Origin of the sequence: Actomonas spartinae, assembly GCF_051209155.1 — a bacterium.
In the GTDB taxonomy this organism is placed as follows: Bacteria; Verrucomicrobiota; Verrucomicrobiia; order Opitutales; family Opitutaceae; genus Actomonas.
Genome location: NZ_JBPJGB010000005.1, coordinates 57,117 through 113,663, shown reverse-complemented (window position 1 = coordinate 113,663; position 56,547 = coordinate 57,117). Strand labels below are relative to the sequence as shown.

The following is a 56,547-nucleotide window of genomic DNA, read 5'->3' as shown; positions in this document are numbered from 1 at the left end:
GCGGCAAATCCCAAACCGAGGTGAAGAAAATCATCGCGGGTCCGGGCGTCTATATCTGCGACTCGTGCGTCAACGTCTGCAAGACGATCATCGACCGCGAAACCAAGCAGAGTCCGATCGAGTCCAAACCCGCTTTTCGCCTCCTCAAACCGGCCCAAATCAAGGCGACTCTTGATGAGCATGTCATTGGGCAAGAGCACGCCAAGAAGGTGCTCTCGGTGGCGGTCTACAATCACTACAAGCGTCTCGCGTTCGACAGCGGCCAAGGCCCCGAAACCGACGGTGCCACGCTCGCGCCGGAGTTCGATGGCGTGGAGGTGGAGAAGAGCAACATCCTGCTCTCCGGACCGACGGGTTCCGGCAAGACGCTGCTGGCGCGCACGCTGGCGCGCATTCTCGATGTGCCCTTTGCCATTTCCGATGCCACCACGCTGACCGAAGCCGGTTACGTGGGTGAGGACGTCGAGAACGTGGTCCTGCGTCTCCTGCAGTCGGCCAACTACGACGTCAAAAAGGCCGAGTGTGGCATCATCTACGTCGACGAAATCGACAAGATCCGTCGCACCACGGAAAACGTTTCCATCACCCGCGATGTGTCGGGCGAGGGCGTGCAGCAGGCCTTGCTGAAGATTTTGGAGGGCACGGTCTGCAATGTGCCACCGCAGGGGGGGCGCAAGCACCCGAACCAGGAATACATCCAGATCAACACGGCCAACATCCTCTTCATCTGCGGAGGTGCCTTTGTGGGGCTCGACGAAATCATCAAAAAGCGGCTCGGCTCCCGCTCCTTGGGATTCAACCGCGACAAGGAGGTCGAACTCGATCCGGTCGAAATGATGCGCCAGATCGCGCCGGAGGACCTTGTGCGTTTCGGCATGATCCCGGAATTCATCGGCCGTCTCCCGGTGGTTTCGGTGCTCGACCAGCTGCAGATCGCCGACCTCGAGAAGATTTTGCTGCGCACCAAGAACGCGATCGTGAAGCAGTATTCGAAACTCTTCGCCATGGACGGGGCGCGACTGCGGTTTACCCCGGACGCGATTCGATCGATCGCGCAGCGAGCCATTGATCTCAAGACGGGTGCTCGTGCGCTGCGTTCAATCATGGAAAAGCTCATGCTCGAGGTCATGTATGACCTGCCGGACCGCGATGATGTCGCCGAGGTGGTCATCGACGCGGCCGTGGTGGCGGGCAAACGTCGTCCGTCCCTGCGACGTGCGCCTAAGAACGAGTCCAAGAATGCCGCCTGAGCACCGCCAAATGTGCGTCGAAAATCGTAGCAAGCGATTAGCCATGAGGCGCGATCCCTGCTTCGCCGCTAATAGTTCCCATTCGTCAACTTCGATGGGAATTTTTGTTTTACTTTGGAATTCTCGACCGGTTCTTTGACCGGCTGACCGTGACCACTCAACAACCCGTGAGCCAGCCACATACGCGCAAGTCCTTCTTCGGCCGATTCGGCGCCCTGATCGCAGGGGCCCTTTTCGCGCCTAAACTTTTGGCAAAGTCCGCGACCACCTCGGTCGTTCATCCCGCGGGACGGACCTCCTTCAAGCTCAAACCCGAGGTCCGTGCTGTCGCACGCGACGCGGATTCCGTCTAACCCGGCCTCGTCGCCAGAAGCCTGTTCGGCCCATGTCGCATATTTTCCCGAAATCGGCGAACCGTCTGCCCCTGCAGATCATCCTCTTCCTGGTGATCTTCGGCGGGATTGTGACGGCTGCCACCACCTACTATGCCACCCCGAAATACACCCGGGTTGGTTATGCTCCGGTCCAGCCGGTGCCCTTCAGCCACGCGAAGCACGCGGGTGAGTTGGGCCTGGATTGCCGTTACTGCCACTCCACCGTGGAGAAGGCGGGTCACGCGGCGGTGCCGACGGCGCAGACCTGCATGAACTGTCACTCGCAGGTCAAGAACCAGAGCCCGTTGCTGGCGCCGGTTCGCGCGAGCTACGAGTCGGGTGACCCGGTTGAGTGGGTGCGTGTTCACCAGGCCCCGGACTACGTCTACTTTGACCACTCCGTGCACGTGAATCGCGGCGTGTCCTGCGTCGAGTGCCACGGTCGCATCGACCAAATGGAAGTCGTCACGCACGCCAAGCCGCTCTCAATGGGCTTCTGCTTGGACTGCCACCGCGACCCGGCTCCGAATCTCCGCAACCCTGATCTCGTGACTGACCTCGGCTGGCAACACCCCGGCGGTGAAGCCGGCGCCCGTGCCGACGGCGAGAAGTTCATTCACGACTGGAATATCCATCCTCCGCAAAGCTGCTCCGGCTGCCACCGATGAAACGCAAAGTTGAACATCCCGAACCCTCCGCCCGTGAGCTAAGCGGTCCGCGCTACTGGCGGAGCCTCGATGAGCTGGTGGAGACTCCCGGTTTCCAGGAAAAGCTCGCCCGCGAGTTCCCCGAAGGCGCCGACAATCTGAACGGCGTTGATCGTCGTTCCTTCTTCAAGCTCATGGCGGCTTCCTTTGCCCTCGGCGGCATGGGTCTGGCCGCGGGCTGCCGTCGTCCGGAAGCCAACATTCTCCCGTATGGCAAGTCGGTCGAAGGCGTCATTCCGGGCATGCCGCAATATTTTGCCACCGCGTTTCCGCTGCGTGGCGCCGCGTTGCCGCTGTTGGCCGAGACCCATCAGGGCCGCCCGACCAAGCTGGAAGGCAATCCGACTTACGCGCCCTACGGTGGCGCCTCGTCGCTGATTGCCCAAGCCTCGGTCCTCGACCTTTACGATCCGGATCGTGCGACGACTCACACGTCCGGTGGTGCCGCCTCGACGCTGATCGCCATGCGCGACAAGCTCAGCGCGATCCACAGCGCCGCCGTCGCCAAGGGTGGGGAAGGCCTCGCGATCCTCGCCGAATCTTCCTCGTCCCCGAGCCGTGCTCGTCTCGCCAAGGCCCTTAAGCAGAAGCTGCCCAAGGCGATCTGGGCCGAATACGACGCCGTCCAGGACACCCCGCCGATCGCCGCCGCGCGCGCCGCGTTCGGTAAAAACGTCAAGCCGCTCTACCGCTTTGCCAAGGCCAAGCGTATTGTCGCGATCGACGCCGACTTCATGCACGCCGAATCCGGCGCGCTGGGATACTCCCGTGACTTCGCCAAGGGCCGCAAGGTCCTCAAGGCCGACGATCCGATGAACCGCCTCTACGCGGTGGAGAGCACCTTCTCGCTCACCGGTTCGATGGCCGACCACCGCCTGCGCCTCGCCAGCAGTCACATGCTGGCCTTCACCGCGGCGCTGCTGGGTAAGATCACCGGCGACAGCCGTCTGAACCAGGTTTCCCAAGGTCTGGAGTTCAAGGATCAGGACAAGTGGCTCGACGCCTGCGCCAAAGATCTCACCGCCCACCGTGGCGAGTGCCTCGTGGTCGCCGGTGCCCACCAGTCCGCCCAGGTCCACGCTCTGGTCTACGCGCTCAACAGTGTGCTCGGTAACATCGGCCACACGATTGATTTTGTTGAAGTGCCGCTAAACGATGCCGCCTCCCTGGCGTCGCTCGCCGCTGCCGCGAAGTCTGGCAAGGTCTCCACGCTTGTCGTGCTCGGCGGCAATCCGGCTTACAACGCTCCGGCCGACCTCGATTTCGCGGGTATCGCCGCCGCGGCGGGTGAAGTGGTTCGTTACGGTTACTACGTCGACGAGACCTCCGCCCTGGCTGGAACCCACATCGCCGCCACCCACTACCTGGAGTCGTGGGGCGACGCGCGCACCGCCGACGGCACCGTGGTGCCGGTGCAGCCGATGATCCTCCCGCTCTTCGACGGCATGACCGAACTTGAGGTCGTGGCCCGTCTCGCCGGTGCAGAGAACGCGGATCCCTACACTGTCGTTTTCGATACCATCACCGGTCTGGCCGGGGGCGACGCGCAGGACGCGTTCCGCAAGTTCCTCCACGATGGTCTGATCGCCGGTTCCGCTTACAAATCCGCCAATGTGCAGCTCAATGAGAGCGGTCTGCACGGTCTGTTCGCCAATATCCCGGCCTACACGGCGCTGAGTAAGGACAACCTCGAAGTTCGCTTCACCACCGACCACAAGGTCGACGACGGCCGCTTCGCCAACAACGGTTGGTTGCAGGAGTGTCCGGACCCGATCACCAAAATTTCGTGGGACAACGCGATTCTCGTGAGCCCGCGCCTCGGCAAGGAGCTCGGTATCGATCCGGCTGGCGCCGCTCTGCAGGTCGCCCGCAAGGAGTTGGCCGAATATCCGCAGGGCAAAGAGAACGCCTACATTGGTGAAGTCACCGTCAACGGTGTCACCGTCCGCGGTCCGCTGCACATTCAGCCTGGTCTCTCCAACTGGACGGTCGTCCTGCCGCTCGGCTACGGCCGCAGCGCCACGGGTCACGTGGGGCAGGGGGCTGGCTTCAATGCCTACCCGGCTCGCACGTCGCTGACGCAGGGTTATGCCACCGGTGCCACGATCAGCCTGACCGGTGAGCGTTACCTCCTCGCCAACACGCAGGAGCACTGGTCGATGGAAGGCCGTGACATCGTGCGTGAGGCCAACAAGGGCGAATTCGATCACACGCCGAACTTCGTGGATACCTTCGGCATCGAGTCCCACGCCCCGGCGAACCTGGGCAAGGACAAGGACCTGCCCCTCAGTGTGGTCGCGGCGGAGACCCCGCGCGGCAACTCGCTCTACGAGACACCGAACTTCGATGGTGTGCACCAGTGGGGCATGTCGATCGACCTCAACACCTGCATGGGCTGCAACGCCTGCGTCGTCGCCTGCCAGGCGGAAAACAACATCCCGATCGTCGGCAAGGACCAGGTCCTGCGCGGTCGCGAGATGCACTGGATTCGTCTCGATCGTTATTATTCCGACGGCAACATTTCGGCCGGCGCCTTTGGTGGTCCGGAGAACAAGGTGATCCCGGAGGACCCGCAGGCCTCGATCATGCCGGTCGCCTGCATGCAGTGCGAACTGGCTCCCTGCGAAACGGTTTGCCCGGTGAACGCCACGGTGCACGACGAAGAAGGCCTCAACGTGATGGCCTACAACCGCTGCATTGGCACGCGCTACTGCGCCAACAACTGCCCTTACAAAGTGCGCCGCTTCAACTTCTTCGATTGGAATGACCGCGCGCTCGACCAGCTCTATCTCGGGCCGGTCGGCGACAAGGGCATGCCCGAGCTCGTCAAGATGGTGAAGAATCCGGATGTCACCGTGCGCATGCGTGGTGTGATGGAGAAGTGCACCTACTGTGTGCAGCGCATCCAACAAGCCAAGATCGCTCAAAAGGCGAAGGCTCGTAACAGCGACAACGTCGTGATTCCGGATGGCACCATCAAGACCGCCTGCCAACAGGTTTGCCCGGTCGACGCCATTGAGTTCGGCAATATCAAGGATCCGGAAAGCGCGGTCTCGAAAGCCAAGGCGCGCGAGCAGGATTACGCGCTGCTCGGTTACCTGAATATCCGTCCCCGCACGACCTACCTCGGCAAGCTGCGCAACCCGAACCCGGAAATGCCCGACTACGTCGACCTGCCGCTCAGCCGTCTCGAATACAATACGAAGAACCACCCCGCGCATGGTGATGGGCATGGCGAGAGCCACGGCCACGACAGCCATGAGGACCACGGGGAGGACCACACCTCGATCATGAAGAACGCCCTTCGCACGGGAGGACTTAGCTAATGGCCCACGCCGATTCCGCCGCCGCCCCGGCGATTCTCAGTGAAGTGAAGCCCGCGGTGCTCCCGCGTGCCACTTTGGTCGAACATGACCGCAGCTTCAGTTGGATTACCGACAAGATCTGCGGCATCATTGAAGGCAAGACCCCCACTTGGTGGTGGGTCTGTTTCGTCCTCGCGTGCTTCGTCGCCAGTTGGACCGTCGCTGGCATCACCTACCTCGTGGCCACGGGCGTCGGTGTTTGGGGTCATGCCAATCCGGTCAACTGGGCGTGGGATATCGTCAACTTCGTGTTCTGGATCGGTATCGGTCACGCCGGCACCCTGATCTCCGCGATTTTGTGTCTCCTGCGTCAGAAGTGGCGCACCTCGATCAACCGTGCCGCCGAGGCCATGACCATCTTCGCGGTGGTTTGCGCCGCGATCTTCCCGGTCTTCCACGTCGGTCGCGTCTGGTTCGCCTGGTATCTCTTCCCGATTCCCAACGCCAACTACATCTGGCAGAACTTCCGTTCGCCGTTGGAGTGGGACGTGTTCGCGGTTTCGACCTACGGCACGGTTTCGGTCCTCTTCTGGTATGTCGGTCTCATCCCCGACCTCGCCATCCTGCGCGATCGTTTCTACAAGACCGGCAACAAGGTGCGTTCCTGGCTCTACGGCCTGTTCGCCATGGGTTGGCGCGGGGCGAACCGTCACTGGTCGAACTACGAAATGGCCTACTTGGTCCTGGCCGGTATCTCGACCCCGCTCGTGCTTTCCGTGCACACCATCGTGTCGTTCGACTTCGCGGTGTCGCTCCTGCCGGGCTGGCACACCACCATCTTCCCGCCTTACTTCGTGGCCGGCGCGATTTTCTCGGGCTTCGGCATGGTGCTCACGCTCATGCTGCCCCTGCGCGCCATCTTCCACCTCGAGGATCTGATCACGCAGTATCACATCGACTGCATGTGCAAGATCACCCTCGCGACGGGCACCATCGTGGGTTACGCCTACGGCATGGAGTTCTTCATCGCGTGGTATGGCGCGAATCCGTATGAAGGCTTCGCGTTCATCAACCGTGCCTTCGGTCACTACGCCTGGGCCTACTGGTGGATGATCGGCTGCAACGTCATCACGCCGCAGTTCTTCTGGTTCAAGGCGGTGCGCAACAACACCATGTTCGTCTGGATCCTCTCGATCTTCGTGAACGTTGGCATGTGGTTCGAACGCTTCGTGATCATCGTCACTTCGCTGGCCCGCGACTTCCTGCCGTCCAGCTGGGGTTATTACAGCCCGTCGATCGTCGAGATCTTCACCTTCTTCGGCACCTTCGGCGTGTTTAGCGTCCTGTTCCTCCTCTTCATTCGTTTCCTGCCCATCATGCCGATGGCGGAAATCAAGGCGGTCACTCCGCAAGCCGATCCGCACGCGGGTCACGGCCACCACTAAGCCCAGCGCAACTCAATCCTTTCGATCATGGCTGCTCCTTCACATGGCGTGATTGCCACCTTCGAAACCGCTTCGGATATTTACGAGGCGGCCAAGAAAGTGCGCGACGCCGGCTTCAAATTCTGGGACTGCATCACCCCGTGCCCCGTGCACGGACTTGATGGTGCGATGGGCGTGCGCCGCTCCAAAGTTCCGCGTTTCTCCCTCATCGGTGGCATCCTCGGATTCACGACCGGTATGTCGATGATTTGGTTCACCGGTGCGCAGGACTACCAGCTGATCGTCGGCGGCAAGCCGCTCTTCAGCCCGATGTTCGCGTTTCCGGTATCCTACGAACTCACCATTCTGCTGACGGCGTTTTTCACCATCGGCGGCATGTTCATTCTCAACGGCCTGCCGATGCACTATCACCCGGTGCTCAAGACCGAGCACATTCACCGTGGTCTCGATGATAAATTCCTCATCGTGATCGAATCCCGCGACCCCAAGTATGACGCGGCGGCGACCAAGTCGCTGCTTGAGTCGATCGGGGGCAAAGACATCACCGAAATCGAGGCCTGACCCAGATGCGCTACGTTTACCTCGTCGCCTTTTTCCTGGTCGTCCTGACCGTTGGCGCCCTCGGCTTCCGGGGCACCATTTCCACCAAGCCGCCGCTGGAGGTGTTCCCGGACATGGATCGCCAATCCAAGTATCTGCCGCAGGAGCGCTCGGCTTTCTTCGCCGATGGCCGCACCGACCGTCCGATTCCCGCGGGCGCCGTGGCCCGTGACACCATCATCGGTGACGCGCACCTGACGACCGGTCGCGGTTCCGACGGCGAGTTCGCCGCGGGTTACCCGGCGGCGTTGGAGATCGACGGTGCCTTCATCCGCCGCGGTCAGAACCGCTACAACATTTATTGCGCGCCGTGCCATGGCACCTTGGCCGACGGCAAGGGCATCGTCACCCAATACGGGTGGGGCACCCCGGCCAATCTGCACAGCGACGCCTTTCGCGCGCAGACCGAAGGCGAGCTCTTCAACACCATCACTCATGGCAAGAACACCATGTTCGGCTACGGCGACAAGTTGGTCCCTGAGGACCGCTGGGCCGTCGTCGCCTACGTTCGCGCCCTGCAACGTTCCCAGAACAGCCGCCTCGCCGACGTGCCGGCAGCTTACCAAGCGGAGTTGAACTAACATGTCATCTGCCTCCTCCACTGTTTCAACCAGCACCGCCGCCGCAGCGGCTCCGGCCAGCAAGAGCACGCCGGCCGGGCTCGCGCTCGGCGTGGGTGTGGTGGGCATCGCGCTCACGATTGTTGGTATCTTTGTTTCGGGCGGCTCCAAGGTCGCTTTCTCGTGGCTCACGGCCATGACCTTCTGGACCGGACTCACGATCGGCATGCTCATGCTGATCATGATCCACCACATTTTCGACGCCAACTGGTCGACGGTCATCCGTCGTCAGTTCGAGCACGGCGTGTCCGCGTTCAAATGGATGGGACTGCTCTTTGTGCCTCTGGTGGTTTTTGCGATCCTCGATCCGCACCTGCTGTGGAAGTATTTCAGCCCGGACTACGATCTCAGTTCCATTGGTGGCCACGGCACCGTGGGGGATGACGTGTTGTGGCAGAAGAAGTCCGGCATGTTGAACATCCAGTTCTTCGTCATCGCGACGGCCGTTTCTTTTGCCGGTTGGGTGTTTCTCGCCAGCCGTTTCCGTCGCAACTCCTTCACGCAGGACAGTGACGGCGACGCCAAGTGGACGATTTCGAGCCGCAAATGGTCCGCCGCCGGTATTCCTTTCACCGCGATCACGCTCACCCTCTGTGTGATTCTGTGGGTCAAGGCCCTGGATTACCACTGGTTCTCCACCATGTATGGCGTGTGGTTCTTCGCCAACTGTATCCGCGCCGCGCTCGCCGTCGGGGTGCTCATGATGTGCTGGCTGTATGTCCGCGGCGACTACCAGGGCGTGTTGAACAACAACCACTGGTATTCGATCGGCATGCTGTCGTTCGCCTTCACGGTCTTCTGGGCCTACGTCACCTTCTCCCAATACTTCCTCATCTGGAACGCCAACGTGCCGGAGGAAACCTTCTGGTATAACCTGCGCGAAATCAACAACAGCACCGGTGAGCCCAACCAGTGGAAGTGGGTCGGCATGCTGATTCTCTTCGGCCACTTCTTCTTCCCGTTCCTCGGCCTCATCAGCTACCCGGCCAAGGTGAGCAAAAAGTGGATGAAGTTCATGGCCACCTGGATCTGCACCATCGTGTTGATCGACATCATCTACAACGTCTGGCCCTCCAAGAAGGTCACCGCGCAAATGGTGGCGGACGGTCATGCCTTCGGCCTCGGAGTAGGGGACCCGTTGCCCTTCCTCGCGGTTCATCAGCTCTGGACCCTCACCGCCGTGATTGGCGTGGGCGGCATCTGGCTGTGGGCCTACCTCAAGAGTTTCCCGACCGCCAAACTCATCCCGATCCGCGATCCCCGCATCGGCGAATCCCTGACCCACCATGAGTAACGCTCAGCAACCCGCTCAATCCCCGGCCTGGCCGCTGGCGGTCGCCGTCATCGGCGTCTTCGCCATCTTCCTCATCATCATGGCGCTGGCGCATACGCCGGTTACGCCGCTCTCCCAGGCCACCAACGTGCCGCCGGAAGAGCAGTGGAAGCTCACCGAGGAGGGCCGCAAGGGTCGTCTCGCGGAAATTCGCGGCGCCGCCGATGCGCGAGCCAACAGCTACGGTTGGGTCAATCAAGACGCCGGCGTGGTGCATGTGCCGGTTGATCGTGCCATCGAGCTGACCCTCGCTGATATCCAAGCCAAGCGCTAACCTGATGGATTGGTTTTTCTACGCCGTCGCGCTGCCGTTCACGTTGCTGTTCCTTGCGTCAGCCGCTTATGCCCTGCACTGGGCGGTGAAGAACGGTCAGCTCAAAGACTTCGAAAAGAACGCCGCCACCATTTTTGACGATCAGGAACCCGTGGGCCAAGCCACGGACTTCTTCCCGGGTCGCCACCCGACGGAACACCCGTCCCGCCGCTAAATCCCGCTTCATTCCGACGATGGCATCCGCCCCCAGTATCGCCCAGTCGCTGGATCCCAGCACCTCACCGATTTCGGTGACCCGTGCCGAGCTCAGCGAAATCGACGCTTCCACCAAAGCGCCGGCTCTCTTTTTCCTCATTTCCAGTGTGCTCTGGCTGCTGGCGGGAACCGCGTTCGCGCTGATCTCGTCGTTCAAGATGCACAACCCGGAGTTCATGGGGAACTGGGAGTGGCTCACGTTTGGTCGGGCGCGCACCGCCCACTTGAACACCGTGATTTACGGTTGGAGCGTGAACGCGGCTTTCGCGGTCGCTTTCTGGCTCATGGCTCGTCTGTCGCGGGCGACGCTGCGCCACCCGACGCTGCTCTTCGTGGCCGGCGCCTTTTGGAACATCGGTGTGAGCATCGGCGTGTTTGGTATCCTCCGCGGTGATTCGACTTCGATCGAGTGGCTGGAGATGCCGCCTTACGCGACGCCCTTGCTCTTCGTGGCCTACGCGCTGATTGGCGCTTGGGCGGTGATCACCTTCCGCTTTGGCAAGTCCCAGCACATCTACGTCTCGCAGTGGTATATCCTCGCCGCCCTTTTCTGGTTTCCGTGGCTCTATTCCATCGCGCAGATCATGCTGATCTTTGAGCCGGCCCGCGGCACGGTGCAGGCCTTGGTGAACTGGTGGTTTGCCCACAACGTGTTGGGCCTCTGGTTCACGCCGATCGGCCTCGGTGCGGTTTATTACTTTCTGCCCAAGGTGCTGGGTAAGCCGATTCACAGCTACTACCTTTCGGTGCTCGGTTTCTGGTCGCTCGCCTTCTTCTACAACTGGGCCGGCGTGCATCATCTTATTGGTGGGCCGGTCCCGGCTTGGGTGCAAACCGCCGGTATCGCCGCCTCCTTCATGATGGTCGTGCCGGTCGTGGTGACCGCGATCAACCACCACATGACGATGGTCGGCAGCTTCGGCGCGCTGAAGTTCAGCCCGACCCTACGCTTCATCGTGTTCGGCGCGATGTCCTACACCTTGGTTTCCCTGCAAGGATCCTCCATGGCGATTCGTAGTTGGGCCGAGGTCACGCACTTCACGCACTATACCGTCGGTCACGCGCACTTTGGCATGTATGCCTTCTTCACCATGGTGATGTTCGGCAGCATCTACTACATCCTGCCGCGTTTGCTCCTGAAGGAGTGGCCTTCCGCCGGCCTCATCACGATGCACTTCTGGGCGACTGCCATCGGCATCCTGCTCTACGTGGGCGCGCTTTCCATCGGTGGCATCGAGCAGGGCTTGGCCCTCAACGATGTTGAGAAATATCCGGTGTTCATGGACATCGTGGAACTCACCAAGCGCTACCTGGTGACCCGCAGTCTGGCCGGTATCATGATGACCGTCGGTCACATCGCTTTTGCCGTGAATTTTGCCTGGATGCTGTTCAAGTCCCGGACCGCCGAGGCCTCGGTGCCCACGCTGTTCCGTAGCCCCGAAACCATGGAGATCGCCCGATGAATCGCGCTCCGCTTATCTTCCTTGGGGTGTTTGTGGCCCTCGCGTTTTCGTGGACCGGCATCGTGCTGGTCAACCAGATCGCCTACGGCAGTCTCACCCCGGTTTACGATCAGACCGAGGGTAAGGTGTTCCCGGAAGCCACCTCCGGCATCGCCGAGCGCGGCGAGTTGGTCTATCAGGACCTCGGCTGCGTTTACTGCCACACCCAACAGGTGCGTCGTCCGGGCTACGGCTCGGACATTGAGCGCGGTTGGGGTGAGCGTCAGAGCGTCGCCCGCGACTACATTCGCGAGAAGCGTGTGATGCTCGGCACCATGCGCACGGGTCCGGATCTCCGGAACATCGCCGCGCGTCAGGCGGACCCGACCTGGCACATGTTGCACCTTTACGATCCGCAGCTTACCTCCCGCGGATCCATCATGCCGCCTTATCGTTTTCTCTTCGAGATGCGTAAGATCGTGGGCCAACCGAGTCCTGATGCCCTGAACCTGCCGGCCACCTACACCGACGGTGAGCCGTTGCCGAAGGATTCGTTGCCGCCTGAGGGCTACGAAGTTGTTCCGACCGAGCGCGCGAAATCCTTGGTGGCTTATCTCAGCCAGCGCAAGGACACCTACGGTTACGCCGAGGCATTCAAGCTTCATCAGGAAGAGACTGCGGCCGAAGGTGAAGAATCAGCCGAAGCCGACAGCGAAGGGGAGGGGCACTAAGATGAGCGCAGACAACTTCAAGAAATCCGATCCGAAGATCGAGCAAGCGGCCGCGACCGATGAGCAGATTCAGCAGATCCACTCCGTGCTGCTGCGCGAGAAGAGCGAGCCGACCGAGGGTTACACCCCGATGCCGCTCTTCCTCCTCGGATTCGTATCGGCGATGATCTTCATCGTCTCCATCTACTTCATCCACAACCGCGGCGGTCTCACCGAAGGCATCCAGGAAGCGGCGCTCATCTATGACGAGCGTTACGACCCGAAGACCGACGGTGGCGGCGAAGTGGTGCAGGAGATTGATCCGCTCGTCATGGGCAAACGTCTCTACACCCAAACCTGCGCGGCCTGCCACCAGGTCAATGGCCAGGGCCTGCCCGGTGCCTTCCCGCCGCTGGCCGACTCCGAGTGGGTCGTCGGCAGCGAAGAACGCGTCACGCGTATCCTGCTCCACGGTCTCGCCGGCCCGATCGAAGTCAAAGGCAACACCTACAACGGCAACATGCCGGCCTTCGGCCCGGGCAGCAGCTACAACTGGGGCGACGACAAGATTTCCTACGTGCTGACCTACATCCGCTCGGAGTGGGGCAACGAGGCATCACCGATCAGCATCGAGCAGGTGGCGGCAATTCGCGAAGCGTCCGCTGGGCACAGCGTGCAATACTCGGCCGAAGAGCTGCTCGCGATCGAGTAACACCCAAGTGTTGATTTGCCCCTCCGAAAACCGCCGCAGGCTGCGGCGGTTTTTTTGCGCGGAGTGTGAAATCCGTCCCGGTCAGACGCCGCGCGCCAACTCTTCCGAGCGGGCTTTGGCGGCAAGGACGGTCTCCTTCATGATGCCGCGCAGATCGTGCGCCGCCATGCGCTGTAGACCGGCAAAGGTGGTCCCGTTGGGGGAGGTGACCTGATCGCGGAGCGCCTCCGGCGTTTGCTCACTGCGCGCCATCAGTCGGGCCGCGCCGAGCACGGTTTCGGTCGCGAGTTTCCCTGCTTCCTCTGGCGTCAAACCAGCGGCGATGCCGCCATCGCGTAACGCGGCGGTGAATTCAAAAACGAAAGCCGGGCCGCAACCGCTCACGCCCATGAGCGCGTCGATTTTGGATTCCGGCACTTCGATCGCTTGCCCGATCGCGCCGAGCAAACCGAGCACGAGCACGCGATCGGCTTCCGTGAGCGGAGTCCGCGTGCACCAGCCGGTGATGCCCGCTCCGATCGCGCTCGGGGTGTTGGGCATGGTGCGCACGATCGCACGGGCCTGCGGGAAAACGGCCTCAAGGTGTTCGATCGTTTTGGCTGCCAGCACGGACAGCACGAGCTTGCCGGCGGTGAGTTCCGCCAGACGTGAATCGGCAGCCGCGAGGTGTTGCGGCTTGAATGCGATCACCACAAGGTCCGCCTCCTGCAACAGTTCCGGCAGATCGAGCGCCTGTGGGATGCCGGTGCGCGCGGAGAGGGCGGCCGCACTGGTCCCGCTGGCGCTGTAGCACGCGATGCGGCTGCGATCGGCGGGGTTCTTGGCCAGCAGGCCGTCGACCATGGCCGAGGCCATGCGACCCGCGCCCACGAAGGCGATCTTACCCACGGTGGCGCTCCTGACGGTTCACCGGGTGCAGCGCGATGGCAACGGTGCCGCCGTCGTCGAGGTCGTGAAGGGTGAGGTCGCCGCCCATGTTGCGCAGGGCGTGACGAGCCACGGTGAGGCCCATGCCTACGCCGACGGTGTGCTTGGTGCTGATGAAGGGTTCGAACATTTGGTCGCGAATGGCTGGATCGATGCCACGCCCGTGATCCTCGATGCGCAGTTCCAAGGTGGGTTGATCGGCCCCTTCCTTCATCGCGGTGTGCAGGATAATGCGACGTTCGCTGGTCGGCAGGCTGCCGTAGGCCTCCCAGGCGTTGGCGAGCAGAGCGCTGATGGCGCTTTCGAAAACCTCGACGTGGCTGTCGATTTCGAGGTCCTCCAAGGTGTTTTCCAAAGTGATCGCCTCGGCCGCGTGGTTTTCCTCCTCGAATCGCGTGATCGCGCCGGCGAGCAACTCGGCCAGGGCGAAGCGTTCCGTCGGCATGCGTGTCTTCACCACCATTGAGCTGAGCTGTTTGATGATGGATACGATGCGCTGGACGGCGCGTTCCACGGCTTCGGCGTTGCGTCGCACCGCGTCGGGTTTGTCGGCGCCGCTCTTGATCAGGTCGAGGTAGCCGATGACCACGCCGAGCAGGTTGTTGAGATTGTGGGCTATGCCTTGCGTGACCGCACCGACGGTGGCGGCGCGCCGCGCCTCCGCGAGGCGCCGCTGGAGGTCGACCATCTCCCGGTTGATCGAAACGAAGCGGAGCTGCGTCTGCACGCGAGCCAGGGTTTCGTCGAGGTCGATGGGTTTGGTGATGTAGTCGACGGCACCAACCGCGAGGCCTTCGATTTTGCCCTCCTTGGAATTCCGGGCGGTGATGAATATGACTGGAATCGAACGGGTGTCCTCGCGGGATTGCAGGCGGGTGCAGACCTCAATGCCGTCCATCTCTGGCATCATGACATCGAGCAGGATCAGGTCGGGCTTGTCCCTGGCGACCGCATCGAGTGCTTCCTGGCCAGAGTAGGCGGAGATGACCGTGATGCCCTCGCGCTCCAGTTTGCGTTTCAGCAACTGGACGTTGATGAGCTGGTCGTCGACGACGAGAATCTTGGGGGCGGGCATCTCGGAGGGGAGAATGGGACGGTCCGGGGGTAGACCGCAATGCGGGATAACACTCAGCTTACGGCACTTAGGCGGCGAGCCTTGACGGTGTTCTTCATCAACATGGCAACCGTCATGGGGCCGACGCCGCCGGGCACCGGGGTGATCTTTGCGCACTTGGGCGAAACGTGTTCGAAGTCCACGTCGCCGACCAGGCGGTATCCGGATTTCTTGGACGCATCGGCGATGCGGTTGATGCCCACGTCGATGACGACCGCGCCGTCCTTCACCATGTCGGCGGTCACGAAGTGTGGGCGACCAATGGCGGCGATGAGCACATCGGCCAGACGGGTGATCGCGGGGAGATCGGCCGTCGCCGAGTGGCAAATGGTGACCGTGCCATTCGCGCCGGCCTTTTTCTGCAGGGCGAGCAGGGCGACGGGTTTGCCGACGATGAGCGAGCGGCCGAGCACCACGACGTGTTTGCCGCGCAGGTCGACTTCGCTGCGGGCGAGCAGTTCCATGATGCCGGCGGGCGTGCAGGAGGCGAAGCCGGTCTCATCCTCCTGGGCGAGTTTGCCGAGGTTGAGGGTGTGAAAACCGTCCACGTCCTTGGCGGGTGACACGCGACGAAAGATGGCGAGCTCGTCGAGCGGCTTGGGCAAGGGGGACTGCACCAGGATGCCATCGACGGTTTCATCGGCATTGAGGTCGTCGATCAGCTTTTCGAGGTCGGCCTGTGCGATGTCGACCGGCGGCAGGATGACCCGGCTTTCGACTCCGATTTCCGCGGCGGTCTTTTCCTTCTTTTTGACGTAGGAAACCGAGGCCGGATCGTCGCCCACGCGCACCAGCGCGAGGCAGGGTTTGCGACCCTCGAGCTGGGCGACTTCGGCCTTGAGCTCGGCGATGATGGTGGAGGCGATTTCGTTGCCGTTGATGAGTTCCATGAAAGGAGGCTTAGCGGAGTTGCAGGGATTCGACCGCGATCACGATGTCCTTGGTGTCGGGCACGGGCCGGGCGACACCGTAAACCACGACCGTGCGGTCCAGGTATTTTTCGATCTGCTCGGTGAGGAGGAGCTTGGTGAGATCGAGGTAGGCAAAGCGGGTGCCATCGTCGGCCTCGAGGGCGAAGTCGTAGGGGCGGCGCGGGCGGAGCGGCACGCGGGTGGAGGCGAGCTTGCCTTCAAAAAGACGGGGCAGGGCCGCGAGGCTGTTGCGCTCGTTTTCGCTGCGGGCGACCTGACGACCGATCGTCGGGCGCGGTGCCGGGGCGGGCGATTGAGCAACCGGCGTGGTGGATAGGTCGCTCACCGGGGTGCTGGTCACCACCGGGGTGGTGCGTTGCACGGCGGGCGCACTCGCGCCGCCATGGATGTAGGCAACGACGTCGCGCTTGAGGCGCAACTGGGTCCAGCGGCCGCGCAGACCGGTGATCTCGATTTCGTCTCCCGGGGCGTATTGCGTGAGCACGGCGGCGTCGGACTTCGGATCGGTGCGCAGCGAGGCGTCCGCCTTGAGGTCGAGGTCTTTGCCGATGTCGTGGTTGTTGACGAAAACTTCGTGCGGACCGGGCAGGGTGACGGCGGTCCAGCCAGCGGGAGCGGTCGTACTGATGGCGGTGGCGGGCAAGTCCTCGCCGGGTTTCACGAGAAGGATTACGGGCGCGGTGACCTCCGGCGAGGTGTGGACCGGAGTGGCACGCTGGGCGGATTGGGCGCCGAGCGTGGCGGCGACGAACAGACTGAGCAGGGCGGCGAGCGGCGTCTTGGCGGTCATGAATTCGGGCGGGTTCGGGACGGTTTTTTGCGGATGACCGCGGCTTGGTGCTCCGGCAGGGGCGCGGTGGGCACCTGGAACAAGCGGTCGATGTCTTTGCTAGAAAGTTGCTTCACCGCGCGCAACGGGATTCCCCGCAGCGGCAGGGCGCCGATCTGGTAGCGACGGAGTCGTTGCACCGGAAAACCGAGGGCGAGGAAGAGGTGGCGGATCTCCCGCTTTTTGCCGTGGTGCATCCAGACATCGAGGTCGGTCGAGTTGTTGTTTTTCGGGTTCACCAGCGCGGCCCGTTCCACCTTGAACCATTCGTCCTCAATTTTGACGCCCTTGATGAGCCGAGCCAGACGGGACTTGGGAAAGGGTTGGTCGAGCTTCACCTGGTAACGTTTCACCACGACGTTGCGCGGATGCATGAGGCGGTTGGCGAGATCGCCGTCGGTGGTGAGGATGACGAGGCCTTCCGAGTCCTTGTCGAGGCGGCCGGCGCAGAAAAGACGGCGGGACGCGAGTTGGGGCGGCAGCAAATCGAAGACCGTGCGCGGGTTATGCGGATCGTCGTTGGAGCAGACCAGTCCGCGGGGCTTGTGCACGGCCACCGTAATGGGGATGTCCACGCGCGGCGTGATGCGGCGCCCTTCGACTTTGACCTCGTCTTCCCCGGGCACAATGCGCTGGCCCAGCTCGGCGGGTTGCCCGTTCACGGTGACCTCGCCCTCGGCGATGAGGGCTTCGGCGGCACGCCGCGAACAGACCCCGGCGTCGGCGAGGAATTTTTGCACGCGAACAGGCTCAGGTGTCATACGCCCCGAGTTAGTCGGGATTTGCGGCGCGGACGCAAGCCCTGCACGGCACGAATCCGGCTGTGAAGTCGCCTAATTCCATTCTTGCACGCCCCCGGCGGGCTTTCATGAACTCGATCACTTATGTCCGCACCTGCTGCCGAATCCGCCTACTCGAAGACCAATCCTTATCCGGCTCGTATTTCCGAGAACCGGGTGCTCAACCAGCCGGGGTCCGCCAAGGAAACCCGGCATTTTGTCGTCGATATCAGCGGCAGTGACCTGTCCTACACCGTGGGCGATTCGCTGGGCGTGTTCCCCACCAACCGTCCGGTGGAGGTCGCGCAGATTCTCGAGGCGATCCACGCCACGGGCGACGAGATGGTGTCGCCGGCGATGCTGAAACTCGAGGAGCCGATTTCGCTGCGGGAGGCGCTGTCCGCCCGTCTGGCGCTCGCGTCCCCGACGCCGAAGCTCGTCAACGCCTTGGTCGAAAAGGCCACCGACCCGGCCGAGAAGGCCAAGCTTGAGGAACTGACCAACCCGGCCAACAAGGAAGTCCTGCGCGGCTACCTCGAAGAGCGGCACTACATCGACGTTCTGCAGGAGTTCCCCAGCGCGCGGCTGCACGCCCAGGAATTGGTCGACCTCATGCGCAAGCTGATGCCGCGGCTCTACTCGATCGCGTCGTCGCCGAAGGTGTCGCCGCAGGGCGTGCACCTCACGGTGGCCATCGTGCGCTACGAGACCAACCACCGCGAGCGCGTGGGCGTCTGCTCCACCTTCATGGCCGACCGCGTGGAGGTTGGCGAAACGCCGGTGCCGGTATTTGTGTCCAATTCCCACTTTGGTCTGCCGGAGGATCACGCCGATCGCGACGTGATCATGGTGGGCCCGGGCACGGGTATCGCACCGTTCCGCGCCTTTGTGCAGGAGCGCGACGCCGTGGGCGCCAAGGGCCGCAACTGGGTCTTCTTCGGCGACCAGCACGCCGCGACCGACTTCCTCTACGAGGATGAGTGGAAGGACTACACCGCCAAGGGGGCGGTCACGAAGCTCGATCTCGCCTGGTCCCGCGATCAGGAGCAAAAGGTTTACGTGCAGGACAAGATGCGTGAAAGCGCGGCGGAACTTTGGTCCTGGTTGCAGGGTGGCGCCCTGTTCTACGTGTGCGGCGACGCCAAACGCATGGCCAAGGACGTGGACCAAGCGCTCCATGACATTGCGGCCGAACAGGGCCAGATGAGTGTCGAGGACGCCGCCGAGTGGGTGAAACAGCTCAAGAAGGACAAACGCTACCAGCGCGACGTTTACTGAGCCGGTTTTGTAAAAGGCGCCGCCCGCGAGGCGGCGCCTTTTTTGTGCGCGGATTTAGGGGTCGAGCACGACCTCGCGCAGCGGGTATTCGGCCAGCATGTTGTCGGACCAGTGCTTCACCTCGGGCCGCAGTAGGTATTTGTTGGTGTAGTGATAAATCGGCGCGATCGGCATCGCGTCGATCAGGCGCTGTTGCATGCGCGCAAACAGCGCCTCGCGGGTGGCGGTATCGACGGTGGACAATGATTCGGCGAGCCAGGCGTCGTATTCGGGGTCGGACCACTTGCTGATGTTGAACCCGTGTCCGGTGCGCATGCCTTCCAGGAAGCGGGTGGGGTCGTCGGGGGCGACGATGTAGCCGGCGCGGGCCAGGTCGAAGTTCCCCAGGTGCATGTTGTCGAGGTAGACTTTCCATTCCTGGTTTTCGAGGCGCACATCGATGCCGAGTTCGCGCCGCCACATTTGTTGCACGGCCTCGGCCATCACGCGGTGATTTTCCGAGGAGTTGTAGAGCAGGGTGATGGGACGAAATCCCTCGCCGCCGGGATAGCCGGCATCGGCGAGGAGTTGGCGGGCTTTGTCGAGATTCAGGTCAATTCCCGGCACCGGAGACACGTAGCCGCTGACGTTGTCGGGCAAAAAGTGGCCGGCCGGTTCTTCGCCGCCACGGCTGACCTCGCGCACAATCGCCTTGCGGTCGACGGCGTAGGCCAGCGCCTGACGCACGCGGGGGTCGTCCAGCGGCGGACGGGTGACGTTGAAGGCGTAATAGTAGGTGCCGGAGAAGGGAATGATGTGCAGCTCGTCGGGGCGTTCCTGTTGGTAGGTTTCGATCTTGGCGATCGGCACGGTGGAGGTGCGGTGCAACTGATCGGCGCGGTAGGCGGCCTCCTCGGCGTTGACGTTCTCGATCGGAAAGAGTCGCACGCGGTCGACCGAAACGATCTCGCGATTCCAGTAGCTGGGATTGGGCACGAGCTCGACGACTTGGTTGGGCTGCCAACTCGCGAGCAGGAAAGGACCGTTGCTCACGATATTTTGTTCGCGGGTCCACGCGGTGCCTTTGCGCTCCATGGCGTCGTGCGCTTGGAGCACGTGGATGGGGACAGGCATCCAACTGCGGGCCGACAGCATGCGCACGAGAAAGGGGGTCGGTTGATGGCACCGCAATTCGAGGGTGTGATCGTCGATCGCGCGCACGCCCACGGTGGCAAAGTCGGTGCTGTTCCCCTTGTTGTAGGCCTCCGCGCCGGTGAGAAAATAGAGGCCCTCGGCGTTGTCGGAGCCCAGCAACGGGTTGAGGATGCGGCGGTAGGATTCGACGAAGGTCTGCGCGGTGATCGGCACACCGTCGGACCAGACCGCATCGGGCCGGAGATGAAAGGTGAAGGTGCGGGCGTCGTCGCTCACGTCCCAGCGTTCCGCGACGCCGGGGAGGGGATCGAGGGTCGCGGGATGGTAGCGCGTCAGCCCTTCGAATAGGGCCAACACGATGCGGACCTCCGGCGAACCGGTGATAGTCTGTGGGTCGAGGTCGGAGGGCTCGGCGCCATTGCCGAGGAGCAGGATATTTTCGGCGTTGGCCTGCTCGACTGGTGTGGCTCGCGGGCGGCAGCCAGTGGCGGCGAGTGCCAATGCGACGGCGAGGAGGTGCGAGGAGGCGCGACGCGCGCGATGGCGGATGAGTCGTCCGGTTATCAAAGGGATCACGGAGCGGCAGGTTGGGGAAGCGGGGGGCGGGGGGGAATCCTTAAACCGGTGGGCCTGGACCGACCTTCGGATGGCGGTAATTTTGTCCTCGCCCCGGTCGAAGGGCTTCGCGCAGTTTGCACAGTCTATGACGTTCACAGACCGCACCGCATTGGTGACTGGCGCCGGCCGAGGCATCGGTAAGGCGATCGCCGAGTCGCTCGCCGCCCAAGGCGTGAAGCTCATCTGCGTCTCCAAGAATCCCGCCAGTTGCGGCGGCGTCGCCGACGCCATCAATGCCGCCGGTGGTTCAGCCGTCGCCCGCGCAGTCGATGTGTCGGATGGACCGGCCGTCGAGGCCGCGGCGGCTGAGCTCATCAAGGAGTTTGGTAAAATCGACATTCTGGTGAACAACGCCGGCATCACTCGCGACGGCCTGCTGGCTCGCATGTCGGAGGAAGACTGGAACGCGGTCATTCAGACGAATCTCACCAGCTGCTTCCACTGGACCAAGGCGATTGGCTGGCCGATGTGCCGGAATCGCTGGGGCCGCATCGTCAATATTTCTTCCGTGTCCGGCATCACCGGCAACGCGGGCCAAGCCAATTACTCCGCCGCCAAGGCCGGCATGATCGGTTTCAGCAAGACCGTCGCGAAGGAATTCGCGCGCCGCAATGTGACCGTCAACGTGGTCGCTCCGGGTTTCATCAAAACCGATATGACCGCCGAACTCAGCGAAGAGGTGCAGAAGGGAGTGGTTGATTTCATTCCCATGCGCCGCTTTGGTGAAGCCTCCGACATCGCCAACGCCACGACCTTCCTCTGCAGCGAGGAATCTGCCTACATGACTGGGCAGGTTTTTACCGTTGACGGCGGTATGGCGATGTGAAGCCTCAGCGCCTTTAGTAGAACCTCCACATGTCCGACCAAAAAACCATCGAACAACGGGTTAAGGAAATCATCGTTAACCAACTCAATGTGAACGAGGAACAGATCACTCCGGAGGCTTCGTTCCTGGATGATCTCGGTGCCGATTCCCTCGATACAGTCGAGCTGATCATGGCCTTCGAGGAGGAGTTCAAGGAAGAGATTCAGGGTGAGATTCCCGAGTCCGACGCCGAGAAGCTCCAGACCGTCGGTCAGGTCGTCGACTACATCAAGGGTAAGGCCGGCAACAGCTAACCTTCCCGCCACATTTTTGGGCGTCCTGCCGGTCTCGTGAGAGCCAATCGGTGGGACGCCCTTTTTGTTATCCTTTGTTCAACACTCTCCGCACTTCTCGCTGATGGAAAATCTGCCTGATTCCCAACGCGTCGTCGTCACCGGCATGGGCGCCGTGCATGGCCTGGGTCACGATCCGGTTTCGTTTTGGTCGAGCCTCGTCGCTGGCAAGCCCGGCGTGGACACGGTTTCGTTGTTCGATCCCGAACCCTTTGCCTGCCACATCGGCGCGGAGGTTCGTGACTGGAATGTCGAGGATCACATGGATCCAAAGGAAGCGCGTCGCAATGACCGCTACACGCACTTCGGTTTCGTTGCGGCCAAGCAGGCGGTGGAGGACTCCGGGCTCGATTTGAATGTCGAGAACCCCGACGAGATCGGCGTGATGGTCGGTTCCGGCATCGGTGGCATGCTCACTTATGAGCTGCAGTTGCGACGTTTGGTCGAGGGCGGTCCGCGCAAGGTTTCGCCGTTCACCATTCCCGCGCTCATCGGCAACATTTGTTCGGGTTTGGTCGCGATCCACTACGGGGTGCGCGGTCCCAATTTTGGCGTCGTGTCCGCCTGCGCCACGGCCACCCATGCGATCGGCGAGGCCATGCACATGATCAAACGCGGCGACGCCAGCGTGATGATTGCCGGCGGTGCCGAGGCCGCGATCACGCCCTTCGCCTATGCCAGCTTCTGCTCGATGAAGGCGATGAGCACGCGCAACGACGATCCGCTCACGGCCAGCCGTCCGTTTTCGATGGGCCGCGATGGTTTCATCATGGGCGAGGGCGCCGGCGTCCTCGTGCTCGAGTCGCTCGAACACGCGAAGGCTCGTGGGGCCCGCATTTACGGTGAAGTGGCCGGCTACGCGGCGACCGCCGACGCGCATCACATCACGATGCCTGACCCGGAAGGCAAGGGTCTGGGCATGGCGATGACGCGCGCGCTGCGGGCGTCCGGTGTCGCGCCCGAGGATGTCGATTACATCAACGCGCACGGCACCTCCACGCCTTACAACGACAAGTTTGAAACCATGGCCATCAAGCGCCTCTTCGGCGACCACGCGGCCAGGTTGCCGGTGTCCTCGACCAAGTCGATGACCGGTCACTTGCTCGGCGCCGCCGGCGGTATCGAGAGCGTCGCCTGCTTGAAGACGCTCGAGACCCAGACCCTCGCGCCGACGATCAATCTCAACGAGCCCGACCCGGACTGCGACCTCGACTACGTGCCGAACACGGCGCGGGAGGCGAAGGTCGACGTGGTGCTGAGCAACAACCTCGGCTTCGGCGGTCAAAACGCCGCGATCGTTTTCAAACGGGTCTGATCAAGGAAGGGAGGTTTCGCCGCCAACGCTCAGGCGCGCTGTCTCACCGCCGGCAAGTCAATCACCGTGACCTCATCATGGCCGAGCTCGGGCACGCTGCACTTTTCCAGGAAGCGATGCAGCGCGACCCAGCCGTGCGGAGCCACACCATGATCCTGATCGAAAGCGAGTCGCTGACCGGACCGGGTGTGAACGCGCAGGAGCGCATCGTGTCGTGATGCCTGCGGACTGAGGTTGCCGGTCCGGAATTCGTTCCAGCCAAGCAGGCGGATTTGTTCCCGGCAGCAACCGGCGGTGCGCACCACGGCCAGGTTGGAGCGCGGCCAGATTTCGAGCTGGGTCACAAATTGGCGGGAGAATCGACATGCGAGCAAAGCGAAGCCCAGACCGCTTATCGCCACGATTCCGGCGACGGCCAGGGAGGTGCCGGAGAGTTGGGCGAAGCCGTGCGTCGTGCCGGCGCGGGCAACGGCGATGCCGGTCACAGCCGTGACCAACAAACCCAGCGCGCTCGCGCTGCGGGCCATCAGCCGAATGCGGCTACCGCTGCTGTGGCGGAAGAGCACCGCCTGATCCGGGGCCTGAGCATCGTCATTTGAGTTCACGGCGCCACTCTAGCGCCGGCGGCCCAACCCCACCATACGCATAGGTGCGTAAGTGGCGGTGGGAAGGAGGGGGAGGGCACAAAAAAGCCGCATCCGAAGATGCGGCCTTTTTGGTAGTTCGTAGTGTAGTGTGTGTGACCGCGGGGGCGGGCTGTGCAGCGGGTGTTAGACTTTTTGCACCAGGCCGGCCTTGATGGCCTTAACCGAAACCCACATGCGCTTCACGGTGCCGTTCGGCAGCTTGACGCGGATGCGCTGGAGGTTCGGGCGAAAGGTGCGCTTCGTGACTTTGGTCACGTGCGTGCCGATGCCGCCGCTCTTTTTGGCGACACCTTTGCGGTGAATGATGCTGCCCGTGGTGGGGCGCTTTCCAGTGATGGCACAGACTCGGGACATGGCTTTTCCTCAGTTAAAAGGGTCGGAGATAAAACTTTGGCCGAAGCCGAAGCAAGGGGATTTTTAGGCCTCGTTTCGCCAGGCCGTGAGGACCTGAAACTTCTGTCCAAGTGCGGAGGGGTGAAGCAGTTGCATGAGCCCGGCTTTGCGTGGGCTCATGCCGGCGGCCTCATCGGCCATGATCCGGGCGAGCGTTTCAGCCGTGTTCTTGACCAGAAATGCTTCCTGCGAACGCACCGGATCGACCGTGAATCCACGTTCGCGCAGCGCTTGGCCCAAGGTATCCCAGCAGATGTGGCAGGTGAGGTCCTGTGCCCCGGGCTGCGCCAGGAGGTCGTTGCTTTGCTGGTGGTGAAAATAGGCGCGGACGCTGCCTTGAGGCGTCTCGCGGGTGAGCTCGTGCCACGTTTTTCCGTAGTCGAAGGCCATGAACAGTCCGTGCCAGGGGGCGTCGGCGATTCGGGCCGCCAGCGCATCGGCGGCCCGCGGCAGGTCGAGCTGGTATCCCGCCGGGCAGTCTTGAGGAAGAGCGGCCGAAGCGGGAGCCGGTCGGCTCCTTTCGACCAATTGCTCAGATGAGTCGAGGCCTACGCCGAGTTCCAACCAACCGTCGTCGGTGCGAAGGTATCGTTCGCAGGGCTGGGCATCAAAGAGTTCGTTGGAGAATACGATCGTCGGTCCCTCCACGCGAAGATCCGCGCCGACACCGCGCGCCTCCACGGCGGCAAAGGGGTGCGGGATGTCGTCGAGCACCGTGCACCCGGCTTCGGCGCCGATTTCCACGAAACGATACCTTTCCGGATCCGCGCCGTGTTGCCGCAGTTGGTGCAGGGCAGCGGCGAGGACCAGTTCGCCGAAAATCGGACCAAGCGAGCTGGCGGTGTAGAAGTGGGTCGAACGATCCCGGCCCACGCGCGCTTGGTCGCGGGTGTAGAAGCCGAGTTGCGGATGATACAGCGCAAGCTCCATGAACCGGGCGAAGCTCACAAACCCGTCGGCTTCGCCCCGCGCGACCTCGCGGAAGGCGGCGACGAATTTCGGTGACGGCGGCTGGGAAGCTGGTTGTGACGATGAACCCATTTACAAGCGCGATGCATTGGTCACAGTCGCCGGGATGCTCAAACGGATTCTGTCCCTTTCGCTCGGCATGGTGGTGGGAAGCCTCATCGCCATGGGCTTGCTGCACGTGATCGATTTGCTCGGTCTGCGTGGGAATTCCGAGCTGGCGCGTTCGGCGGAATACTACCGGCAGGTGCTGGAGTTGGTGCAGGACAACTACGTCGACCCGAAGGCGACGGAGCCGGCCGAGATGACCCGGCGTGCACTTGAAGGCGTCATGGACGGTTTGGACCCACATTCGTCCTTCATGCGGGCGGCCGACTATTCGCACCTGCAGGAGGACCTCGACAGCGAGTTTGGCGGCATTGGCGTGCAGATTGAACGGCGGGACGATGAGGTGGTGGTGGTCGCGCCGATTGCGGGCACGCCCGGGGAGCGGGCGGGCATCTTGCGCGGCGACGTGGTGCTGCGGGTGGAAGGCGAATCGATGCGAGGGAAGAGTCTTAACGACGTGGTTGAACGGATGCGGGGCAAACCGGGCACCGCCGTGCAGGTGGCGTTCGGTCGCGACGGCATCGCCGAGCCGATCGAATTGAGCATCGTGCGCGAGATCATCCGGGTGGAGAGTGTGACCGACGTGCACATGCTGGATGCGGATCTCGGTTACCTGCGGATCGTGCAATTCTCCGAACCGACCGCGGAAGAAATGAGAGCGGCCCTGGGAGCACTGCGCGACCAGGGGGCGCGGGCGCTCGTCATCGATGTGCGCAACAATCCCGGCGGGTTGTTGACGGCTGCGGCCGATGTGCTGGAACCGTTTTTTGCCCGCGGGGATTTGATGGTCTACACGCAGGGCCGCCGGCCGGAAGATCGGGAAGAGTTGCGTTCGCAAAACCCCGCCGAGCCGATCGACCTGCCGATGGCGGTGCTGATCAACGCCGGCAGTGCGAGCGCCGCCGAGATCCTGGCCGGGGCCTTGAAGGACACGCACAAAGCGGCCGTGGTGGGCGAGCGTTCGTTTGGCAAGGGGTCGGTGCAAACCGTGTTTCGCTTGAGCGCTGGCGAGGCCTTGCGACTCACGACCGCGCGCTACTACACGCCGGGTGGCGTGACGATTCACGAGCGGGGGGTGGATCCCGACGTCGAGGTGGTCATGAGTCCGGAGGAAGATCGCAATGTGGCCCTGCAACGGGCGCGCAACGACCTGACCGATCCGGTCGAATTTGAGGAGCGCTTTGGTTTCAAGCCCGTGCCGGATCGGCAGCTCGACGCCGCGCGGGAGATCCTGCGCGCGGCGCTCTTGGTCGAGCAAAGAACGGAGGCGGTGGCGCGATGATCTTGGCGCTCGAGAGTTCCTGCGATGAAAGCGCGGTGGCTTTGTTTGATCCGTCGCGCGGTTTGATTGGCGAGTGGGTGCACAGCCAGATGGCGTTGCACGAAGACTACGGCGGGGTGGTGCCGGATCTCGCGACGCGCGAGCACCTGCGCACGATCGGTCCGCTGTTGGCGAGGATAGGGCAGGAGCACGACCTGATGGCAGTTTCGCGCGTGGTGGTGACGAACGGTCCCGGTTTGGCCGGGTGTCTCGCGATCGGCACGGCGTCAGCCAAGGCGCTGGCCTTGGGGCTGAGGGTGCCGCTGGCAGGAGTGAATCATCTGCGCGGGCACGCGTTTTCGCCGTTTATCGGCCTGCACGGCGACGCGCCGCAGGAATTCGACGCGGCCATGGCGGAGCTGTTGCCGCACCTCGGTCTGATTGTTTCGGGAGGCAACACCTTGCTGTTCAAGATGGATGAGGCGCGTCGCATCGAGGTCATTTCTTCGACGCGTGATGATGCCGCCGGCGAGGCGCTCGACAAAGGCGCGAAGTTGCTCGGGCTCGGTTACCCGGGCGGACCTTTGGTGGAAAAAATCGCGCAAGCGGGCGATGTGGCGGCCTTTGATTTTCCGCGCGGCATCGGCAAAAAGGCCGAGCTCGATTTCAGTTTCTCCGGGCTAAAAACCGCGCTGCGGTATCAGTTGGAAAAAATGACGTTGGTGGAGGTGGAGGCCCGCAAGGCCGACTTGTGCGCCAGCTACCAACAGGCCGTAGTCGATGCGTTGGTGCGCAAAGCCAAGCTGGCGGCCAAGACGGCGCCGTTTCGTAGTATCGGCCTGTCCGGCGGGGTCGCCAACAACCGGACGCTGCGCGCCGCGATGGCGACAATGGCCGAGCGTCGGGGACTGCGCTTTCTGGCGGCGCAACCGAAGCACACCGGTGACAATGCCGGCATGATCGCGTTTGCGGCGTGGGCGGATCCCGTGGTGACGGACCTGCCTGTGGCGGACCTGCAGATCGCGCCAAGTTTGCCGTTGGCGCGCTGAGTTCAGGCGTATTCGCGGCGCAGGTTGCTGGGCAGGATGCCGAGCTCCTCGCGGTATTTGGCGACCGTGCGGCGGGCGATCTTGATGCCCTTGTCCTGCAACTTGGCGACCAGGTCCTGATCGCTGTAAGGGCGGCTGCGATCCTCGATGTCGATGAGATCGTTGATCATTTCCTTCACGCTGGTGTTGGACACCGCATCACCGCCGTCGGATTTGTAGCCGGGGGTGAAAAAGTATTTGAATTCGAAGACGCCGTGCGGGGTGCGGATGTATTTGTTGGCGATCGCGCGGCTCACGGTGGTCTCGTGCACGCCGACGGTGTCGGCGATCTGTGTCATGGTGAGCGGTCGCAGGCGGGAGACGCCTTCCTCGAAGAACTCGCCCTGAACTTTAATGATCTCGCGGGTGATGCGCTCGATGGTCTGCTGGCGCTGCTCGATGGAGTTGATCAGAAAGCGACCGGAGCGGATGCGTTCGCGCAGGTAGTCGCGCTCCTGGCGATTGAGCGAACCCTTGGCGATGAGGTCCTTGTAGGTATTCGAAATTCGGAGACGCGGGATGTAGTCGCTGTTGAGTTCGATCTTCCACTCGTCGCCGTCCTTTTCGACGGTCACGTCGGGTGTGACGACGCGATTGGAGTCATCGGCAAAGCGGCGGCCGGGCGCGGGGTCGAGGGTGCCGATCTCCTCAATGGCGTGCTGCACATCCTCCAAGGTCGCGCCGGAGCGGCGGGCAATGTCGGGAATGCGGCGACGGATGAGGAGGGGGAAATGGTTGCGGACGATCCGGGCGGCGAGGGAGTCTCCGCGACCCTTGGCGACGAGCTGGAGGGCGAGACATTCCTTGAGGTCGGCCGCACCGATGCCGGCGGGCTCGAGGGTCTTGAGCAGCGCGTGAGCGCTTTGCACGGCATCGAGGGGCAGGCCGGTCTGCAGCGCGATGTCGGGGATCGACTGGGTGAGGAAACCACGGTCATCGAGGCTGCCGACGAGGTAACGCATGGCTTCGATGGTGGCGTCGTCGACATCGGCCATTTCGGCCTGACTCATGAGGTATTCCTGCAGCGACGTTTCGCTGACGAGGGAGTCGAAGAAATGTTGGCGCTTCTCGTCGTCCTCGCTGGTGTGCGGCTGACTGCCGCCGGCGTTGGACATGTAGTCGCGCCAATCCTGATCGAGCTTGGTCAGGATCTCAAACTCCTTGGAAAAATCCATCTCGTCCCCGCCCGGGGCAGCGTCGTCGTTGGACGGGCCGTTGTCGTGCTCGTGAGCGTCGCTCGTTTCCTGCTCGAGGCTCACGCCGTCCATGGGCAGTTCCTCGAGGGTGGGGTTGGCCTGGAGCTCCTCTTGAATCACGGTGCGCAGGTCCATTGCGGCGACCTGCAGGATCTTGAGCGATTGGCGCAGTTGCGGAGCAAGGACCAGCGACTGCGTCTGCCTTTGACTTAAGCTTTGGGAAAATCCGGGTCCTGCCATGTAGGAGTGTGCGTTCGATTTGGGCTGGGAACTGCGCGCTCAGGCCGGGGGCAGGACGACTCCGGGCGCAGCATAGCCGGTGAGCTCGCGGAGGTAGACGCCGAGCTTTTCGTTGGTGGGACCGTAGCGGTCGGAATAGAGATACATTTCCAGCTCCGTGAGCATTTCCCACGCGGATTGATAGCGTTGGTCGCGATCGCGGCGGAGGGTTTTCTGGATGATGTTTTCGAGTCGCTCATCGATGTCCGGCCGTAGGTCGCCGAAGCGGGGAATCGGCATGGTCAGGATGTTGCGGCGGGACTCGAGCCGATCGGCGGAGCGGAAGATGTTGCGGCCGAGCAGCAGTTCGGTGAGCACGATGCCGAGGGGGAAGAGATCGGCGCGGGCGTCGGTCACGGCGTAACTGGCCTGCTCGGGCGAAAGGTATTCGTCCTTACCCGCGATCACCTTGCCTTCCTCATTATACATCAGGTCCAGGGCCTTCGCGATGCCGAAGTCGGTGAGCTTCACGTCGCCTTCCCAGGCGAGCAGCACGTTCTTGGGGCCGATGTCGCGATGGACGATGCCCAGCGGGCGGCCGCGTTCATCGGTCTTCTGATGGGCGTAGGCCAGGCCGCGGGCGATGCGGGAAATGATGAAGACGGCGATGTCGACCGGAATGGGGCGGTTGAGCTCGCGGTGCCGCTCGAGGAACTGCTCCAAGCTCAGGCCGTTCACCAACTCCATCACCATAAAATACTGACCGTGAACCGACCCGAGGTGGTAGGTCTGGACGATGTTGGTGTGAATGAGGTCGGCCACCAAACGGGCCTCGCCGATAAAGTTCTTCTGGAACTCGGAGATGGCGGAGTATTCCTCGCGAATGAGTTTCACCGCCACGCGCTTGCGAAACTGTCCGGCGCCGAGTTGGGCGGCTTCATAGACGATGCCCATACCACCATCGGCGATCTTGCGGACGATCTCGTAGTGGACCTCGTTGAACAGATTCTTTGCGGCGTTCACTGCGGCCCAGCAAAGCGGCGTTTCCCGGGGTGGCAAGAAACGAAAAATTCATCTAGCACGAAACCTGCTCGCATCCATGGAGGGATTTGACAGGGGGAGTCAGCGGCGCAGCTTGAGCGTATGATCACGCTGACCGATCGCGCCGCGCGCCAAATCCAATCCATGCATCAGGAGTCCGCCACCGAGGGGCAACTGCTGCGGGTGTTTGTCGAAACGGGCGGGTGCTCGGGCTTTCAATACGGCATGTCGTTCGACGCGCCGAAGGACGACGATCAGCAACTTGAGTCGGCGGGCGTGAGTTTTGTGGTCGACCCGGCGAGTTACGCCTACCTTGACGGCTCCAACATCGATTTCGACGACGGGCTGCAGGGGAAGGGGTTTGAGATCAAGAATCCCAACGCGCAGAGCACCTGCGGCTGCGGCAAGTCGTTCAACTAGGGTGTGCCTGGGAAAGCCGAGGGGCCAGCGCTGGGAACGCAGCCGGTGGGCAGGCACAGGGGTCCAGTGACAACGCCGTATGCCGCCAGCTCCGTCCGCGCCCGAAGGGTGAGTGGAAAAAGAACTTGGCGCGGCGTTGTCCGCAACGGCATGGCCCGCTGGGCCACCTCCGTCGCGGCCGCCTGGCGCGAAGCCCTTTTCCCACTCACGCTGGCCCTCGACTTACCCAGACGCGCCCTAGGCGGACGGCTTCTTCCAGCCGCCGTGCAGGGCGACGATGCCCCAGGTGAGGCGGTGGCACTCGATGTCCACAAAGCCGGCCTGGCGCATCTCCTCGGTGATGCCTTCGTGGCCCGGGTAGGTTTCGATTGAGCCGCAGAGGTAGTCGTAGGCGCCTTTGTCGCCGGTCACGATGCCCGCGATAATCGGCAGCACGTATTTCAGGTAGGCGTAGTAAAGCGGCCGAAACCAGCGGTAGGGTTGCGAAAACTCCAAGACCCAGAGGCGTCCATCGGGGCGCAGGATGCGATGCAGTTCGCTGAGGCAACGGTGGCGATCGGCCATGTTGCGCAGGCCAAAGGAAATCGTCGCGGCATCGTAGGTTTCATCCCCGATCGGCAAGTTCAGCCCGTCGCCCTCGCGAAAGGTGATCTGCTCGTAGCCACCGCGTTGTTTTTGTTTTTCCACGGCTTCGTCCAGCATGGGCCGACAAAAATCCATGCCGGTAATCGGCGTCTCGGCGGGCAATCCGTCGGCGAGCGCGAAGGCCACGTCGCCACTGCCGGTGGCGAGGTCGAGCACGTCGTGCGGGCTGTGACGGGCCACCGCGCGGATGAGGCGTTTGCGCCACCAAATGTCGACGCCGCCGCTCAAGAGGCGGTTGGCCACGTCGTAGCGGCCGGCGATGCGGCCAAACATGGAATTGACGGCTTGTGGATCGGGCATGGCGAGCGGGAGCGACAGGGAAGGGGTCGGGCTTTACGCCCGACCGCCTGTCGTGGAAAGGGCTAAGTTTCCGAGGTTGGCGCCGAGCCGTTGTCGCGGAAACGTTCCACGACCCAGTGAGACAGGGCTTTCTCCGGATCGGCCACCACGTCGGCCGTGATGTCAAAGGCATGCTTGCCGCCATCGCGGACGAGCAGGGTGAGCCCATGATGGAAGTTGTGAAACCGTTCCTCGCAGAGCGCGCGGATGGTTTTGTCGGTCTCCAAGCTTTGCTCGATCAACGCGGTGATCGCGTCCTCTTTGAAGTTCAGGGTGAACCCATGCGCGGTTTGGAAGCGATCGGCGAAGGCCTGCACTTCGGCGCGCAGGACGTCGCGTTGGTCGCTGGCGTTGTCCTCCAACAGGCTGCGCAGGGTTCTTTCCGGTTCGGCGACGGTGTCGGCGTCGATCTTGAAGGCGCGAATGCCGGTGGAGGGCAGCTCGAACTTGAAGTTGCGGAAGGTCTGCTCAAGCACGGTCATGAGTCCGCGTGCGCCGGTGTTTTCGCGGTGGGCGCGCTCGGCGACCTCGCGCACGGCCTCGGGCGTGATGTCGAAGTCGATTTTATACCCGGCGAAATCCGCGCGATATTGCTGCAGGATGCTGCCTTCGCTGGTGAGGAGGATCTTCTCAAGGTCGCGCGGTTCCAGCGCCTGGCAGGCGACGCGAACGGGAAGTCGGCCCACAAACTCCGGCTCCATTCCGTAGTCGATGATGTCGCGCGACTGGGCAAAGCGCAGGTAGTCGCTGTCGGGTCGGTCGACGTCGCCCGGCTTGGCGGCGAAGCCGATCTGTGCACTTTGCAGGCGCTTCTTGATCGTGCCGGACAACTTGTCGAAGGCGCCGCTCACGATGAAGAGAATATGCCGGGTGTTGATGGTGCGTTTGCGCGGTTTGCCCCCGCGTTGCATCTCCATCATGGCCTGCATTTGGGAGGCGATGTCGTTTTGGCTGGTGAGGGAAACGTCGGTCTCCTCCATCAGCTTGAGCAGGTTGATCTGCACGCCGCGGCCGGAAACGTCGCGCCCGCCGCCGCCCGCCGCCCCGGAGCTCTGGGCGATCTTGTCGATCTCGTCGATGTAGACGATGCCGTATTGGGCCAGCTCGACATCACCGTTGGCGGCTTTGACCAGATCGCGCACGAGGTCTTCCACGTCGCCGCCGACGTAACCCGTTTCGGAAAACTTGGTGGCATCGGCGCGGACGAACGGCACGCCGATCATGCGGGCGATGCAGCGCATGAGGTAGGTTTTGCCCACCCCCGTGGGGCCCAGGAGCAGGATGTTCTGTTTGGCGTAATCCTGCTCGCGAAGCTGCGGTTCCTCGAGGCAGCGGCGCACGTGATTGTAGTGGTCGCAGATGGCAACGGAGAGGACCTTCTTGGCCTCGCGCTGCTGGATTACGAACCGGTCGAGGTGGTCGCGAATCTCGCGCGGGCGCAGGTTAAAATTGCGGATCCGCTGCAGCACTTCGGCGTGCTCCTCGTCCTCCTTATTCGGTGCGGTAGAGGAACTTCCCGTGTTCTGCGGGGTCCCTCCCGGCTGGAATGCGGCGCCGAAAGGCGACGCCTTGAAGAGGTCCCTAAGCTGCTTAGGGAGTTGCTCAAGAGGATCTTGTGGAGGTTTTTCACTCATTTTTGCCAAGTAAATCCGACCTAATTGATTGACCTTTTTAGACTTCTGAAAACGATACCGCGTCAATAAACCAACTACTTCTTCGAAAGGAACACCCTTAAATGCCCTCGAATCTACCGAACCTCACCAAGCGCGAAATCGTGCTACAGATTTACGAGAAGACCAACTTTCCGCAGAAGGAAGTGGTGGCGACGGTGCAGATGACGCTCGACATCATCATGAACGCCTTGGCCGAGGGGCGCAACGTGGAGTTGCGCAATTTCGGTGTGCTGGAAGTCCAGCGTCGCAAGTCCCGCATCGGTCGCAACCCGAACAAGCCCGCCGCCGAAGTCGTCATCCCCGAGCGCGCGGTGGTGAAGTTCAAGTCGGGTAAGATCCTCAAGCAAAAGCTCAAGAAGCTCGACATCGGCACGATCAACTGAGCCGCACGTCGCTTGATCATTTTCCAGCCGGACCCGTGGGTCCGGCTTTTTTGTGGCTGCGAGCGTGAGCGAGTGGACCCGATCACTCGCTCACGCTCACAGCCACCGCAATGGCTGAACCTATTTTTCGATTGGCGACGAGGGAAGGGAACGCACAAGGTCGTCGGTTCCCATGGCTACCTTCCAGTCCTTGCCCGGTTTTCGTGAGTTCTATCCCGAAGCGTTGGCGCGGCGGAACCATCTGTTCCGCTGCTGGCGCCAGGCCGCGCATGTCTACGGGTTTCAGGAATACGACGCGCCGGTGCTGGAGCCGTTGGACCTCTACAAGGCGAAGTCGGGCGACGAGATCGAGGCGCAGCTCTTCAGCTTCACCGACAAAGGTGGCCGCGAGGTCGCGCTGCGGCCGGAAATGACCCCGACGGTCTGCCGGTTGGTGGGGGCGAAAGCCAACGCCCTGAAGCGTCCGATCAAGTGGTTCAGCATCGCCGATTTCTTTCGCTATGAACGCATGCAGAAAGGCCGCGGCCGCTGCTTCGCGCAGTTCAACGCCGACATTTTTGGCGAGGCCGGACCGGAGGCGGAGATCGAGCTGATCGCGCTGTTGGTGCAGTGCCTGCGCGGACTCGGTCTGGCCGCCGAAGATTTCTTCGTGCGCCTCAGCGACCGCAACCTGTGGTTCTATTTCCTCGAGGCGCTCGGCTTCGATCCGGCGCAGGCCAAGGGCATGCTGCAGGCCATCGATAAATACGAGCGGCTCGGTGGCGACGCCTTCAAGATCTACACCGACGCGCACGGCGAGTTGGCGGTCGAACGACGTGAGAAGATCGAGGCCTTCCTTGCGATCAAGTCCTTGGCCGATCTCGAAACGGTCGTGGGCGAGTTGGGCGGCGAAAACCTGACCGCGCGCCTCGACGACTGGCGGAAGGTCTTGGGCGCGCTCGAAGCCATGGGGCTCAGTGATTTTGTCAGCGTCGACCTTGGGGTCGTGCGCGGTTTAGCTTATTACACTGGCTTCGTCTTCGAGGCCTTCGATCGCAAAGGGGACCTCCGCGCACTTGCGGGCGGGGGGCGTTACGACGACCTCGTGCAGAAACTCGGTGGCCCGGCGCTGCCGGCCGTTGGTTTTGCCATCGGCGACATGACCATGGAGCTCCTGCTGGAGCAACGCGGCCTGCTGCCCGAATTGGTTTCGTCGCCGGACGTGTATGTGGTCATCGGCGGCGCGAGCGAGCGCCTGGCCGCGTTTGCGGACATCAATGAACTCCGCGCGAGCGGTTTCCGCGTCGAATATCCGATGCGCGAACTCGGCTTCGGTAAACAGTTCAAGGCGGCGACCGAATCCGGCGCGCGCCTCGCGATCCTCTACGGCGGCGATGAACTGGCGCGCGGAGTGGTGAAGTTGCGCGACCTGGCCAAGCGCGAAGAAGTCGAAGTGCCGCGTGAACAAGTCGCGCTGGCGGTGCGTGATTTTCTTTCGGCCGACGAATAAGTCCCTCGCCATGCCCAACACCTCCAAGCCACTGCGTTACCGCCTGCTGTCCGGCAATTTTGCCGTGTGTCGCTTGGCGCCGGACGCGGAAGAGCCGGCTTGGGCGCGTGGCGCTGGCTTCTGCAATGTGACCCGCACGGTGAACGAACTTTCCATCATGTGTCCGGCCGCCGACGTGCCGGCTGAGGTGCGGGCGGAGCGCGGCTGGCGGGTGTTGCAGGTGGTTGGCCCCTTCGACTTCGACGCGGTGGGCATTCTCGTTTCCTTTGCCAGTCCGTTGGCGAGGGCGGGCATTCCGATTCTCGCCGCGGCGACCTTCGACACCGACTACGTCTTGGTGCAACAAGGCGCGTTGGCCAAGGCCCAGCAGGTGCTGCTGCAGGCCGGCCACGAACTGGTGCGCGATTGATGGCGCGACAACGACCGGTCAGCTCAGGTTGCCCGGTCCGAAGGCGTGGGGCAGGAGCTGCTGGATGGTCGTGTCGATTCGATCCTTGCTGTCGCAGATGCTCACGACTCGTGCGTCTGGGCCGAATTCGAAAATGACCTGCCGGCAGGCGCCGCAGGGTGCGGTCACGGTTTCGGTCGGGGTGTAAACGACGACGCAGCGCAGGGCCCGTTGGCCCTTGGCGGCGGCCGTGAAGATGGCGGTGCGCTCGGCGCAATTGCACAGGCCGTAGGACGCGTTCTCGACATTGCAGCCACTTTCAATCGTGCCGTCGCCGGTGAGGATGGCGGCGCCGACCGGAAAACCGGAATAGGGCGAGTAGGACTGCGCCGCGGCCGCGCGGGCGGCGCGCTCGAGTTGCTTGAGTTTGGTCGGACCGACGGGCGAAGATGTTGAAGCGCGAGGCATCGTATTCAGAGATTGAATTCAGATTTGATCGTGGCGAAGGCCGCAATGGCGGCATCCAAGTCGGCTCCGCTGTGCGCCGCGCTGACTTGGGTGCGGATCCGCGCTTCGCCGGCGGGCACGACGGGATAGAAGAATCCGATCGCATAAATGCCGAGTTCAAGGAGGCGGGCGGAGACCTTTTGCGAGAGTGCCGCGTCGCCGAGCATGACCGGAACAATGGGGTGACTGCCGGCCTTGAGCTTCAGTCCGAGCTGTTCGAGGCCGGCGCGGAAGTGTTTGGTGTTCGACTCGAGTTTGTCGCGCAGCGCGGTCGAAGCTTCGAGGAGTTCCAGTCCTTTGAGCGAGGCCGCCGTGATGACGGGCGCGAGCGTGTTGGAGAACAGGTAGGGGCGGGAGCGTTGACGGAGCAGCCCCACGATATCACGGCGAGCACTCACGTAGCCGCCGCTGGCGCCGCCGAGGGCCTTGCCAAGCGTGCCGGTCACGATGTCGACGCGATCCGCGACGCCGCAGAGCTCGGGCGTGCCGCGGCCGCGCGGCCCGACGAAGCCGACGGCGTGACTGTCGTCGACCATCACGAGGGCGTTGAAACGTTCGGCGAGGTCGCAGATTTCGGCCAAGGGTGCGATGGTGCCGTCCATCGAAAACACGCCGTCGGTCGCGATGAGTTTGAAGCGGGCGCCGGCGGTGTCGGCCGCTTCGAGTTGCGCCTGCAAGTCGGCAAGGTCGCGGTTGCGATAGCGGTAGCGTTTCGCTTTGCAAAGGCGGATGCCGTCGATGATCGAGGCGTGGTTGAGTGCATCGCTGATGACGGCGTCCTCCGGGCCAAGCAAGGTCTCGAATACGCCGCCGTTGGCGTCAAAGCAGGATGAATACAGGATCGTGTCGTCCATGCCCAGGAAGCGGCTGAGCGCCGCTTCCAACTCGCGGTGGATTTCCTGCGTGCCGCAGATGAAACGGACCGAAGCCATGCCGTAACCCCAACGATCAAGCGCCGCATGGGCCGCCGCCACAATGTCAGGATGGTTGCCGAGCCCGAGGTAGTTGTTGGCGCAAAAATTGAGGACTTCGCGGCCGTCCTGCAGGGCGATGCGCGCGCTTTGCGGCGTGGCGATGAGGCGTTCGGTTTTGAAGAGGCCGGACTGCTCGATGTCGGCGAGGGTGGTGGTGAGGTGGTGCTGAAAGTCAGGGTGCATGCCGGGGGGCGGTGGTTCAGTGGTTTTCCCAATCGAGCACGATCTTACCGGAGCGGCCGGAGCGCATGAGCTCAAAACCCTCCTCAAATTCGGTGCAGGGGAGGCGGTGCGTGATGACCGGCGAGATATCCAAGCCGCTTTGGATGAGTGCGGTCATCTTATACCACGTCTCATACATTTCCCGGCCGTAGATGCCGCGCAGCGTGAGCATGTTAAATACGACCTTGTTCCAGTCGATGGCGGCGGCCTCCGGCATGATCCCGAGCAGGGCGATGCGGCCGCCGTGGGTCATGTTGTCGATCATGGCGCGCAGGGCGGCGGGATTACCCGACATTTCCAAGCCGATGTCGAAGCCCTCTTTCATCCCCAGCTGTTTCTGGGAGGTGGCGATGTCCTCGCGCGCTACATTCACCGTGGCACTGGCGCCCATCTGCATGGCGAGGGCGAGGCGGTCGTCGTTGACGTCGGTGACGACGATCTTGCGGGCGCCGGATTTACGGGCGATGGCGGTGGCCATGCAGCCGATGGGTCCGGCGCCGGTGATGAGGACGTCTTCGCCCACCAAGTCCCACTGCAGGGCGGTGTGGGTGGCATTGCCGAGCGGGTCGAAGCAGGACAACACATCCAGCGGGATGGAACGATCCACGTGCACCGCGTTGCTGGCCGGAATGCAGAGGAAGTCGGCGAAGGCGCCATCGCGGTTGACGCCGACGCCCTGAGTGGATTGGCAGAGGTGGCGGCGGCCCGCGAGGCAGTTGCGGCAGCGGCCGCAGACTATGTGCCCCTCACCGTCGACCAAGTCGCCGGGCACGAAACCCTGCACATTGGAACCCACTTCCACGATCTCGCCGACAAACTCGTGTCCGATGATAAGCGGGGGTTTGATGGTCTGTTGGGCCCAGTGGTCCCAGTTGTGGATATGCACATCGGTGCCGCAGATGGACGTGCGCTTCACGCGAATGAGCACATCGTTCAGGCCGGGTCGCGGCACGGGGGCTTCGATGAGTTGGAGACCGGGGCCGGCCGAGAGTTTGGCAATGGCCCGCATGGTGCGTTCAGGCATGGCCCGAGCTTGGATGGTGGCAGGTGGGAAACAACCTGAATGGCGATGAAAGTTAGCCAGCTATTCGGCAAACAGCTGACTGCCCTCGAGGGCGAGCAACCGCAGTTTGGTGTTGATGCCACCCGGTGCGGAAAAGCCGGTCATCTTGCCGTCGGCCGCGATGAAACGGTGGCAGGGGACCAGCAGTGGCCACGGATTCTGGCCCAGCGCAGTGCCGACCGCACGGGCGACGGCCGGGCCCTGGCCAATTGCTCGCGCGAGGTCGCCGTAGCTGATGGTTTGGCCGGATTTCACGCGTAGCGCCGCTTCATAAACCTGGCGCTGAAAGTCGGAGACGCGGTCCCACGCGTAGGGCAGGTTGACGAAATCCTCCGGCTGGCCGTTGAGATGGCGGTGAACTCGTTCGGCGATGCCGACAATCCAGTCCGGTGGGTTTGGCTCTGTATCGGAAGATCCGTTCGAAAGTAGCCCGAAAGCCGTGATCTGTTCGCCCTCCCATGCGATGGAGCAGGGACCGATGGAGGTTTCAAAACGGTGAACAGGCACGGTTGTCCAGCGTGCGAGCGGTTGCGGGGATGTCGAGCAGGGGGATGTGGCTGCGAGCGTAAGCGAGTGGCGAAAGTCGCCCCGCTCAAGCTCGCGGCTAAGCTTAAGCGTTTTGGCGCACCGGTTGCCGCAGGATCGTCTTGAGGCGCGCCGGTTCCACGCGACGCGGGTCGGAGAGATAGATATCGTGAGGCGCGTCGTGCACGGCCAGGTCCTGTTCAGCGGCGAACGCCTGCATTCGGGCGAAGGTCTCCGGTTCCTGATCATAAGGCCCAATGTGCAACATTTGCACGCAGGTCGCTTCATGCAGCGGGACAAGTTGCACCTCGCGAACAGTGGCCGGCTTCCTCTTGTCGATGAGGACGGAGACGGTCTCATCGAGTTCGGCGCTGGTGATGAAATCCGGCACGCGGATGAGCAGCTGCCACTGCCACCCCGTGGTGGCGTCGCGGTGTTCCGGGAGTGCGAGCCAGCGGCACTCCAGCTTGCCGACCACGAAGTCCGGGCCATCGCCGAGCTTGCGCCGAAACTTCAAGGTGTAGGCGACGGCATAGAGGTCGGCGACGCGGGCGCCGTAGTCGTCGGACCCGGGGGCGGACTGACCGGTCGCGGTCAGGTAGATGCCGGGGGTCGTATCGATGAGGCGCGGGGTGCGCGGCTGGGCGTATTCAGTTTTTAACGACTTGAAGAGATCGAGGCGGTCGGTGGCGGGCATGAGTGGCGACGTTTAAGGTTGGCGCAGGGGAGCGAGGGGCACATGGACGTCGGTCAGGAGTTCGTCTTCGGGTGTGTTTTCCGGATCGCTCAAGTAAGCCTCAAAGCACGGCGTGTCGGCCAACTCGCGGCCGCTGCGAGGCAGCCATTCGCCCATGACGTGACGATAGGCGCGACTGAGTTGGTTGAACGGCCCCTGGTGGGTGAAGACCGCGTAGTCGCCGCCTGCGAGACGCTGCAGTTGGACGCCGGCGGGGGCCTCGAAGTCGTCGGGCACGGTGATGGCCGCGTCATAGCGGAGCTCCTCGGGCGGGGTGTTTTCCGGATCGTCGTAGCTGATACCGAGCGTCTGGGCGCCGGGGCCGATGTGGCCGGTGGCGCCGAGCCGTTGGCAGATTTCGTCCCAGGCGACGCCGACTTGATCGTAGGGACCGATGTGGCGCACGTAAGCGACTTGGACGGAGGGCAGGTGTTTGATGGTGACTTTCATGGCGAAGTGGCGAAGTGGTCGCGAACGGAAGCCAGCGGGGACTCCGTGCGGATCAAAATGCACTCCGGAATGGGCGCGCAGCCGCGGCGATTGGCCGCGGTCGCGTTGAAAGCGACTGGGGCTCAGCGCAAAGGCTCGCCCGAAGGCGCGGGTGAAGGCCTCGTGCGAGTCGTAGCCGGCGTCGAGCGCGACATCGAGGATACCGCGGGCGCGGTGTTCGCGCAGTTGCCAGGCGGCGCGTTCAAGCCGCAGCCGTCGCACCAGACCTTGCACGGTCTCGCCGAGCATGCCCGTGAAGACGCGATGAAAGTGGAAGGGCGACAGATGTGCGATGCCGGCGAGGGTGCTCAACGACAGCGGCTCATCCAGGTGCTGGTGGATGTGCTCGATGACGCGTTGGAGGCGTCGTTTGTAGTCGTTGAGGGTGACGGGCCGCATGGTGGAGTGCGGCGATGTTTTAGCACACGGGAGGACGACGCGCTTGATCGCGATTGCGCAAAACGCGGAGTTCAGGCGGAAGGCCGCGCCGGGAGCAGTCCGTTGGCGACCGCTTCCTCGAGCATCGCCGCAATCCGCTCCCACATTGCGGTCGATCCTTCGGCCATGTGGCGATTGCGGGCGACCACCTGATCGTGCGTGATGCCGTGTTTGCGCCAGGAGGCGCCTTCGGTGTTAAGATTGAGCAGCATGGGCTGGAAGCGGTCGCAGCCGGCGGCGAATTTGGCCTCGGGCGTCTCGCGGGCTTCAAACTCATCCCAGAGGCCCCGAAACTCGGCAGTCTGGTCGTCCGGCAACAGACCGAAGAGGCGATCGGCCGCCTTGGCCTCGCGCTCGTGTTGATTGGACATGCCGGCCGTGTCGTAGGCGAAGGTGTCGCCCGCGTCGATTTCCACGATGTCGTGGATGATCAACATCTTAAGCACACGCAGCACGTCGAGGTCGGGCTGGTTGGCGTATTCCGCCAACGTGATCACGACCAGACAGAGGTGCCAGGAATGTTCGGCGTCGTTTTCGCGGCGACGGCTTTGGGTGAGCAGCGTTTGCCGGAAGATCTCCTTGAGTTTGTCGACCTCGACAATGAACGCGATTTGGCGTCCGAGGCGATCGAGCGGAGCGGGGGAGGGTTCCATGTCCGAGCTTGGATGAATCGGGCGGCAATGGGCAACCGGTCTTCGCGTTCGCCATTTTTTTGCGAAAGGCGTCCACTTTGGGCGAGGCACAGAGGGCTCAGCTTTTCCTTGCGGGCGGGGAGGGGGACCTCTTCGATCCGAGGCGACTGTCTCCATGAAAATCCTCGTTGCCGACAAGATCTCTGCCAAAGGAGTAGCCTATCTGCGTGAGCAGCCGGGCTTCGAAGTCGTGGAGGCCTATGGCTCCTCCCCCGAGCAAGTGCTTGAGCTCGTGAAAGACGTTCACGCGATCGCGGTCCGTTCCGAGACCAAGATCACCCGGGAGGTGCTCGAAGCCGCCCCCGAACTCAAGGTCGTGGGCCGCGCCGGCGTCGGCGTGGACAACGTCGATGTCGAGGCCGCCACCGAGCGCGGTGTCGTCGTCATGAACACGCCCTCGGGCAATACGATCGCCACGGCGGAGCTCACCTTTACCCACATTCTCAGCGGCGCTCGCCCCGTGCCGCAGGCCGCCGCTTCCATGAAGGCCGGCAAATGGGACCGCAAAGCCTTCGCCGGTGTGGAGCTTTTCCGCAAAACCCTCGGCATTATCGGCATGGGCCGCATCGGTGGCGAAGTTGCCAAACGCGCTCAAGCGTTCGGCATGCGCGTCGTGGCCTACGATCCCTATCTCGCGCCGAGCCGCGCCAAGGCCATGCAGGTCGAGGGTGTCACGCTCGATGAGCTGCTTGCGCAGGCCGACTTCATCACGGTGCACATGCCGCTCACCGATGATACGCACTACATGATCGACGAGGCCGCCCTGGCGAAGTGCAAGTCGGGTGTGCGCCTCTTCAACTGCGCGCGCGGCGGTATCATCAAGGAATCCGCCCTCATCGCCGCCCTCAAATCCGGTCAGGTCGCCGCCGCCGGTCTCGACGTGTTCGAGGAGGAGCCGCTGGCCAATGACAGCGAGCTGCGGGCGTTGCCCAATGTTTCCCTCACGCCGCACCTCGGCGCCTCCACCGCCGAAGCGCAGGCCGCCGTGGGCGTGGAGATTGCCGAGCAAATCACCGACGTGCTCGCCCGCGGCATCATCCGCAACGCAGTCAACATGCCCTCGATCGACAGCGCGGCGCTCAAGGTGCTGGGCCCCTACCTCGACCTCGGCGCCAAGCTCGGCACGCTCGTGCAGCAGATTTCCCCCGACCAGATCGACTCCCTGCGCATCACCTATTGGGGCAAGATCATCGATCTCGACGCCAATGCCGTGACCCGCTCCATCCAGCGCGGTTACCTGCGTCGCATCTCCGGCGAAGAGGTCAATGAGGTCAATGCGCCCTTCCTCCTCAAGCGCCTCGGCGTGGAGGTGGAGGTGACCAAGTCCAATTCCGATGTCGACTACACCGAGCTCATCTCGGTCGAGGCGGTGGATGCGCAAGGCAAGAGCCATTGCGCGCTCGGCACGCTGATCGGCAAGGCCCAGATGCCCCGTATCGTCGGCATCAACGGTCGCGAGGTCGAAGTCGCCGCCGAAGGCAAGTTGCTCGTCCTCGAGAACCTCGACCAACCGGGCATGGTCGGCGAGGTCGGCTCGCTGCTCGGTCGTGGTGGTGTCAACATCGCCGATATGTCGCTGAGCCGCCTCGTCCAGGGTGAAACCGCCTATATGGTGGTGCGCGTGGACAGCGAACCCTCCGCCGAGGTGCGCGACGAGATCAAGGCTCACGCGAAGATCAAGCTGGCAAAGTTTGTGCAGTTGTAACGTCCTCGCCCTAAGCTCCTTTCCCCATGCTGGCCCCACTCCTCATCGCCTTTGCCGTTGCCTACGTGCTGGGGTCTCTGCCGTTCGGCTACTGGGTGGCCAAGGCGAAGGGGGTCAACATTCTGGAGGTGGGCAGCAAGAACCCGGGGGCAACCAACGTGAAACGCGTGCTCGGTTCCGGTCCGGGCAACCTCGTGTTCACCTTGGATGTGTTCAAAGGCATCTTCGCCACGATCGGCCCGCTGATTGCGTTTCCGATCGTGCTCGGGGATGCCGCTGCGCCGGGAAGCCTGCTCTATGACTTGGGCGGCGTGGCCGGCGTGGTCGGCGCGGTGCTCGGTCATTCGTTTTCCTGCTTTCTCGGATTCCGGGGCGGCAAGGGCGTGGCGACGGCTGCCGGCGGTCTGTTCATTCTGATGCCGCTCCCGTGCCTTGGCGCGGCCGTCGCTTGGGTCGGCACCTTCTTCGCCAGTCGTTATGTTTCGCTGGCCTCAATCATCGCCGCGCTCGTGATCGCGGTGGTGCCGTGGTTCCTGTCGTTCGGCCTCGCGTTGAACATCATGGCATCGCTCCTCGGTCTGCTGGTCGTGGCGCGCCACCATGCGAACATCGGCCGCCTGCTGGCTGGCACCGAGCATCGTTGGGACCGGAAGTAAAGCGTCCCGCCTGAACCCTTCTTATGAGCGATTTTCCCGTCGTTAACATCGGCATCTGCGGCCTCGGCACCGTGGGGCAGGGCGTGTGGAAACACATCACCCGCTCACGCGCCAAACTCGAGTCGCGCCTTGGTGCCAAACTCGTGCTTAAAAAAGCTTCGGTGCGCGACCTCGCCAAAAAGCGCAGCGTCCGCGTCGGCAAGTCCCGCCTCACCGCCGACCCGATGGAAGTCGCGACCGATCCGAAGATTCAGATCGTTTGTGAATTGATCGGCGGCACCACGCTGGCGAAGGACGTCACGCTGGCCGCGCTGCGCGAGGGCAAAACCGTCGTGTCGGCCAACAAGGCTTTGGTTTGCGAGCACGGTCCCGAGATCTTCGCCGCCGCCCGGCAACACGGCGGCCATTACTTCTTCGAAGCCTCGGTCGCCGGCGGCATTCCGATCATCAAAGCCCTGCGCGAGGGGCTCGTGGCCAACCGCTTCGATCGCATCTACGGCATCCTCAACGGCACCTGCAATTACATCCTCACCCGGATGGAGCGTGAGGGCCTGTCGTATCCGGTCATCCTCAAGGAAGCCAAGGCCCTCGGTTACGCCGAAGCCGACGAGTCCCTCGACGTTGAGGGCTGGGACACCGCGCACAAGGCGTCGATCCTGGCTTACTTGGCTCACGGCACCTGGGTGCCGACCAAGAACATGTTGGTCGAAGGTATCACCGAACTCAGCCAGGCCGATATCCAGTTCGCGAGCGAGAACGGTTACGCCATCAAGCTGCTCGCGGTCATTACGCGAGACCTGCAAACCAACGAACTGGCCGTGAGTGTCGCGCCAACGCTGCTTTCGCGCGACAAGGTGCTGGCCAACGTCAACGAGGTCTACAACGGCATCTCGGTCGCCGGCGATGTCGTCGGCGAGACGGTCTACATCGGTCGGGGCGCCGGGCAGGACGCCACCGCCAGCGCGGTCATCAGCGACATTGTTGACGCGATTGCCCTGCTGCTGCGTGGCAATGCGCCGCTGCCGGAACCGGTCGAGCACAAGCGCCCGCTTTGCCCGCCGGAGCACATCCAAGGCTCCTACTACCTGCGTATGGACGTGAGTGATACGCCGGGTGTGCTCGCCAAAATTTCGAGCGTCACCGCCAAATACAAGGTCAGCATCGCCAGCGTCCAGCAACGCGCGGGAGCCAAGGCCGGCGCGGCCTCGCTCATTCTCACGACGCACCGCAGCAACGAGAAGGCGATTCGCGCCGCGGTGAAAAATCTCAGCCAACTCAGCGCCGTGCTCACGAAGCCGTTGCTCCTGCGCGTCGCCAATTTCGACGACTAGATCCCTTTTCTCCTCCCATGCCACGCATTGTGCAAAAATACGGCGGCACCTCCGTAGGTGACGTCGAACGAATCAAAAAAGTCGCCGAGCGCATCAAACTCACGGCGGCTCGCGGCAACCAGGTTGTCGTGGTTGTGTCGGCTCGCGCCGGGGTGACCAACGAGCTGCTTGCCCGCGCCAAGTCCCTTTGCGCCGAACCCAGTGACCGCGAGATGGACATGCTGCTCGCGGTCGGTGAGCAGGAGACCATCGCGCTCACCGCGATGGCGCTGCACGGCCAGGGCGTGCAGGCTGTTTCGTTCACCGGGGCCCAGGCCGGCATCCAGACCGATCGCTCGCACACCAAGGCCCGCATCACCACCATCAACGCCCAAGCCGTCGAGGAACAGCTCGAGGCCGGCAAGGTGGTCATTGTCGCCGGTTTTCAGGGCATCAATGAGGACGGCCACATCACCACGCTCGGTCGCGGTGGTTCCGACCTCAGCGCCATCGCCCTCGCTTCCGCGGTGAACGCGGACAAGTGCGAGATCTACACCGATGTCGACGGCGTTTACACCGCCGACCCGCGCATCGTGAGCAAGGCCCAAAAAATTGACGAGATCTCGTATGACGAAATGCTGGAGCTGGCCTCGTCCGGCTCGAAGGTCATGCAGTCCCGCTCCGTCGAATTCGCCGAAAAACACGGCGTGCTTTTCGAAGTCCGTTCATCCTTCAACTTCAACCGAGGAACCGTAGTGAAAGCAGAAGTCCCCCACATGGAAAAGGTCGTCGTTCGCGGCGTCGCGGTCGATAAGGACCAAGCCAAGATCATCGTGAGCAACATCCTGGATAAGCCGGGTTCCGCCGCGAAGGTCTTCCGCGCGCTCGCCGACGCCAACATCGTGGTGGACATGATTGTGCAGAACGTCGGGCGCAACGGCATCGCGAACCTCACCTTCACCGTCCCCCAGGGCGACACCTACAAGGCCCAGAAGTCGCTGGAGCCCGTGCTCGACGAAATCGGCGGCGGTCATGTGGCGGTGCACGAAGCCATCGCCAAACTCTCCGTGGTCGGTGTCGGCATGAAGACGCACTCCGGCGTCGCGGCCGATCTCTTCAAGGGCTTGGCCGACGCCGACATCAACATCGACCTGATCACGACTTCCGAGATCAAGATCTCCGTCGTCATCGATCTCGATCGGGCCGACGACGCCGCTCGCATCGTGCACACGGTGTTCGGCCTCGACGCCGAGTGAGTGAAACGGTCGGGCCGCGTCGCCCGTTCTCCGCATGAAATTCATCTCCACCCGAGGCGAAACTCCCGCGCTGGGTTTCAGTGACGCTGTCGCCACCGGACTCGCGCCGGATGGCGGCTTGTTCCTGCCCGAGGAACTGCCGCAGTTTTCCGCGGCGGATCTGCAGGCGATGTCCGGGCTGAATTACCCGGCGCTGTGCGCGGCGTTCTTCCGCCGTTTTGCGACCGATATTGACGCGGCGACCTTCGACGCGATCGTCGCGAAGTCCTACACCACCTTCGACCACCCGGAGATCGCACCGCTCGTGCCTCTGAGTGACAACCTGCAGGTGCTCGAGCTCTTCCACGGTCCGACGCTCGCGTTCAAGGACTTTGCGCTGCAGCTGCTCGGCAACCTTTACGAGCACCAGTGCGCGACGCGGCAGCAGTCGATCAACGTGCTCGGGGCGACCTCGGGCGACACCGGGGCGGCGGCGATTCACGGCCTGCTCGGCAAGCCCGGCACCGCCATCTTCATCCTCTATCCCGATGGCCGCGTCGCCCCGTTGCAGGAGCGGCAGATGACCTGCACCGGCGCGGATAACGTGTTCGCGATGGCGATCAAGGGATCCTTCGACGATGCCCAAACGGCGTTGAAGGAGATCTTCGCCGATCAGGATTTCCGTATGGCCCACCGCCTCTCCGCGGTGAACTCGATCAATCTCGCCCGCGTGCTGGCGCAGTGCGTCTACTACCTCTCGGCGTGGTTGCGTCTGCCGGCCGATCGGCGCGACGAAGCGGAGTTTGTGGTGCCGACGGGCAACTTCGGCAATGTGCTCGCCGGTTGGATGCTGCAGCGCATGGGCGTGCCGATCCGTGGCTTCAAGGTCGCGACCAATCAGAACGACATCCTCTACCGCCTCTTCACCACCGGCGAATACAAGGTCGATGATGTGGCTCCGAGTCTCGCGCCTTCGATGGACATTCAGGTGGCGTCGAACTTCGAACGCTTCCTCTACTTCTCCGTCGGTCGCGATCCGGCCCGGGTGCGGGAGATCATGAGCACCTTCAAGTCGACCGGGCGCTACACCTTCGAAAACTTCGACGCCGATACCTTCTCCGCTTCCCGCTGCACCGACGCGGAGATTCCTGGGATCATCAAATCGGTCTACGACCGATATGGCTATGTGGCGGATCCGCACACGGCCTGCGGTTTCGCCGATCTCGATTCGAATCGGCTGAGCGTCGTGCTGGCCACCGCCCATCCGGCGAAGTTCCCGGATACAATTCGTTCGGCCATCGGCGTGGATGCGACGCACCCGTCACTCGAGGCGCTCAAGGAACGTCCGATTGTGAAACACGCGGTGGCGGCTACGGCTGACGCCATTCGCGGCTTCATTCGCGATCGCGCCGTCTAAGCGAGCGGCGCTCGCGGGGGATACAATGCTTCCGCTTTGGGACAAACTGGGTAAACGACGCGCCACCCCGATTACGGCGACGCTGCTTGTGCTCATCCTGGGAGTCTTTCTGGGGCAGCTGGCCCTGATGGTGCTCACGCCCGAAATCGCCGGTGACTGGTTGCAGCGTTTCGCGCTGGTGCCCGAACGATGGATACGGGCTTGGACGACTTGGGAGGCGTGGATTCCGGTGCTAAGTTCGGCGTTCCTGCACGGCGGACCGGCGCATGTGCTCGGCAATGCTTGGTTCCTTTGGGTGTTCGGCCGCTCGTTGGAGGAGCACATTGGCGGCGCGCGGTTTCTGTTGATCTACATGTTCGGTGCCGTCGCTGCGGGGCTCGCCCAAGTGGCGTCGGACCCGGGCAGCGAAGTGCCGATGGTCGGTGCCAGCGGGGCAATTTCGGCCGTCATGGGCGCCTATTTTGTGCGGCTGCCCACGCGATGGATCGTATCGCTGGTGCCGTGGGTGGTGCCGGTTCTTCCCGTGCCGGCCTTCGTCTTTCTCGTCCTGTGGTTTGCTCTGCAGGTGACGCAAGGCATGGACACGTTGGGCTCAACTTCAGGCGGTGGTGGCGTCGCTTGGTGGGCGCATGCCGGGGGATTTGTGGCGGGGGCTCTGGTCGTGTGGTTGCTCGGGCAAAAGAAAATGGCGGGATCGAAATCCCGCCGTCGCAAAAAAGGGTGAGGCCCGGACGTCGTTAGCAGTTGCCGGCCTGCCCGTAGTAGGCGCCGGGACCGTGCTTGCGCTTGAAGTGCTTGTTCAGGAGCTCCGTTTCGATCGTCGGGAGCTGCGGAGCGAGTTGCAGCGACATAAGCGCCATGTGCGCGATGCACTCGACCGCCACGGCCACCTCGACGGCCTTGGCCACGGTCGGGCCCCAGGTGAAGGGCGCGTGGCGGTTGACCAGGACAGCGGGGAAGTCCGCCGGATCCTTGTCGGCGAAGGCCTCGACGATAACGTTGCCCGTTTCCCACTCGTAGGCGCCGCCGCCGATTTCGTCGGCGGTCATTTTACGGGTCACCGGAATGTCGCCGTAGAAGTAGTCGGCGTGGGTCGTGCCGAAGATCGGGATGGCGCGGCCGGCCTGAGCGAAGGCGGTGGCGTGGGAGCTGTGCGTGTGCACGACGCCGCCGACGGATTCGAAGGCAAGGAAGAGGCGACGGTGCGTCGGCGTGTCGGACGACGGGCGCATCTGGCCCTCGGCGATGTTACCGTCGAGATCGACCAGCACCATGTCCTCGGGTTTGAGGTCATCGTAGGCGACGCCCGAGGGTTTGATGGCGAAGATACCCTTGTCGCGATCGATCGCGGAGGCGTTGCCGAAGGTGAGGTTGATGAGGCCCTCGCGCGGGAGGGCGAGGTTGGCCTCGTAGGCTTCGCGTTTGAGTTCGAGGAGCATGGTCAGGGACGTCCGCTTAGGCGCGGAAGCCTTGGTTGAGGTGGTAGTAGACCTCGTTGTTGCGGAGGTCCTGCTTGAGGCCGGAGATGCGGGTGTCGGCGTCAATGTGCACGGCTTCGATGCCGGCGATGGTGGCGAAGTCCTCCAGCATCTCGCTGGTGACGGTGTAGCTGTAGCCGGTGTGGTGGGCGCCGCCGGCGAGGATCCAGGCCTGGCAGGCGGTCTTGAAGTCGGGCTTGCACTCCCAAACGGCGCGGGCGACGGGCAGCTTGGGCAGTTTGGGCGTCTTGACCGCCTTGACCTCGTTGACGATGAGACGGAAGCGGTTGCCGAGATCGATGAGGCAGGCGTTGAGGGCTTCACCGGCCGGGGCGTCGAAGACGAGGCGGATCGGGTCCTCCTTGCCGCCGATACCGAGCGGGTGGACTTCGACCTTGGCTTTGCCGGCGGCGATAGAGGGGCAGATCTCCAGCATGTGGGCACCGAGCACCTGGTGGCCCTTGGGCGAGAGATGGTAGGTGTAGTCCTCCATGAAGGAGGTGCCGCCCTTGAGGCCGTGGCCCATGACCTTCATGGCGCGGACGAGCGCGGCGGTTTTCCAGTCGCCTTCGCCGCCGAAGCCGTAACCGGCGTCCATCAGGCGTTGGGTGGCCATGCCGGGCAGTTGTTTGAGGCCGTGCAGGTCTTCGAAGGTATCGGTGAAGCCTTTGTAGTCGCCGTCTTCGAGGAAGGCTCCGATGCCGAGCTCGAGCCGAGCGGAGTAGCGGAGCTCCTCGTGGCGCTTGCCGCCTTTTTTCAGCGCGGCGACCACGTTGTAGGACTTTTCGTATTCGGCGCAGAGCGCATCGATGTCGGCCTTTTTGACCTTGTTGACGACCGCGACGAGATCGCCGACGCCGTGGGTGTTGACGGCGAAACCGAGTTTCATTTCGGCCGATACCTTGTCGCCCTCGGTCACCGCGACCTGGCGCATGTTGTCGCCGAAGCGGACGAACTTGGCGCCCTGCCAATCGGTCCAGCCGCGCACGGCGCGCATCCAGGCGCCGATGCGATCCTGCACTTCGCCGTCGCTCCAATGGCCCACGACCACCTTGCGGGCGAGGCGCATGCGGCTGTGGATGAACCCGGCCTCGCGGTCGCCGTGGGCGGCTTGGTTGAGGTTCATGAAGTCCATGTCGATCGTGCCCCAGGGCAGATCGCGATTGAACTGGGTGTGGAGGTGGAGGAAGGGCTTTTTGAGCAGGCCGAGCCCGCGTATCCACATTTTGGATGGCGAGAAGGTGTGCATCCAGAGAATGAGACCGCCGCAGGCCGGGTTGGCGTTGGCCTCGATGCAGAGGTTCGTGATCTCATCCGGCGTGGTGAGCAGGGCCTTGTAGACAACCTTGAGGGGAAGCTTCTTGGACGCGTCGAGCTTGCCGGCGATGGTCGCGGCGTTGGCGGCGACCTCCTTGAGCGGGCCGGGACCGTAGAGGTGCTGCGAACCACAGACGAACCAGATTTCAGGAGATGGAAGTTGTTTCATATCAATAGGTAGAGGGACTTTGTCACGTAATACGTGACAAGTGGATCAGGCGCTGCGGGCCTTTTCCTTGAGGTTGAGCAGTTGTTTCATGACCCCGCCGAGGGCGGCGGTTTCAGTGACACCGCCGAAGCTGTCGTGGACTTGTCGATACAAGGCGTAGAGCTGGTTGTAGGTTTTGCGGGCCTTGGGCTCGGGTTTGTATTCGACCGGCTTGAGCGAAGTCATCTTGGCTTCGGCGGTCTTGAAGTCGGGATGGGCGCCGGCGAGCACGGCGGCGCTCACCGCGGAACCGAGGGCGCAGGCCTGCGAGGAACCGGCGACGAGCATGGTGCAACCGGTGACGTCGGCGTAGATCTGCATGAGCATTGGGTTCTTTTCCGCGATGCCGCCGGCGCAGACGACGCGTTTGATCGGCACGCCGTATTCGCGAATGCGTTCGATGATGGCGCGGGCGCCGAAGGCGGTGGCCTCGATGAGCGCGCGGTAAACTTCGGCCGGGGTGGTGTGCAGGGTCTGGCCGAGGAGCAGGCCGGTGAGGCGCTGGTCGACCAGGATCGTGCGATTGCCGTTGTTCCAATCGAGCGCGAGCAGACCGCTTTCGCCGGGCGCGAGCTTGGCAGCCTGTTTGGTGAAGGCGGCGTGCGTCTTGTCGTCGCCGGCGCAGACGACCTCAACCCACCACTTGAAGATGTCACCGACGGCGGACTGACCGGCCTCGATGCCGTAGTAGCCGGGCAGGATGGCGCCCTTGACGATGCCGCAGATGCCGGGGATGTCGGCGACGGATTTCTTGGCCGAAACGACGCCGACGTCACAGGTGGAGGTGCCGATGACTTTGACGAGGGTGCCTTCCTCGACGCCGGAACCGATGGCGCCGTAGTGCACGTCGAACTCACCAATGGCGATGGGAATGCCCGCGGGCAGGCCGAGCTTGCTCGCCCATGCCTCACAGAGGTTACCGGCGGAGGCACTGGCGTCGTAGGCCTGATCGTAGAGGCGATCACGGAGATCGGCCAAAGCGGGGGCGAGTTTACGCAGGAATTTTTTGTCGGGCAGGCCGCCCCAATCCTCGGCATAGAGGGCCTTGTGGCCGGCGGCGCACACGCCGCGTTTGACGGCTTTGGGGTCGGTCACGCCAGCGAGGATGGCGGGCAGCCAGTCGCACATTTCAACCCAGGAATAAGCGGCCTCGAAGACGGCGCGGTCGACGTTGTGGCAGTGCCAAAGTTTGGCCCAGAACCACTCGGAGGAGTAAGTGTTGCCACACTTGGCGATGTATTCCGGCCGGTGTTTGGCGGCGAGCTGGGTGATCTTGGCCGCCTCGCGCCAAGAGGTGTGATCCTTCCACAGCCAGCAGTGGGCATTGAGGTTTTTGGCGAACTTCTTTTGGGCAGCGAGGGGCTGGTTGTTGGCGTCGACGGGGATCGGGCTCGAACCGGTCGTATCAACGCCGATACCGATAACCTGGGCAGCCTTGAACCCCTTTTTCTTGGAGGCCTGAGCCAAGGCGCCTTTGGTGGCGGCCTCAAGGCAGTGCAGGTGGTCGAGCGGACTCTGGCGAGCGACGTTGTGATCCTTGGGATCAAGCAGAATGCCCTGATGACCGCTGGGGTAGTTGACGACGCAAGAGCCGAACTCCTTGCCGTCGCTGGTGCGGACGATGAGCGCGCGGGCGGAGTTGGTGCCGTAGTCGAGACCGAGAGTATAGGTGGCAGACATGGGAAGCGGGATTTCGGGGTGAAAGAAGGCGGGGTTGAAACCAATCTCCTCACGGAGCGGTTTGTTCAATCATTGGACTGCACTTGCGGGGGGAAAATCGGCGCTTTGCTTGACCGTTAGTTTCGGGCGCGCCAAGCATGGGTGCATGGCGCGTTGCACGCTGGCCGACATAGCCCGGGAAGTTGGGTGTTCCAAATACACCGTCTCGCTGGCCCTCAAGGGGGACAGCCGAATCTCGGCGTCCACACGGGCGAAGGTGCAGGCGGTGGCGGACAAGTTGGGCTATCAACCGAACGCGGTCGTCGCGCATCTGATGGCGCAGTTGCGAGCCTCGCGCTCATCGGGTTTTCAGGCCAAGCTTGCGCTGATCAATGCCAACCGGCAGCGCGATGCGTTGTCGAAGCATCCGACGATCCCGACCTACGTTGCCGGGTGCGAGAGTCGGGCGGAAAAGACCGGCTACGCCTTCGACCGCTTTTGGATGCATGACCCGGCCTACAAACCCGAACGGCTGCGGCGCATCCTGCAGACCCGCGGCATCAAGGGCATCATCCTGGTCGGGCTGATGGACTCCAATCGCTTGCCGCCGGAGTTTACCCCGTTGTGGGAGTCGTTTCCGACAGTGGTGACAGGGGTGCGGACGCGCGCGCCGGCCTTGTCGTTTTGCTGCGTGGACCATCACCACCTCGCGTTGCGCGCCGTGGAGCGGGCGTTCGAACTCGGTTACCGGCGGCCGGGTCTGGTGATCGACGAGGTGATCGACGCCTTGGTGGAACATCGCTTTTCGGCCGGGTTTCGCACTGGCCAGCAAATGGCGCCGAAATCGCGGCAGTTGCCGGTGTTCAACAGCGCGGGCACGACCGAGGAGGTGCCGGCGGAGTTCCGCGAATGGCTGGATCGCCACCAACCCGACGTGGTGTTCACCCTCTACAACCGCGTGCTGCGGTGGATCGAAGCCACCGGTCGAAAGGTGCCGGAGGACATCGCGGCGATTCAGCTCGAGTGGCGGGCGACCCGACCGGAAGTCGCGGGCATGAACCAGCACAACTTCGCCGTGGGCGAGGCGGCGGTGGACATGGTGATCAGCCAAATCCACAACAACGAGACCGGCGTGAACGAATTCCCGCGCGCGACGCTGATCGGCGCGACCTGGGTGCCGGGTGCGAGCGCGCCCGGTCGGTGATTCAAAGCCCAACGGTTTCGAGTCGGTAGCGGTAGTGGTAGCGTTTGGCGGTGGGACGAAACGATTCGTGCGGAATCGCGCCCCAACTGTCATCGCCGCCGACACCCATTTGCACGGCATCGATGTTCAGGTAGGTCGCCTCGCTTGGGCCCAGTTGCCACGAGTAGTTGACGCCGCTGATCTGAGCCCCGCTGTAGGGCGAAACCTCGCAGCTGAGGGGTGCATCCAGCGTGCTGACACGCACGCCGCGTCCCTGCGCATCGGTGAGTTCCAGCCAGCGCACGTCGAGCTTGTTGCCGTTGGCCTGGGGGCGCGAGTAGTCGGTCCAGCTTTCCAGGGTGCCTTGGGTGTAGACGCCGAGGCGGGAGAAGGCGCGGTCGGAGTAGGTGGGTTCGGGGCCGCGACCATACCAGCGAACGGCGGAGAACCCGGTGGGGATCCGCCACTGCATGCCGACGCGAGGGATGGTCGGCAGGTCGGTTTCGGTTTGGTAGTCGTAGCTTACCTCGATCGAGCCATCGCTGAGCGCGCGATAGGCGATACTCACCTGGGCGGTGCCATCGAGCATGGTGCCGGTGGACGTAATCGTCGCAGCGTGATCAAAGTCGTCGAGCGAAACCTCGACCGCCGTCACCACGCGTTTCGCGACGGCGTCGGCCCAGACCAGCGAAGGCGCGAGGCGGCCCGATGGATTTGACCGATCGAGACGCAGGCCGGCGCCGCGGTCATTGTCGGTCGGAGCGCGCCAGAAGTCCGGTTGCGACCGTTCGGCCAGAATCGTATCGCCGCAGGTCCAGGATCGAAGGTCACCGGTTTCTTCGTCGAATGTCGCGAACCAACCTTCGCCGGAGACGGTGATGAGTCCGCCTCCGCGCGAGACCGCGGGGGTTGCACCGTGGGCGGCGGGGGCATCGACGGCAAAGGAGCCGCCAAGCGCGAATTCATCGTGGCCGAGTTCGTATCCGGACTTCCACCACATGGAAGCGTGCTTGGTGCGATAGGAGAGCTGCAGCACGATCTCGGCCGGTTCGTGCGGCCAATCCGTTTGCGGGGTGAGGGTGATCCGCGATTGGTCCCGGGCGGGGGTGGTGGGCATGTCGGTGTGGCCGGTTTCAACCACGACGCCGTTGCGCAGAAGCGTCCACTGCAGCTCGACGAGTGCGTCGAGGTTGGTGAAGTCGAGTCGGTTGGTCAGTTGCAGGGTGAGCGTCTTTGCGGCGGTGCCGATCAAGGTGGCGCTCACGGGTTGGATGATGTGCTTCAGGGCGAGCAGGCCGGGATGCGGCGTGCGGTCGGCGGCCACGAGGCCGTTCATGCAAAAGTTGTTGTCGTTGGGCACGGCCGCCCGGTCCTCCCACCAGCCACCGTAGGCGAAGAAGGTTTCGCGACCCCAAGGATCGACGCGCCCGAAAGGCACGGGTTGGACGAGCCCTTGATCCATCCAGTCCCAGACAAAAGCGCCGGCGAGCCGCGGATGGGAGAAGATGCGATCCCAGTAGGCGTCGAGGTTGCCGTTGGAATTGCCCATGGCGTGGGTGTATTCGCAGAGGATGAGCGGCTTGTCCGGCCACTTGGCCAACTCGGTGTCGAAGTCGGCTGCGGACAGATACATGTGGGAGATGAGATCGCTGCTGGAGCCGTCGAGGCCCGGGACGTCGAGGTTGCTGTTCTCGTAGTGGAGCGGCCGCGAGGGGTCGTGGGCATTCACCCAGGTGCGGACCGACTTGAGGTTCGGGCCGTCGCCCGACTCGTTGCCGGTGGACCAAAGGATGATCGACGGGTGGTTGAAGTCGCGCGCGATCATGCGCTGGGTGCGATCGAGGATCGGTTGCGCCCAGGCGGGATCGTGGGCGATGCGATTGTGGGCGGTGTGACGACCGAAGCCATGGGTCTCGAGGTTGGCTTCGTCGATGACGTAGAGACCGGCCTGATCGCAGAGGCGATACCACTCGGGCTGATTCGGGTAGTGCGAGGTGCGGACGGCGTTGAGGTTGTGGCGTTTCATCAACGCGATGTCCGCGATCATAGCCTCGCGGCTCACCGCGTGGCCGCCGATCGGATCGTGTTCGTGCCGATTGACGCCCTTGAGTTTGATCGCGACGCCGTTGACCAGCAGGAGGGAGTCGCGGATTTCCACCCGGCGAAACCCGACTTCAAACGGCGCGACTTCGATCACGCGTCGGGTCGTCGCATCACGGAGCGTGACCAGCACAGGATAAAGGTTGGGGGACTCGGCGCTCCAGGGCGCAACGTGCGGCAGGGACATGCTGAGATCCCATCCCTGATCGGCAGGATCGAGGGGCCGGGCGGCGACTGTGTGACGAGCGAGGGTGGCTCCGGACGGCTCGAGCACCTCCACCTCGGCTTCGAGACCCGTGTCGGTGGTGACGAGATCAAGATCGATCCTGAGTTCACCCTGGCCGGAGCGCGGGTCGAAGTCCGCGAGGAGACGCACGTCGCGGATGCGGTTTGCGCCGGAGCGCCACAGATAGACATCGCGGAAAATGCCGCTCAGGCGCCAGAAGTCCTGGTCCTCAAGAATGGAACCGTCGGACCAACGATAGACTTCGACGGCGAGCACGTTGGGGCCGGTGCGGAGGAAGGGCGTGATGTCAAATTCGGCCGGCGTGCGACTGTCCTCGCTGTAGCCGACTCGTTGGCCGTTGACCCAAACGTAGAAGGCCGAGTCGACGCCGGCGAAGTGCAGAAAGATGTGTTCTCCCGCCGCCGCATCGAAGTTCCAGGTGGCGGGCAGAACAAAGTCGCGCCGGTAGGAACCAACGGGATTCCACTCCTGTGGCGGACGCGCCTCGTCGATGGGAAAGGGGTAGCGAGCGTTGGCGTAGATCGGCAGGCCATGGCCCTGCAATTGCCAGTTGCTCGGCACTGGGATCGAACCCCACGCGGAGACGTCGAAGTCGGGCTGATGGAAGTCGACCGGGCGGGAAGCCGGGTTGGGTGACCAATGAAAGGCCCACTCGCCGTTGAGGGAGGCGAGGTTGGGCGAGGCTGCTGGGTTGCGGATGTTGGTAAGAGCCGCGGCCCGGGTTGGGAACGCGGCAAAGCTCGTGCGCGGTTGCTCGTGGCCGAGCTGGATGATGGCAGGATTATCCCACTCGGGCCGATCAGCGGCGGCGAATGGAGCGGCGATGGTGAGCGCGAGGAAAAGGCAAAGTGAACGGATCATGGCGCCAGCGAGGGTTTGATGCCCCCCACTTTGGTCCAAGCGCGCCTCTAGGTTCGAGTGCCGTGGGACCAAGTGCCGGAAACGGTGCCTAAAACGCGGTGCCGACAGCGGGTTGCGTCGGCCAACCCGGATCAGGCGGGGGCGCCCAGACGCAGGGC

At 63.1% G+C, this 56,547-nt stretch carries 53 protein-coding genes and 1 pseudogene (2 of these 54 running past the window's edge); 29 read left to right on the top strand and 25 right to left on the bottom strand.

The window, feature by feature from the left end:
• The 12 genes from clpX to AC0MRV_RS19295 all read left to right on the top strand — a co-directional run.
• Positions 1–1,250 carry the 3' portion of an ATP-dependent Clp protease ATP-binding subunit ClpX gene (clpX, locus tag AC0MRV_RS19350; RefSeq protein WP_472766158.1) on the top strand. Its footprint begins 37 nt before the window's first position, so the window shows 1,250 of its 1,287 coding nt (coding positions 38–1,287); its start codon lies beyond the left edge, outside the window; its stop codon occupies positions 1,248–1,250.
• Between the two features lie 385 nt (positions 1,251–1,635).
• Positions 1,636–2,292, top strand: a complete 657-nt coding sequence (locus AC0MRV_RS19345) for a cytochrome c3 family protein (RefSeq protein ID WP_472766157.1) — start codon at positions 1,636–1,638, stop codon at positions 2,290–2,292.
• Positions 2,289–5,657 (top strand): TAT-variant-translocated molybdopterin oxidoreductase, encoded by a 3,369-nt coding sequence (locus AC0MRV_RS19340; protein WP_472766156.1) that lies wholly within the window; start codon positions 2,289–2,291, stop codon positions 5,655–5,657. The genes AC0MRV_RS19345 and AC0MRV_RS19340 overlap by 4 nt, the downstream gene beginning before the upstream one ends.
• The gene (gene nrfD, locus AC0MRV_RS19335; protein WP_472766155.1) at positions 5,657–7,081 is read left to right on the top strand and encodes an NrfD/PsrC family molybdoenzyme membrane anchor subunit; all 1,425 of its coding nucleotides are present in this window, start codon (positions 5,657–5,659) and stop codon (positions 7,079–7,081) included. The genes AC0MRV_RS19340 and nrfD overlap by 1 nt, the downstream gene beginning before the upstream one ends.
• Before the next feature lie 27 nt (positions 7,082–7,108).
• Positions 7,109–7,642: a DUF3341 domain-containing protein gene (locus AC0MRV_RS19330; protein ID WP_472766154.1), complete on the top strand. Its 534-nt coding sequence runs from the start codon at positions 7,109–7,111 to the stop codon at positions 7,640–7,642.
• Between the two features lie 5 nt (positions 7,643–7,647).
• Positions 7,648–8,262, top strand: a complete 615-nt coding sequence (locus AC0MRV_RS19325; protein ID WP_472766153.1) for a c-type cytochrome — start codon at positions 7,648–7,650, stop codon at positions 8,260–8,262.
• Position 8,263: 1 nt separating this feature from the next.
• The gene (locus AC0MRV_RS19320; RefSeq protein ID WP_472766152.1) at positions 8,264–9,595 is read left to right on the top strand and encodes a hypothetical protein; all 1,332 of its coding nucleotides are present in this window, start codon (positions 8,264–8,266) and stop codon (positions 9,593–9,595) included.
• The gene (locus tag AC0MRV_RS19315; RefSeq protein WP_472766151.1) at positions 9,588–9,908 is read left to right on the top strand and encodes a hypothetical protein; all 321 of its coding nucleotides are present in this window, start codon (positions 9,588–9,590) and stop codon (positions 9,906–9,908) included. Before AC0MRV_RS19320 ends, AC0MRV_RS19315 begins: the two co-directional genes overlap by 8 nt.
• A 4-nt stretch (positions 9,909–9,912) precedes the next feature.
• Positions 9,913–10,122, top strand: coding sequence for a cbb3-type cytochrome oxidase assembly protein (locus AC0MRV_RS19310; protein WP_472766150.1), 210 nt, complete (start codon positions 9,913–9,915; stop codon positions 10,120–10,122).
• A 19-nt stretch (positions 10,123–10,141) separates the two neighbouring features.
• The gene (locus tag AC0MRV_RS19305; protein ID WP_472766149.1) at positions 10,142–11,626 is read left to right on the top strand and encodes a cbb3-type cytochrome c oxidase subunit I; all 1,485 of its coding nucleotides are present in this window, start codon (positions 10,142–10,144) and stop codon (positions 11,624–11,626) included.
• Positions 11,623–12,336, top strand: coding sequence for a cbb3-type cytochrome c oxidase subunit II (locus AC0MRV_RS19300; RefSeq protein ID WP_472766148.1), 714 nt, complete (start codon positions 11,623–11,625; stop codon positions 12,334–12,336). Before AC0MRV_RS19305 ends, AC0MRV_RS19300 begins: the two co-directional genes overlap by 4 nt.
• Before the next feature lies 1 nt (position 12,337).
• Positions 12,338–13,027 (top strand): c-type cytochrome, encoded by a 690-nt coding sequence (locus tag AC0MRV_RS19295; protein ID WP_472766147.1) that lies wholly within the window; start codon positions 12,338–12,340, stop codon positions 13,025–13,027.
• A gap of 81 nt (positions 13,028–13,108) precedes the next feature.
• Here the strand turns inward: AC0MRV_RS19295 and proC are convergent, their stop codons facing one another.
• The 5 genes from proC to AC0MRV_RS19270 are packed head-to-tail and all read right to left on the bottom strand — an operon-like array spanning position 13,109 to position 17,569.
• Positions 13,109–13,915: a pyrroline-5-carboxylate reductase gene (gene proC, locus AC0MRV_RS19290; protein WP_472766146.1), complete on the bottom strand. Its 807-nt coding sequence runs from the start codon at positions 13,913–13,915 to the stop codon at positions 13,109–13,111.
• On the bottom strand, positions 13,908–15,029 hold the full coding sequence (locus tag AC0MRV_RS19285; protein WP_472766145.1) for a response regulator: 1,122 nt from the start codon (positions 15,027–15,029) through the stop codon (positions 13,908–13,910). Before AC0MRV_RS19285 ends, proC begins: the two co-directional genes overlap by 8 nt.
• Positions 15,030–15,082: 53 nt before the next feature.
• Complete coding sequence (folD, locus tag AC0MRV_RS19280) at positions 15,083–15,958, bottom strand: bifunctional methylenetetrahydrofolate dehydrogenase/methenyltetrahydrofolate cyclohydrolase FolD (RefSeq protein WP_472766144.1); 876 nt, start codon at positions 15,956–15,958, stop codon at positions 15,083–15,085.
• A 10-nt stretch (positions 15,959–15,968) separates the two neighbouring features.
• Entirely contained in the window at positions 15,969–16,790 is an 822-nt protein-coding gene (locus AC0MRV_RS19275) for an SH3 domain-containing protein (RefSeq protein ID WP_472766143.1), read from the bottom strand.
• Positions 16,787–17,569 (bottom strand): pseudouridine synthase, encoded by a 783-nt coding sequence (locus AC0MRV_RS19270; protein ID WP_472766142.1) that lies wholly within the window; start codon positions 17,567–17,569, stop codon positions 16,787–16,789. Before AC0MRV_RS19270 ends, AC0MRV_RS19275 begins: the two co-directional genes overlap by 4 nt.
• Positions 17,570–17,713: 144 nt before the next feature.
• Between AC0MRV_RS19270 and AC0MRV_RS19265 the strand changes: the two genes are divergently transcribed.
• On the top strand, positions 17,714–18,886 hold the full coding sequence (locus AC0MRV_RS19265; protein ID WP_472766141.1) for a sulfite reductase subunit alpha: 1,173 nt from the start codon (positions 17,714–17,716) through the stop codon (positions 18,884–18,886).
• Between the two features lie 54 nt (positions 18,887–18,940).
• Here AC0MRV_RS19265 and AC0MRV_RS19260 read toward each other — a convergent pair whose 3' ends face one another.
• Positions 18,941–20,596: a peptide ABC transporter substrate-binding protein gene (locus tag AC0MRV_RS19260; RefSeq protein WP_472766140.1), complete on the bottom strand. Its 1,656-nt coding sequence runs from the start codon at positions 20,594–20,596 to the stop codon at positions 18,941–18,943.
• Positions 20,597–20,723: 127 nt separating this feature from the next.
• On the opposite strand from AC0MRV_RS19260, the gene fabG reads away from it, so the two are divergent.
• From fabG to fabF, 3 genes are all read left to right on the top strand, one after another.
• The gene (gene fabG / locus AC0MRV_RS19255; RefSeq protein ID WP_472766139.1) at positions 20,724–21,464 is read left to right on the top strand and encodes a 3-oxoacyl-[acyl-carrier-protein] reductase; all 741 of its coding nucleotides are present in this window, start codon (positions 20,724–20,726) and stop codon (positions 21,462–21,464) included.
• 29 nt (positions 21,465–21,493) lie between these two features.
• Positions 21,494–21,757, top strand: a complete 264-nt coding sequence (gene acpP / locus AC0MRV_RS19250) for an acyl carrier protein (protein WP_221030838.1) — start codon at positions 21,494–21,496, stop codon at positions 21,755–21,757.
• Between the two features lie 103 nt (positions 21,758–21,860).
• A complete protein-coding gene (fabF, locus tag AC0MRV_RS19245; RefSeq protein WP_472766138.1) occupies positions 21,861–23,111 on the top strand; it encodes a beta-ketoacyl-ACP synthase II in 1,251 nt (416 codons plus the stop codon).
• A 29-nt stretch (positions 23,112–23,140) separates the two neighbouring features.
• Here the strand turns inward: fabF and AC0MRV_RS19240 are convergent, their stop codons facing one another.
• The 3 genes from AC0MRV_RS19240 to AC0MRV_RS19230 form a co-directional block, all read right to left on the bottom strand.
• Entirely contained in the window at positions 23,141–23,716 is a 576-nt protein-coding gene (locus AC0MRV_RS19240; protein ID WP_472766137.1) for a hypothetical protein, read from the bottom strand.
• Between the two features lie 165 nt (positions 23,717–23,881).
• Positions 23,882–24,112, bottom strand: a complete 231-nt coding sequence (gene rpmB / locus AC0MRV_RS19235) for a 50S ribosomal protein L28 (protein ID WP_472766136.1) — start codon at positions 24,110–24,112, stop codon at positions 23,882–23,884.
• Between the two features lie 63 nt (positions 24,113–24,175).
• Complete coding sequence (locus AC0MRV_RS19230) at positions 24,176–25,192, bottom strand: SAM-dependent methyltransferase (RefSeq protein WP_472766135.1); 1,017 nt, start codon at positions 25,190–25,192, stop codon at positions 24,176–24,178.
• A gap of 34 nt (positions 25,193–25,226) precedes the next feature.
• On the opposite strand from AC0MRV_RS19230, the gene AC0MRV_RS19225 reads away from it, so the two are divergent.
• Together AC0MRV_RS19225 and tsaD are read left to right on the top strand one after the other, a co-directional pair.
• A complete protein-coding gene (locus AC0MRV_RS19225) occupies positions 25,227–26,507 on the top strand; it encodes a S41 family peptidase (protein ID WP_472766134.1) in 1,281 nt (426 codons plus the stop codon).
• Positions 26,504–27,535: a tRNA (adenosine(37)-N6)-threonylcarbamoyltransferase complex transferase subunit TsaD gene (tsaD, locus tag AC0MRV_RS19220; RefSeq protein ID WP_472766133.1), complete on the top strand. Its 1,032-nt coding sequence runs from the start codon at positions 26,504–26,506 to the stop codon at positions 27,533–27,535. Before AC0MRV_RS19225 ends, tsaD begins: the two co-directional genes overlap by 4 nt.
• 2 nt (positions 27,536–27,537) lie before the next feature.
• Here tsaD and rpoN read toward each other — a convergent pair whose 3' ends face one another.
• Together rpoN and AC0MRV_RS19210 are read right to left on the bottom strand one after the other, a co-directional pair.
• Complete coding sequence (rpoN, locus tag AC0MRV_RS19215) at positions 27,538–29,010, bottom strand: RNA polymerase factor sigma-54 (protein ID WP_472766132.1); 1,473 nt, start codon at positions 29,008–29,010, stop codon at positions 27,538–27,540.
• A 39-nt stretch (positions 29,011–29,049) separates the two neighbouring features.
• Complete coding sequence (locus AC0MRV_RS19210; protein WP_472766131.1) at positions 29,050–30,012, bottom strand: serine/threonine protein kinase; 963 nt, start codon at positions 30,010–30,012, stop codon at positions 29,050–29,052.
• 117 nt (positions 30,013–30,129) lie between these two features.
• Between AC0MRV_RS19210 and erpA the strand changes: the two are divergent.
• Positions 30,130–30,450 (top strand): annotated as a pseudogene (gene erpA / locus AC0MRV_RS19205) (iron-sulfur cluster insertion protein ErpA); the annotation flags it as partial.
• A 237-nt stretch (positions 30,451–30,687) separates the two neighbouring features.
• Here erpA and AC0MRV_RS19200 read toward each other — a convergent pair.
• Positions 30,688–31,395, bottom strand: coding sequence for a class I SAM-dependent methyltransferase (locus tag AC0MRV_RS19200; protein ID WP_472766130.1), 708 nt, complete (start codon positions 31,393–31,395; stop codon positions 30,688–30,690).
• A gap of 62 nt (positions 31,396–31,457) precedes the next feature.
• Positions 31,458–32,903, bottom strand: a complete 1,446-nt coding sequence (locus AC0MRV_RS19195; protein ID WP_472766129.1) for an AAA family ATPase — start codon at positions 32,901–32,903, stop codon at positions 31,458–31,460.
• A 266-nt stretch (positions 32,904–33,169) separates the two neighbouring features.
• Here AC0MRV_RS19195 and AC0MRV_RS19190 point away from each other — a divergent pair, with 266 nt between their 5' ends.
• The 3 genes from AC0MRV_RS19190 to AC0MRV_RS19180 all read left to right on the top strand — a co-directional run bounded on the left by AC0MRV_RS19190 (position 33,170) and on the right by AC0MRV_RS19180 (position 35,388).
• A complete protein-coding gene (locus AC0MRV_RS19190; protein ID WP_472766128.1) occupies positions 33,170–33,490 on the top strand; it encodes an HU family DNA-binding protein in 321 nt (106 codons plus the stop codon).
• Between the two features lie 172 nt (positions 33,491–33,662).
• On the top strand, positions 33,663–34,979 hold the full coding sequence (gene hisS / locus AC0MRV_RS19185; RefSeq protein WP_472766127.1) for a histidine--tRNA ligase: 1,317 nt from the start codon (positions 33,663–33,665) through the stop codon (positions 34,977–34,979).
• 10 nt (positions 34,980–34,989) lie between these two features.
• A complete protein-coding gene (locus tag AC0MRV_RS19180) occupies positions 34,990–35,388 on the top strand; it encodes an ACT domain-containing protein (RefSeq protein ID WP_472766126.1) in 399 nt (132 codons plus the stop codon).
• 18 nt (positions 35,389–35,406) lie between these two features.
• On the opposite strand, the gene AC0MRV_RS19175 is transcribed toward AC0MRV_RS19180, so the two are convergent.
• The 7 genes from AC0MRV_RS19175 to AC0MRV_RS19145 all read right to left on the bottom strand — a co-directional run bounded on the left by AC0MRV_RS19175 (position 35,407) and on the right by AC0MRV_RS19145 (position 40,974).
• A complete protein-coding gene (locus AC0MRV_RS19175) occupies positions 35,407–35,835 on the bottom strand; it encodes a cytidine deaminase (RefSeq protein ID WP_472766125.1) in 429 nt (142 codons plus the stop codon).
• A 5-nt stretch (positions 35,836–35,840) separates the two neighbouring features.
• The gene (locus AC0MRV_RS19170) at positions 35,841–37,031 is read right to left on the bottom strand and encodes a glycine C-acetyltransferase (RefSeq protein WP_472766124.1); all 1,191 of its coding nucleotides are present in this window, start codon (positions 37,029–37,031) and stop codon (positions 35,841–35,843) included.
• 16 nt (positions 37,032–37,047) lie between these two features.
• Positions 37,048–38,079, bottom strand: a complete 1,032-nt coding sequence (gene tdh, locus AC0MRV_RS19165) for an L-threonine 3-dehydrogenase (protein WP_472766227.1) — start codon at positions 38,077–38,079, stop codon at positions 37,048–37,050.
• A 75-nt stretch (positions 38,080–38,154) separates the two neighbouring features.
• Positions 38,155–38,640 carry a methylated-DNA--[protein]-cysteine S-methyltransferase gene (locus AC0MRV_RS19160; protein ID WP_472766123.1) on the bottom strand — a complete coding sequence of 162 codons (486 nt, stop codon included), beginning with the start codon at positions 38,638–38,640 and terminating at the stop codon, positions 38,155–38,157.
• Between the two features lie 103 nt (positions 38,641–38,743).
• Entirely contained in the window at positions 38,744–39,355 is a 612-nt protein-coding gene (locus AC0MRV_RS19155; RefSeq protein WP_472766122.1) for a GyrI-like domain-containing protein, read from the bottom strand.
• 12 nt (positions 39,356–39,367) lie between these two features.
• The gene (locus AC0MRV_RS19150; RefSeq protein WP_472766121.1) at positions 39,368–40,282 is read right to left on the bottom strand and encodes an AraC family transcriptional regulator; all 915 of its coding nucleotides are present in this window, start codon (positions 40,280–40,282) and stop codon (positions 39,368–39,370) included.
• A gap of 71 nt (positions 40,283–40,353) precedes the next feature.
• Positions 40,354–40,974 carry an HD domain-containing protein gene (locus AC0MRV_RS19145; protein WP_472766120.1) on the bottom strand — a complete coding sequence of 207 codons (621 nt, stop codon included), beginning with the start codon at positions 40,972–40,974 and terminating at the stop codon, positions 40,354–40,356.
• A 154-nt stretch (positions 40,975–41,128) separates the two neighbouring features.
• Here AC0MRV_RS19145 and serA point away from each other — a divergent pair, with 154 nt between their 5' ends.
• The 6 genes from serA to AC0MRV_RS19115 are packed head-to-tail and all read left to right on the top strand — an operon-like array spanning position 41,129 to position 48,060.
• Positions 41,129–42,718 (top strand): phosphoglycerate dehydrogenase, encoded by a 1,590-nt coding sequence (gene serA, locus AC0MRV_RS19140; protein ID WP_472766119.1) that lies wholly within the window; start codon positions 41,129–41,131, stop codon positions 42,716–42,718.
• Between the two features lie 26 nt (positions 42,719–42,744).
• Positions 42,745–43,374, top strand: coding sequence for a glycerol-3-phosphate 1-O-acyltransferase PlsY (gene plsY / locus AC0MRV_RS19135; protein WP_472766118.1), 630 nt, complete (start codon positions 42,745–42,747; stop codon positions 43,372–43,374).
• A 23-nt stretch (positions 43,375–43,397) separates the two neighbouring features.
• Entirely contained in the window at positions 43,398–44,705 is a 1,308-nt protein-coding gene (locus AC0MRV_RS19130; protein ID WP_472766117.1) for a homoserine dehydrogenase, read from the top strand.
• 17 nt (positions 44,706–44,722) lie between these two features.
• Positions 44,723–45,940 (top strand): aspartate kinase, encoded by a 1,218-nt coding sequence (locus AC0MRV_RS19125; protein ID WP_472766116.1) that lies wholly within the window; start codon positions 44,723–44,725, stop codon positions 45,938–45,940.
• A gap of 34 nt (positions 45,941–45,974) precedes the next feature.
• Positions 45,975–47,336 (top strand): threonine synthase, encoded by a 1,362-nt coding sequence (gene thrC / locus AC0MRV_RS19120; RefSeq protein WP_472766115.1) that lies wholly within the window; start codon positions 45,975–45,977, stop codon positions 47,334–47,336.
• Between the two features lie 25 nt (positions 47,337–47,361).
• On the top strand, positions 47,362–48,060 hold the full coding sequence (locus AC0MRV_RS19115; RefSeq protein WP_472766114.1) for a rhomboid family intramembrane serine protease: 699 nt from the start codon (positions 47,362–47,364) through the stop codon (positions 48,058–48,060).
• Positions 48,061–48,073: 13 nt separating this feature from the next.
• Here AC0MRV_RS19115 and araD read toward each other — a convergent pair whose 3' ends face one another.
• The 3 genes from araD to AC0MRV_RS19100 are packed head-to-tail and all read right to left on the bottom strand — an operon-like array spanning position 48,074 to position 52,019.
• On the bottom strand, positions 48,074–48,775 hold the full coding sequence (gene araD / locus AC0MRV_RS19110; protein ID WP_472766113.1) for an L-ribulose-5-phosphate 4-epimerase AraD: 702 nt from the start codon (positions 48,773–48,775) through the stop codon (positions 48,074–48,076).
• A gap of 16 nt (positions 48,776–48,791) precedes the next feature.
• On the bottom strand, positions 48,792–50,300 hold the full coding sequence (gene araA / locus AC0MRV_RS19105) for an L-arabinose isomerase (protein ID WP_472766112.1): 1,509 nt from the start codon (positions 50,298–50,300) through the stop codon (positions 48,792–48,794).
• 45 nt (positions 50,301–50,345) lie between these two features.
• Positions 50,346–52,019, bottom strand: coding sequence for a ribulokinase (locus AC0MRV_RS19100; protein ID WP_472766111.1), 1,674 nt, complete (start codon positions 52,017–52,019; stop codon positions 50,346–50,348).
• A gap of 145 nt (positions 52,020–52,164) precedes the next feature.
• Here AC0MRV_RS19100 and AC0MRV_RS19095 point away from each other — a divergent pair, with 145 nt between their 5' ends.
• Positions 52,165–53,202, top strand: a complete 1,038-nt coding sequence (locus AC0MRV_RS19095; protein ID WP_472766110.1) for a LacI family DNA-binding transcriptional regulator — start codon at positions 52,165–52,167, stop codon at positions 53,200–53,202.
• Between the two features lies 1 nt (position 53,203).
• Here AC0MRV_RS19095 and AC0MRV_RS19090 read toward each other — a convergent pair whose 3' ends face one another.
• Positions 53,204–56,389: a glycoside hydrolase family 2 TIM barrel-domain containing protein gene (locus AC0MRV_RS19090; protein WP_472766109.1), complete on the bottom strand. Its 3,186-nt coding sequence runs from the start codon at positions 56,387–56,389 to the stop codon at positions 53,204–53,206.
• A 131-nt stretch (positions 56,390–56,520) separates the two neighbouring features.
• A protein-coding gene (locus AC0MRV_RS19085) for an LUD domain-containing protein (RefSeq protein WP_472766108.1) crosses the window boundary here: on the bottom strand, positions 56,521–56,547 show its 3' end. 603 nt of this gene lie beyond the right edge of the window; the window shows 27 of its 630 coding nt (coding positions 604–630); its start codon lies beyond the right edge, outside the window; it ends in the stop codon at positions 56,521–56,523.

Coding starts and splice junctions, on each gene's coding strand:
- AC0MRV_RS19180 (WP_472766126.1), top strand. CDS start 34,990: ATGCCCAACACCTCCAAGCCACTGCGTTACCGCCTGCTGTCCGGCAAT.
- araD (WP_472766113.1), bottom strand. CDS start 48,775: ATGCTCCTCGAACTCAAACGCGAAGCCTACGAGGCCAACCTCGCCCTC.
- AC0MRV_RS19285 (WP_472766145.1), bottom strand. CDS start 15,029: ATGCCCGCCCCCAAGATTCTCGTCGTCGACGACCAGCTCATCAACGTC.
- AC0MRV_RS19115 (WP_472766114.1), top strand. CDS start 47,362: ATGCTTCCGCTTTGGGACAAACTGGGTAAACGACGCGCCACCCCGATT.
- AC0MRV_RS19305 (WP_472766149.1), top strand. CDS start 10,142: ATGGCATCCGCCCCCAGTATCGCCCAGTCGCTGGATCCCAGCACCTCA.
- folD (WP_472766144.1), bottom strand. CDS start 15,958: ATGGAACTCATCAACGGCAACGAAATCGCCTCCACCATCATCGCCGAG.
- AC0MRV_RS19150 (WP_472766121.1), bottom strand. CDS start 40,282: ATGCGGCCCGTCACCCTCAACGACTACAAACGACGCCTCCAACGCGTC.
- AC0MRV_RS19095 (WP_472766110.1), top strand. CDS start 52,165: ATGGCGCGTTGCACGCTGGCCGACATAGCCCGGGAAGTTGGGTGTTCC.
- AC0MRV_RS19310 (WP_472766150.1), top strand. CDS start 9,913: ATGGATTGGTTTTTCTACGCCGTCGCGCTGCCGTTCACGTTGCTGTTC.
- AC0MRV_RS19090 (WP_472766109.1), bottom strand. CDS start 56,389: ATGATCCGTTCACTTTGCCTTTTCCTCGCGCTCACCATCGCCGCTCCA.
- AC0MRV_RS19330 (WP_472766154.1), top strand. CDS start 7,109: ATGGCTGCTCCTTCACATGGCGTGATTGCCACCTTCGAAACCGCTTCG.
- AC0MRV_RS19295 (WP_472766147.1), top strand. CDS start 12,338: ATGAGCGCAGACAACTTCAAGAAATCCGATCCGAAGATCGAGCAAGCG.
- AC0MRV_RS19100 (WP_472766111.1), bottom strand. CDS start 52,019: ATGTCTGCCACCTATACTCTCGGTCTCGACTACGGCACCAACTCCGCC.
- AC0MRV_RS19320 (WP_472766152.1), top strand. CDS start 8,264: ATGTCATCTGCCTCCTCCACTGTTTCAACCAGCACCGCCGCCGCAGCG.
- tsaD (WP_472766133.1), top strand. CDS start 26,504: ATGATCTTGGCGCTCGAGAGTTCCTGCGATGAAAGCGCGGTGGCTTTG.
- serA (WP_472766119.1), top strand. CDS start 41,129: ATGAAAATCCTCGTTGCCGACAAGATCTCTGCCAAAGGAGTAGCCTAT.
- AC0MRV_RS19325 (WP_472766153.1), top strand. CDS start 7,648: ATGCGCTACGTTTACCTCGTCGCCTTTTTCCTGGTCGTCCTGACCGTT.
- thrC (WP_472766115.1), top strand. CDS start 45,975: ATGAAATTCATCTCCACCCGAGGCGAAACTCCCGCGCTGGGTTTCAGT.
- AC0MRV_RS19345 (WP_472766157.1), top strand. CDS start 1,636: ATGTCGCATATTTTCCCGAAATCGGCGAACCGTCTGCCCCTGCAGATC.
- AC0MRV_RS19190 (WP_472766128.1), top strand. CDS start 33,170: ATGCCCTCGAATCTACCGAACCTCACCAAGCGCGAAATCGTGCTACAG.
- AC0MRV_RS19170 (WP_472766124.1), bottom strand. CDS start 37,031: ATGCACCCTGACTTTCAGCACCACCTCACCACCACCCTCGCCGACATC.
- AC0MRV_RS19230 (WP_472766135.1), bottom strand. CDS start 25,192: ATGGGTTCATCGTCACAACCAGCTTCCCAGCCGCCGTCACCGAAATTC.
- fabG (WP_472766139.1), top strand. CDS start 20,724: ATGACGTTCACAGACCGCACCGCATTGGTGACTGGCGCCGGCCGAGGC.
- araA (WP_472766112.1), bottom strand. CDS start 50,300: ATGAAACAACTTCCATCTCCTGAAATCTGGTTCGTCTGTGGTTCGCAG.
- AC0MRV_RS19175 (WP_472766125.1), bottom strand. CDS start 35,835: ATGCCTCGCGCTTCAACATCTTCGCCCGTCGGTCCGACCAAACTCAAG.
- plsY (WP_472766118.1), top strand. CDS start 42,745: ATGCTGGCCCCACTCCTCATCGCCTTTGCCGTTGCCTACGTGCTGGGG.
- AC0MRV_RS19200 (WP_472766130.1), bottom strand. CDS start 31,395: ATGCCCGATCCACAAGCCGTCAATTCCATGTTTGGCCGCATCGCCGGC.
- AC0MRV_RS19265 (WP_472766141.1), top strand. CDS start 17,714: ATGTCCGCACCTGCTGCCGAATCCGCCTACTCGAAGACCAATCCTTAT.
- AC0MRV_RS19340 (WP_472766156.1), top strand. CDS start 2,289: ATGAAACGCAAAGTTGAACATCCCGAACCCTCCGCCCGTGAGCTAAGC.
- AC0MRV_RS19125 (WP_472766116.1), top strand. CDS start 44,723: ATGCCACGCATTGTGCAAAAATACGGCGGCACCTCCGTAGGTGACGTC.
- hisS (WP_472766127.1), top strand. CDS start 33,663: ATGGCTACCTTCCAGTCCTTGCCCGGTTTTCGTGAGTTCTATCCCGAA.
- AC0MRV_RS19130 (WP_472766117.1), top strand. CDS start 43,398: ATGAGCGATTTTCCCGTCGTTAACATCGGCATCTGCGGCCTCGGCACC.
- AC0MRV_RS19300 (WP_472766148.1), top strand. CDS start 11,623: ATGAATCGCGCTCCGCTTATCTTCCTTGGGGTGTTTGTGGCCCTCGCG.
- tdh (WP_472766227.1), bottom strand. CDS start 38,079: ATGCGGGCCATTGCCAAACTCTCGGCCGGCCCCGGTCTCCAACTCATC.
- AC0MRV_RS19315 (WP_472766151.1), top strand. CDS start 9,588: ATGAGTAACGCTCAGCAACCCGCTCAATCCCCGGCCTGGCCGCTGGCG.
- rpoN (WP_472766132.1), bottom strand. CDS start 29,010: ATGGCAGGACCCGGATTTTCCCAAAGCTTAAGTCAAAGGCAGACGCAG.
- acpP (WP_221030838.1), top strand. CDS start 21,494: ATGTCCGACCAAAAAACCATCGAACAACGGGTTAAGGAAATCATCGTT.
- AC0MRV_RS19145 (WP_472766120.1), bottom strand. CDS start 40,974: ATGGAACCCTCCCCCGCTCCGCTCGATCGCCTCGGACGCCAAATCGCG.
- AC0MRV_RS19225 (WP_472766134.1), top strand. CDS start 25,227: ATGCTCAAACGGATTCTGTCCCTTTCGCTCGGCATGGTGGTGGGAAGC.
- AC0MRV_RS19155 (WP_472766122.1), bottom strand. CDS start 39,355: ATGCCCGCCACCGACCGCCTCGATCTCTTCAAGTCGTTAAAAACTGAA.
- fabF (WP_472766138.1), top strand. CDS start 21,861: ATGGAAAATCTGCCTGATTCCCAACGCGTCGTCGTCACCGGCATGGGC.
- nrfD (WP_472766155.1), top strand. CDS start 5,657: ATGGCCCACGCCGATTCCGCCGCCGCCCCGGCGATTCTCAGTGAAGTG.
- rpmB (WP_472766136.1), bottom strand. CDS start 24,112: ATGTCCCGAGTCTGTGCCATCACTGGAAAGCGCCCCACCACGGGCAGC.
- AC0MRV_RS19275 (WP_472766143.1), bottom strand. CDS start 16,790: ATGACCGCCAAGACGCCGCTCGCCGCCCTGCTCAGTCTGTTCGTCGCC.